Source organism: Martelella alba, assembly GCF_005217455.1.
Lineage (GTDB): Bacteria > Pseudomonadota > Gammaproteobacteria > Enterobacterales > Enterobacteriaceae > Acerihabitans.
In genome coordinates this window covers 1-57,671 of the sequence record NZ_SZPQ01000001.1, presented here as the reverse complement: position 1 = coordinate 57,671, position 57,671 = coordinate 1, and the positions used below count along the sequence as shown (strand labels likewise).

Here is a 57,671-nt window from a genome sequence, read left to right as displayed (position 1 = left end):
AATCGAAAAACTTAGAAAAATTGCGCTTTACCCCCCTATTCTGTATTTATAGACTAAATACGTCTAATGACATCGCAGCAGCGAGCGAGCGCGGCTAACAGAGAGACAACCTGAACACTGTCGATGATATATTACCTAGCGCTTTTCACAGACCTATTAATTCATGATCAATACGGCATCATTAATTAAAACCTTTTATTTTATTGTATATGATAAACGAATTCCTTCATTTTATTGCCACGGTAAACTATTTTTTGGCATTGACGCAAAGAATGACTGAGCGCAAAGCCAAGTCTTCGCTCTTCACAGATAGGGCTTTCCGGTTTTTTTTGGGATAAAGATACCCGTTTCTATCCTGGCGGGGAATTGGCGTTGGACCATGCTGGCTACCCGCCGTTGCCATTGGCATCCCGCGCAAGCTCTCAAATGAAATCAGAAAGCCAAAGACAACCGGCAAGAACAGAGCATGCGCCAAGCAAACCGCCGGATCGCACGCTTCCATGACTCTGGCCTTGAACCGGCCGAAGTAGAGACGACGCGATGATAATCCCCCTTAGCGCGGTGCGACGGGGCCAAGCCACTCAGGTGTCAATAGCATGAAAGTCCAAGGTTCAACCGTTCTTTTGACCAGCGCTAATGGCAGCATCGGTCGCGCATTTGTCAATGAATTGCTTAATCGTGGCGTTGCCAGGCTTTACGTCGGTGTCGCGAGCTTTTCCGGCCCGCTGACGGCGGTGGATCTGGCCACTGCCCGCCTTGAAATGGCAGTGAACTATTTCGGGCCAATGCAGATGTCGCTCGCATTGCGGGCCGGGCGCGGCCGTCAGCCTGGCAGGCATAGAACCGATTGGGCTTTTAATCGCTCCCTTCGGTTTGCTTAACCGGTTACGCACGTTGCAAAACAGGATTACGCGGCCCCAATGACCCACCTTGAACGTTAAGAGACCGCCAATGAAAGTGTTCGCTATCGCCGATGTCCCCTCAACCGCCGCCCGCGATGAGATCAAAAGGCATTTGCCGGATGAAGTGCCGGCAACGCTCAAACTTTATCTCGACGGCAAGGTTGATCAATTCTGGTACCGTGATAATAAAGGGCCCATCTTCCTGATGAATTTCGCCACCCTTGATAAAGCCAAGGGCATACTCGGCTCGCTGCCGCTGGTTGCCGGTGGTCTTATGACGTATGAATACCTGCCGGTGACCCCCTTATCCCGCTCGGCCTGTTGATTCAGGGCGAATTGCCCCTTCGTTGCCAAGTCGATTTGCGGTGCCGGCTCTCGCCCCGGACGAACGCTATGCAGGAGGACGGGCAGTTCAGACATGCGCAGGACGGGATCGTGAACAACGGGCGGCGGTGGAACCGCGACCACATCCAAATCAGATGCCGGATTGATGTCCAGCCGTTCGACCTTCACCCGTAAAAAAGCGAAACCGCACACCCGTATTTATGGACTAAAAAATGGACTAAAAAGTCCCGGATGTGGGTGGATTCCAGTAGACCTCGCTGGAACGAAAAAAGGACCCGAAGGTCCTTTTTTCAACGACTTACAGACGTCAGCGGATGTCTGTAGATCATAAATTGGAGCGGGAAACGAGGCTCGAACTCGCGACCCCAACCTTGGCAAGGTTGTGCTCTACCACTGAGCTATTCCCGCATCTGAAAAGCACTATCCAATAACGACCGGCAAAATAAGCGCCGACCGATACAATACGAATTTGTCAAGCCGCCATAAAATCCAAAACAAGAGGAAAAATCCGAAATTTCTTGTCTAATTCTTTGATTAAATGGAGCTTTTTGCGTATATCCCGTTATTGGACGGACAGCATTATGTACCAGCGGCCGAGTGTTGGCAAGCTTTTTTCCACAAGAAATTCTTCGCTCCGCTGGCTTTACGGTCCATTGTCAGACCTCGGGAATCGCAACGGCGGCGGTTCCCACGCCGCCGCCGCAACGCCGTCTAGCCCGTTTCCGCCGCATCCACTGCCGATTCGTTCTGTAAACCTTGCCGGCGCCGCAAACCCGGAAACCACCGCATCCACAGCCCCACCACCAAGAGCGTGCCGATGCCGCCCAGCGCCGCGGCCGGCACCGCGCCCAGCCAGGCGGCAAGCATACCCGATTCGAATTCCCCCAACTGATTGGAGGTATTAACGAATATTGAATTCACCGCGTTAACCCGTCCGCGCATGTCGTCGGGGGTATCCAATTGCACCAGGGATTGGCGTATCACCATGCTTATCATATCGAACGCGCCCAACGCAAACAGCGCCAGCAGCGACAACCATAACCGGCCGGACAAGGCGAAAACCAACGTGGCGGCGCCAAAGCCGGCTACCGCCGCGAACATGGTCATCCCCACGCGCCGTTGCAACGCGCGATGGCTTAGCCAGAAGCCCATCAACAAGGCGCCGGCCGATGGCGCGGCACGCAGCAATCCCAATCCCCATGGCCCGGTATGCAGGATATCCCGGGCGAAAATCGGCAATAAGGCCGTGGCGCCCCCCAGCAACACGGCGAACAAATCCAGTGAAATGACACCGAGCACATCGGGCCTGGCCCGGATAAAGCGCACGCCGGCAAACAATGTCGCGAACGTGGCGGGCACGCGGGGGACCGGCGCCTGTTCGTAGCGCAGCCGACTGATCAATAGCAGCGACGACAACGATAATATGCTGGCGGACAAGTACACCGCGCCGGGACCGATCACATATAAAAAACCGCCCAGCGCCGGGCCGACCAGGGTTGCCGCCCCACTGGACGAGGCATTGGCCGCGGTGGCGCGCGCCAGTATCGACGGCGGCACCAACGTGGGGATCATGGATTGCATGGCTGGGGATTCCAACGCTTTGGCCACGGCAATCATAAACACCAGGCCAAGAATACTGTATTCATGGATATGATGCGTAACGGTCAATGCCGCCAGCGCGGCGATGGCCAGCCACTCGACCATTTGACCGAACAGCGCGATGCGCCGGCGATCAAACTGATCAGCCAGATGGCCGGCCGGCAACGCCAGCAACACGGAAGGCAGGAACTGCGCCAGGCCGATCAGACCGAGATCCAGCGCCCGACCGGTCAGACTATAAATTTGCCAACTGACGGCAATAAACAGCATCTGGAAACCAAACCCGGAAAAGGTGCGGGCCAGCCAGAACGCCGCAAAAGAACGGTGCTGCAACAAGGACTCCGCAGCGCAGGCGTGTGAAGACGGCATGGTGTAACCTGTGAATGAATACCTGTGGCGGCACCGCAGGCAAGCCTCCGGCGCGTAAACGATAGCTCAGATTAGCAAGTCATTTGGCAAGGGACAACGTTGTTCCCGTCAGTTTATACTCGCTAACCTTCAGGCCGCCTCTGTGTTGAAGCAATGCCACTTGCATTATTGGGAGTCCCTGCTTGGGTCAAAATCATTTTTCTTTATTTTTCTTTTCGATGGGACACTTTGTACTCCTGGTATTTTAAAATTGCCCGTTTAAGTATTAACCCCACTGTCAGTACAATCCTCGTCAGTCCCAAAGGCAGAGTGAGGATAATCAAAACTTGGGAAACCCATAATGGCAGGCTGATAGGGAAATAGGAAATTATACCAACATGATAAAAGGTTGGCATAATAAAGAGGCTCATCAGGATAAAGACTAAAATGAACATGAAGACATTGATTTTAATAATCGAATTTCTGCCGTTGCAAACCCAATGACATAAAATCCTTTGCTTTCCTAATCACCCGCAGGCCGTTTAAAGGATAACGAATCAATACGCGCGTTTATTCTATGACTATTTAGTCTGTTTTTAAATTGCGCATTCATTTCGCCACGCGCGAAGCGCCATTCGCATTTGACTCCGCGCCAAAGCAGTTACCCATCCCAGCGATAGCGCCGCCCAGGGCTCCCCTCGCCATGCCGCCAGGGCCGCCGGACACACCGCTGATGACGCCGCCAATTGCGCCGATACCTATTCCCGTGGCGCACGATGCGCTCATTCCCGGCGAGGAATTGGCCACCAAACCATTAGCCTGACCACCATACCCCCCACCCCGCCAGTTTTGCGACGCGCTGTTGAATGAGGCGCCGCTGCCATGACTTGCTATGGCTGAACCCTTATTGGACACATTCATGGTGATATCCCTATTCATCATGTATACCCGTCATACTTAACGTTGCCTCTTTGTTGACCGCGATGCAACTCGAGATATTCAGAGTATAAGCATAAAATTCATCAACCGGAGGTCAATCCAAGCCTTTTAGATAAAGCACTTCTGGGAAACTGAATAATATATTGATATTGCACACCCTTTTTGGGGCCTCGCATTAACGATACCCTTAAAGCGTTATTTATTGCCCTGGACAGCAAAATAAGTTTGATAATTTGAAAACCATTAACTCCGGTAGTTTTTATCGCCGGCGCGGATAGCCTGACACGCCGGCGTTGCCGTGGGATCAGAATCCCCCGTCGATATCAGTCACGCCAATCAGTTTATGGTTAACGAACTCTTTCAGGCCGAGATCGATCAATTCACGGCCGTAACCGGAACGGCGCAGGCCGCCGAAGGGCAAATCGGCTTTTACCGCGGTGGGATGGTTGATGTAGACCATACCGGTGGAAACCTTTTTCGCGACCTCCATACCGTGGGCGATATCCCGGGTAAAGACCGATCCACCCAAGCCAAAGGGGGAATCATTGGCGATGGCAATGGCTTCCTCCTCATCTTTCGCCTTAAAGATCAGCGATACCGGACCGAAAAATTCCTGGTAGTAAGCCGGGTTTTCCGGCGTCAATCCGGTCAGCATAACCGGCTGGACAAATGCCCCTTCTTTCGGCACCTCCGCGCCGATAACCGTCACGGTGGCGCCATGGGCGCGCGCCTCCTTCACCTGCTGGCGGACATCGTCGGCCGCCTTCTGGGAAGACAGCGGCGCCAGCGTGGTGGCGGAGTCCATCGGATCGCCCGCCTTCAGCGCCGCCACGCCTTCCTTGTAGCGTTTGATGAAGTCATCATAGATGGCGTCCACCACGATGATGCGCTTGGAAGAACAGCATACCTGTCCGGCGTTCCAGTGTCGGCCAAACACCGCCCATTTGACCGCTTTGTCGAGCTCGGCATCCCCCAGCACGATAAAAGCATCGGCGCCGCCCAGCTCCATGGTGGATTTTTTCAGCGCTTTCCCCGCCTGCGCCGCGACGACGGCGCCCGCGTCCTCCGAGCCGGTCAGCGCCACGCCATGAACACGGGGATCGTTAATGATGTTTTCCAACTGGCCGCGCGTGGCGAAGAGATTTTTGAAACCGCCGGCCGGCAGACCGGCTTCAAGCATCAACTTTTCGAAAGCCTCGGCGCATTGCGGCACATTGGAGGCATGCTTGAGCACCACCACATTCCCTGCCGCCAGTTGCGGAGCAATGATGCGGGCAATTTGATAGTAGGGGAAATTCCACGGCTCGATAGCCAAAATGATTCCGAGCGGCTCGTGCACCAGCATCGCCTCGGTGACGGCCGGATCTTTCGAAGGGAGTTTCTCGGGCGCCAGCTGTTTCTCGGCATTGGCGACATAATATTCAAATATCGCCGCCGACAGTTCGACCTCGGCTTCGGCTTCGCTCAATAATTTCCCCATTTCCAGCGTCAGAAGCTTGGCGTATCGGGTGTGATCGCGGCGCAGCAAATCAGCGGCTTTTTGCAAAATCGCCACGCGTTCGGCAACCGGCCGATTTTTCCATAGCGCAAAAGCGGCATGCCCCTGTTCCAATGCATGCTTGACCTCTGCATTGGTGGCGTCTGGGAAGGTTTTGAGAATCTCACCGGTGTAAGGATTGGTTGTTGCGTATGCCATTTTTTTCTACTCCGTGAAATGGCCGGACATCAAAAACATTCCGGTCTGGGCGCCGTCCCGGTCTGGTCCGGAACGGCCATCGCACTCTTTTCAGCGCATATCCCCGTCATACTTCGTGGATGCAACTTGAACTATTTTAGGGTATAAAGCCGCATCATCTGGTCATGCCATCCCGTTTACACAGAGATAACATCCCATTAGCTACTATGCTCCCATAATGGAAACTTGTCGTGTACCTAATGTGCGAATATTGCAAAATACACCTCTGGCGCCAACCCGGGCCGCCTGAAAAAAAAGCCGCCAGAAAGATATCCGCCACCGACAGCGGCTAAGGTAAATACCCGGCGCCGTACTTCGACCATTGCATGCTAACGCTTTGTCAGATTGCCCCAGGCGCGCGACGGACCATTGGCATGGCGGATTCTGCCGGCTTACCGCTGCGGTATGAATTATTATCAACACCTATGATAAATAGGAGATATATAGTTTTACCTGGTTAGATTAACTTGTTAGTTTTCAATAACCTTTTAGAACTGCCATGATATTGGCGAACGGTACGCTACATCATTAAGCCGCTTTTCGGCGGCAAGCGGGCGGCGCTTATATGAATATCGAAAAAATATTTGCGAATATCGATAATAACTATCTTTTCGCCTACATTGAAAATTTCCTGTCGCACCGGTTCAATATCCGGTTGGAGGTTTCAGAACCATGGCAACCCTGGCGAACAGTGGAAAATCAACTGTCCATCATTCAAATCAGCATCTACAGTATTGGCGCCGAAAAAGCCGCGCGTCTTTTAGAGCACGAAACCCAAGGCGTGTTGTTGCTCTACGACCGTTACTCGGCATTTTTAGTGCACAACCTGGACTTGCCGGGTAATTTTACCTGTCTTTGCTATGAGAGTTCCTTTGATCATGTTCAACAGGCGTTGACGGCCTGGTTATGGAAAAACGCGTCCGTTCCGAACCCGCCAGGCGCTCATCCGGCAATTCATCTTAAAAACCGCCTCACGCGTATGGAAACCGAAATCATGGCCTGGTTAACCCGCGGTTATTCCATTACCCAGATAGCGCAGTCATACCATATTGACCACCGGACCGTTAGTAGACACAAACGTAATGCTTTATATAAATTTGGCACCATAAACCTTCATCAATTTATCATGGTCGACCGTTTCTACCAATTCTTTATTATGGACAAAATACTGGCCAAGCCTTCGCAGATTGACATATTCACCCCAACCTGTGCTTAATATTTTCCCGCGCGCCGACGCAGCCAAAAAAAATTAAAAGAGGGTCAGCAGCATTAAAATTGCCGCCGACTTTATCTTATCCCCCGATGCGTTTACCCTACATTATCGAACATTTCATGGCTGAGAGGAGGGCTGGCATGCGCACCGCCCGCGATGGCCTGGAGCAAAGACTGATTACCCTCATCCGCTCGACAGATTGGCTAATGGCAACGTTGCGACTGGCCAGAAGTTGCGCTTTGCCCGATTGGTATATCGGCGCCGGCGCAATACGCGATACCGTCTGGGACAAGCTGCACGGCTACGCCACGGCCGTCTCATGCCATGATATAGACTTAGTCTATTTTTCCGATCAGCGGACGGAACACGATGACGATCGCGGCCTTGAGCGACGTTTACATGCACTGACGCCGGGGCTGTCCTGGGATGTCACCAACCAGGCCCGGGTACACCTATGGTATGAAAAACACCACGGCATACCGCTGCGAAAGTTCGCTTCCAGCGAAGCCGGCATCGCCACCTGGCCGGAAACCGCCACCGCCATAGGCGTCCGGCTCACCGACGAGGATGATTTACTCATCGTCGCGCCTTTCGGCCTGAACGACCTGTTTAATCTGCGACTACGCTGGAATGCCGAATTAGTCACCTATGCCATGTTTTTGGCACGGGTAGAAGAAAAAAAATTTTTAACCCGTTGGCCCAAATTGACGCTGGTCTAGGACGGGCCTGGCGCGACGAATCCCCACATCGAATACCCATCCCCTGCGGGGGATGGGAACCGTCCTTGAGAAAAAGCGGGTGGCGGTGGTTATTTCCGCGGTAGAGCATATCAAATAAAAAAACGGTTTTGGTGATTATCGTTATAAATATATCTATATAACGAAAAGCCTGTTATCAGTATGTTGAATTCCCCCGTTGCCAGTTTGCATTAGGGTTTTCCTGCCACGCTATCCTGCACGATAATAAGCGGCGCTTTCGCAAAATCATTAATATGATAACTCAATGTGTTGAAATTGAGCACTGGATCAAAGAAATAAAACCATTAATATTATAAGGTTATTTTAAAGATATTTTCGTTTATTTTTTACAAAAACATAACTTATGCCAATGAATACCAGAGACGTATCCGCCGTGGAAAATGAAACTGCAGTTCATGACGATGACATATTCCCCTGTTGGGAAGCGATCGGTTTTTTATTACGAGACTTCTTTATGTCTCCGCGTCGGGAAACGCTAAACCAATTATTAACACTGACGGAGACTTATCGCGGCGAAACACAGCATAGTGCGCTACCGCTGTCTAAGACCGATTGGCAAGAGAACGAGTACGAATTCAATCGCCTGTTCATCGGACCGCAAGCATTGCCGGCGCCGCCGTATGCCTCAGTTTACCTTGAGGCCGAACCTCAACTGATGGGAAAAAGCACAGGGGAAATTCGCCAACTCCTTCATGGACTTGGCCTGGCCGTTTCCCTGGAAAACCGGGTACCGGATGATCATGTTTCCTACGAAATCGAACTTAGCCTGCTGCTGGCCAAGCTTGCCCCGCAACAACCCGTTTATGCGGAAACGCTGGCCTGGCTGGTGGGCGAACATATGCGTCATTGGCTCCCCCTCTTTACCACGCGCGTCGAACAACACGCGCGTACCCCCTCGTTATCGGCCGTCTCCAGGATCTTGTCACTGTGGTTCGTCGATGCGCAACGGAGAATAGCATGAGAAGCGATAGTCCCGAATTCCCCGATAGACGCTTGTTTATCAAAAAAATTGTCGCCGCCGGCGCGGTACTGGCGCTGCCGGGCGGTTTCCTAGTTCCCCGGCGGGCGGGCGCGCAACCGCCCATCCCCTACAACCCGAAAAATTATGCGATCTACCGTAATGCCTGTCCACGCAATTGCTTTGACACGTGCAGCCTGAAAACCTATGTCAAAGACGGGATGGTGACTTATGTGGAGGGCGCCGGGGAATCCACCTTTACCCACGGTATGCCCTGCGTAAAAGGCTTAACCTACCCGCGTCGGGCTTACAGCCCCGATCGGATCAAATATCCCATGATCCAAGACGGCCGCGGAACAGGCAAATGGCGGCGCATCTCCTGGGATGAGGCGATGAACCGAATCGCCGCCAAGATAATGGAGATCAAGAAAAAAGACGGATCCCTGCTCGGGCTGGCCTTGACCAAATATTCCGGCAATCTGGGCATTATGAACTATGGCGTGGAGGGCATGATGAGCTCGCTGGGCTATACCACCCGTTTCGTCGGTACGCCCTGCTGGCCCGCCGGCATTGACGCCCAGAGCTATGATATGGGCGACATGTGGTGCAATGACCCGGAAGATCTGGTTAAAGCCAAATATATCATCATTTGGGGCGCCAACCCGGCCTGGTGCTCGATCCACTCCATGAAATACCTCTACCAGGCGCGGGAACAGGGCGCCAAGGTGGTGGTCATCGATCCTTTGTTTACCCAGACCGCGGCCAAGGCGGATTGGTATCTGCGGGTACGGCCCGCCTCTGATGGCGCGTTGGCGCTCGGCATGGCGCGCCACCTGTTGGACAAAGGTTTAACGGATGACACCTTCGTCACACAATACGCCTACGGTTTTGCCGAGTTCGCCCAATATCTTCGCGACAACATCACCGTCGAATGGGCCGCAGAACAATGCGGATTGCCGGCGCAGACCATCCGGCAATTGACGGAGGAATTCGCCGCGGTCAAGCCGGCGACCATTTGGATTGGCTATGGCATGCAGCGGCACATTAACGGCGGGGCCAATGTCCGCGCCATCGACGCCTTCGTCGCCATGACCGGCAATATCGGTCTGGAAGGCGGCGGCGCCCGTTATGGGCATTTGCAGACCTGGGGGTTCAATTATGCCGCCATGACGCAAAAACCCCCCGCCGGCTCAGTGGGGTACATCGGCGAGCAGGGGCCGAAAGGCGAGTTCGTTTCCGCCGACAAAAGCGCGGCGCAATACACCGACCGTAGCTTGAATATCAATCAAACCGCCCAGGGAATCCTGGATGCCAACGACCCGCCGATCCGTATGCTGTGGGTGTCCTGCAAAAATCCGTTCTCCCAGGATTTCGATCACAACAAGATGTTGCGGGCCTTCAAGAAACTGGAAATGGTGGTCTGCGTGGATCAGTTTTTCAACAAGACGGTGGAACAGGCGGATATTGTTCTGCCGGTCACGACCTTGCTTGAGGAATGGAACATTTCGGTTTCTTACTGGCATTACTGGCTGTCCATCAATCAGCCGGCCATTAAACCCATGCACGAGAGCAAAACCGATCTGGAAATCGCCGCGGCGCTTTCCCGTGCCATGAACAAACTGGAGCCCGGATCATGCACCTTCCCTGAAAATGTGGACAGCAGGGAATGGGTCGGTAAAGAATTCAATGACGGCATTTACAAAATGTTCGGTATCACGTCCTGGGAGGAACTCCTCAACGGGCCGGTCAAAGCCAAACTGGGCAATAGCGCCGCCTGGTATGATCACAAATTCAAGACCCCCTCCGGCAAATATGAGTTCAAATCGGATTTATGCCGGGAACACGGGTTTACGGCGCTGCCCGAGTACAAACCGGGTCGGGAAAAGCACCTGCCGTTCCATTTATTCACGCCGCATGTTCTGTTCGGCATCCATTCGCAGTTTATCAACCTGGACTGGACGCGGGTGTTTTACCCCGAACCGTTCGTGTATATCCATCCCGCCGCGGCGCACAAAAAAGGCATCGCCGATAAGGACTGGGTGCGGGTCTTCAATTCCCTGGGCGAGGTCGTGGTCCGGGCACAACTCACCGTCAACGTGCCGGAGGATTTTCTGGTCATGTATGAGGCCTGGTTCCCGAAAAGCGCCTTCAATGTACAAAATGTGGTGGATGACACCCCGTCGGACATGGGGAAAATGAAAACCGGGGCGCCGGGTTCGGCCATCCATAGCCAATTCGTCGATATCGAAATTACCCGGACGCCGGTCGCCAGGGAAGGAGTTGAAGCATGAGACGCGCATTTTTAGTCGATAGCAATAAATGCATAGGCTGCCGGGGTTGCGCCATGGCGTGCAAAAGCTTCAATCAGCTTGAGCCGGAGATGTTCTGGCGCTATGTCTATCCCCTTGACGCCGCGATCTATCCCTACGAGGAAAGGGCGTTTTATTCCCTGGCGTGCAACCACTGCGAACATCCGGCCTGTCTGGCCGCCTGTCCGGTGGAAGCCTATAGCATCAGAGCGGACGGCGTCGTGGTCCATGACCCCGAGCGGTGTATCGGCTGTAAGAACTGCATCCGCTGTTGCCCTTATGGCGCGCCGCGCTATAACGAGGAAACCCGCAAAGCGGAAAAATGCAGCATGTGTTACGAACGGCTGGATATCGGCTTATTGCCGGCCTGTGTCGAAGCCTGTCCGGTTGGCGCGCTCAGCCTGGTCGATCTCGATAAACAGGATATACCGGCCAATGCGGTGCAATATCCGCCAGGCTATCCGCGCATGCCCGAACTGAATCCCGGCACCCGTTTCATTATGCCGCGCCTGCCTCAGCAGATAGGAGACTGATTATGGAAGACTATCAACTTCCTTTGGTGATCTTCACCTCGCTCAGCCAGACCGCGGCGGGCATGGCGATATTCGTGGCCTGGCGGCGATTGCGGGGTATTTATGTCGATCAGCGTAAAGCCTGGCTTACCATCGGCATCCTTTTGCTGCTGTCGTTGTTTGGCGCCACATTCCACCTGTCTTATCCCTTGCAGGGGTATAACGCGCTGATTAATCTCCAACACGCCTGGTTGAGTCGGGAGATTGTGGCCGCCGGCGCATTCGCCGTCGCCATCGCCGCGGCGTTTCTCACTCGCGGGAATAAGACCGCGGTGCTGGCCGCCGCGCTGTTTGGGGTCGTTTTACTGATTGTACAGGGCATGACCTATGCCGCGCCGGCGATGGTTGCCATCGCCAACGGCCTACCCATGGTGTTTTATTTCCTGACCGCCTGGGTCATGGGCGCGGCCTGCCTTCCCCTGCTCGATAAAACATCCTGCGCGCCCATTATGCGGCAAGGCATTTTATTGTTCCTCCTGGCGATGATCGTCGCGCCGCTGGTCTGGCGCAGCGGCGGCGTCATCATGCAGATGACCGCCCTGAGCTGGGGGACATCGCTGTTTTTCTGGGGCAGCCTATTGTGCTTTATCGCGGCATACCTGGTATCCTTCCGGCGAGATAAAGCGACGGCCGTCACGGCCCTTATCGCCTTGGCCGCAGTGGTGCTAAGCCGGCTGACCTTTTTCGGTGATACCGTTAGCACAGTGGTGAATATCGGCCATCCGTATTAATGCGTCAACGTCAGGACAACAAACGGATTTTCATCAAAGCGCTATAGCGCGTAACGGCTATAGCGCATAAATCATCCGGCCACGCGTTATCTTATCGCCTTCCCCGATGGCCTGGTCAGCTGATACCACCAGGGACGTTCTTCACAACAGGTTCCCGCCATGTTATATACTTGTCATACCTCAAGCGGCATCTTTTCCGGTGGTATTCCCTGGTCCCGGTTACTGAGCGGACAATACGGTCTTGAACGCTTCAGCGTGCAGGCAATCCTTGAGTAAGACAAATTTCCCGACAAATATCATGAGCATTGAATCCATAAAAAAACACAATGTGGTCAACGAAATCTATGAGCAAATGAAACTCAAGATTCTGGACGGGACGTGGCATCCAGGGTCCAAGCTGCCCTCGGAAGCCGAACTGACCCGCTCCTTCAATGTCAGTCGGGTCAGTATCCGCAGCGCCGTGCAGCGCTTGCGCGATATGGGCATCGTTATTACCCAGCACGGCCGGGGCAGTTTCGTCAGCGAGGGGCTCAATCATCAAAGCTTGCTGCAAGAGCAACGACCGATAGTGCATCTGAGTCATGAAGAGTTTCACGACATGATGGTTTTCCGGCAAACAGTGGAGTTCAAATGCATCTCACTGGCGGTGGAGCATGCCGCCGATGCGGACATCGCCAGAATGGAAGCGGCGCTAAACCGTATGCTGGTCAATAAAGACGATTACAAGAAATACTCCCTCGCCGACTACGAATTTCATTTGGCGATAGCGCAGGCCTCTCATAATTTGGCGTTTTTCAATGCGTTAAGCGCTCTGAAAGAGATGTATTGCTATTATCTGGAAGAGATAAGCCGAACACTGGGGATCTCGTTGGAAAGCATTGAGGCGCACATCAAGGTGTTCATGTCCATCAAGAACAAGGACGCGGAAACCGCGATCCAGGTAATGAAAGACGCCATGATGGAAAACGTGATCAATATGGATGCTTTAAAAACGCCCCTGGCAAACGAAAACGCCCCCCGTTAGGACCGCGCCCGCCGCACGGTCGCAGGCGCGCGACGACAGTCCGTACCTCAATTCTTCCCATGGCGAAACGATGATGGCGGCCCGTGCAGGCGCCGCCGGATGATAACCCGGTCAAAATGCCATCAGAACTTTGGCTGATTGGGTTTTGTCGGCCGCGGTAATGAGCGCCTTTTCAAGATTGTCCGGCGCAAACGTCGCGCTAATCAGCGGGGTCGGGTCTATACGTCCATCTTCCAGCCATTTTACCGCGGTGGCGAATTCACCGATAAAACGAAATGATCCCGTCAGGGTAATTTCCTTCACCAGCATAGGCATGATCGGGAAATCGGCCGTCGCGCTTCCCATACCCACCTGCACCACTTTGCCGGCCGGCCGGGTATAGTCCACGGTGGAGGCAATGGCCGCGGCATTGCCCGACACCTCAAAGGTCACGTCGAAATAGCCGCGGTTTTTCCGGTAAATATCCCCCCCACCCGGCTCGGCTGGATTGAATGCCGCCTCGGCGCCCATCGCCTTCGCCAAATCAAGGCAACGGGCGCTGACATCAGAGGCGACAATTTCCCCCGCCCCGGCGCTGCGCGCGGCGGCGATGATCAGACAGCCAATGGGACCGGCGCCGATAACCAAAACCTTTTTACCCACCAACGTACCCGCGACATTAACGGCATGTATCGCCACCGACAGCGGCTCTGAAAAGGCCATGACCGGCGCGGGCACCGCCGCATTATAGGGAATGCATTGTTGTTCGGACGCCACGACATATTGCGAAAAACCGCCGTCGACATGCGGATTGAATTGCGCGCTGCCCATAAAGCGCATGGAGGCGCAAAGATTTTGCCGCCCGGACAGGCATTGCTCGCAATGATTGCAGGGTTGCGAGGGGTTTATCGCCACACGCTGTCCCACCCGCAGGGATGAGCCTGCCGGCGCCGATTCGACCACGCCGACAAATTCATGCCCAAGCACCATCGGCTGTTTTAAAATAGACATCCCGGCACGGCCGTGCAGGTAATAATGAATATCGGATCCGCAAATGCCCCCGCTCGCCACTTTCACCAATACATCCTTGTCGGTAAAATGTATTTCGCGATCTTCCCAGCGGACATCCTTTGCACCATGGGCAAAACATGCCTTGCATGTTAATGCATTTGTTACACTCATGATCTGACAACCTCTGTTTTGTTCCAAAGGAATTTTACGGTTTACTGGACCTTGGGAAAGGGCTTGCTGTTATCGACGGAATTGAGCGTATTATTATTTTCAGGCAACCCAATTTTTTCAATTTTGCCCACCAGTAATAAATAAGACAACGCGCCAAGTAACGCCACTAAAACGATATAATCAATGGCCGCATGGAAATTTTGGGTACGTTGCAGCAATACGCCGATCACGATGGGGCTGACGATACCGGAAAGATTACCACATAAATTAAGCATACCACCGGTAGTACCAATATAGTCGTGGGGGATGACGTCGGTCCACACAACCCAACCAAGATTAGAAAAGGTATTGGCGAAGAAAGCGAAGGACAGAATCGCGATGGCAATGGCCGGGCTTTGTTCAAAATAGTTGACCAGCCCGATGGACATGGTGGCAATTAACCCCAATACCACTGGAAATTTGCGGGAAAATGTCTGTGATTTACCTTTTTTCAACAACATATCGCTGATGAAACCGCTTAGCAACGCTCCCGCCATCGCCATGATAAACGGCAGCATGGCCCAGATACCCGCTTTGGATATGGTGAGATGCAGGCCTTTTTCCAGATAGACGATAAACCAGGTCAAGAAAAAGTAGAGAGTGGAGGAACAGGCGAATTGTGTGATAAACAATCCCCATACTGTTTTCTTTTTCAGGAAAAAGAGAATATCGCCCCATTTGATCTCTGGTGTTTTATTTGCATGGCTTTCCGAGCCATACCCGCCCCCCACGCGAATCAGTTCCAGCTCGGCCTGGTTTGCTTTTTCAGCATGCTGCGGATCCCGATAAGCCATTAACCAATAAATGCCGAAAATGATGCCGATAGCGCCCGAGATATAGAATGACATACCCCAGCCATAATTCGCCACCAGGAAAGACAATACCGGGGTAAGAAATGCCAATCCAAGGTATTGCGCACTAAAATACACGGTGGTGGCACGCCCGCGTTCATGATCTGGGAACCATGAAGAGATGATCTTGGTATTAGCTAGGAATGAAGGGGCTTCAGCGGCGCCGATTAACGCCCGACAAATGATCAGCAGCAAAAACGCGGCGGAGGTCGTATTGAAAATCTTATGCGAGGCAATGCCCAGCGTAACGGTGAACAGGCTCCAGATAAATATCGCCGAACCATATAACATTCTCACGCCGAATTTATCCAACAGGTAACCGGCTGGAATCTGACAGGCGGCATAAGTCCAGGTAAACATGGAAAACAACAACCCCAATTGCGCCGAGTCAAGGGCAAGATCCTGTTGGATGCTGCCGCCGGCTACCGCTAAATTAGCCCTGTCCATATAGTTTATGGCGGTCACAATGAAGATCAGTGACAGTATGAAAAAACGTTGTTTAGTCGCTTTCATTTTGAAAATCCCGCACAGACATTTTTATAAAACCGCCAGCCAGCCGCCGTCTACATAGATCAACTGGCCATTGACATAGTCGGACGCCGAAGAAGCCAGATACACGGCGGTACCGATCAACTCCTCGGGTTTGCCCCAACGCTTGGAAGGGTTGGAACTCTTCACCCAGCGATCGAACTGTTCGTCAGCAATCAGCGCCGTATTCATGTCCGTCAAAATATAGCCCGGACCGATGGCGTTAGCCTGAATATTGTATTCGCCCCATTCCGCCGCCATAGAGCGCGTCAGCATTTTGATGCCGCCTTTCGCCGCGGTGTAGGGCGCCACCGTGGGCCGTGCCGCCTGGCTGGTCAGGGAGCCGATATTAATGATCTTGCCGCCGCGATGACGCGCGATCATGCGTTTGGCCGCTGCGCGTGAAACGACAAATACACTGGTGAGATTGGTATCGATAACCCGTTGCCAGTTATCCAGCTCGAGTTCCACCATGGGTTTGCGATATTGAATCCCGGCGTTGTTGATCAGGATGTCGATTTCGACGCCTTGCGCATCCCACTGGGCGAACGCCTCTTCCACAGCCGATTCACTGGTGACATCAAATGCGCCGCCCAATGCCTGATAGCCTTGTTGACGTAGCTTATCAACCGCTTCGTTAAGCGGATCGACGCGCAGGTCATTCAGTACCACCTTCGCGCCGGCCGCGGCCAGACCTTGCGCATAGGCAAACCCTAATCCTCGGGCGGATCCGGTGATCAATGCGGTTTTACCTGACAAATCAAATAACGCAGTCATTTCGCTACCCTCTCTCGGTATGCTGATTCAAATTGTTAACGACTAGGAAGGATGACTAATTACTATCTTGTATGACGTCATCTATATAATACCTTGCTGTCTAGACTCGGACAGATCAATATTCCGTGTTGCGATTTGTCGTTCCGATCACAAAAAGGATCTTTTAATCGAGACCGAGCATGGTATTTATAAAGTAATATCAATTACATATTTTATCAAGACGCTAAAAATGTGACTATGAACACACTTTCATGCCTTGCTGATTTTGTTTGTCGTCATGCCGTGATAAAAATAACGCATGTTGTATGACAACTAACAAGATAGCATGATAATGAACATTGCTTCCATCCAAAAACAGAGTGTTGTTAATGAAGTGTATGAGCAAATGAAAAAACGGATCCTGGAGGGGAGCTGGCCGCCAGGCAGTAAGCTACCGTCCGAGTCGGCCCTGACGGCAGCCTTTAATGTCAGCCGGGTCAGTATTCGCAGCGCGATGCAAAGACTACGGGATTTCGGCGTTATCACGACATTGCATGGCAAAGGCACTTTTGTCGCGAACATCCTGGATAAAGAGGCGCTAAACGCCCAGCGGCACCCCATCATGCATCTGAGCCAGGAAGAATTTTTCGACATGATGATTTTCCGCCAGACAGTGGAGTTCAAGTGTATGGAACTGGCGGTCAGCCATGCCACTCAGGAAAATATCGACGAGTTGGAGAATGCCTTGGATCGCATGCTCAGTAATAAAGAAGACTATAAAAAATACAGCCAGGCGGATTTTGATTTTCATCTTGCCATTGCCAGGGCATCCAAGAACAAGATTTTTTATTCCGTCATGAAATCAATAAAAAACATGTACTACTACTATCTGGAGGAGCTGAATCGCGCACTCGGCATCACTCTGGAAAGCGTGGAAGCGCATATTAAAGTCTTTATGGCGATCAAAAACCGCGATTCGTCAATGGCCGTGGCGGTCCTGGATAAAGCGATGGCGGAAAACACGGTAATCATCCAAAAAATCAGGCCGCCGATGGCAGACACCGCCCGTGAAAATATCGTTGAACTGAAACACCGCGCCCAGACTGGTCAGCAAGAGTCAAACTGATTCCGCCCGGCTTTTCGGCGTCGCTTATTTAACGTCATGCATGCTCAGAGGAAAGATGATGAGTCAAATTAAGATCACCAAAGTCAAAGTCATACTGACCGCGCCGGGAGGCATCGATCTTGCCGTGGTAAAAGTGGAAACCAATCAGCCCGGATTATACGGTCTGGGTTGCGCCACTTTTACCCAACGCATTTTCGCCGTCAAAACGGCGTTGGAAGACTATATGGCGCCGTTTCTGGAAGGCAAGGATCCGACGCGCATTGAAGACATTTGGCAATCCGCCTGCGTCAGCGGTTACTGGCGTAACGGCCCCATTATGAATAATGCCCTGTCCGGCGTGGATATGGCGTTGTGGGATATCAAGGGCAAACTGGCCGGTCTGCCGCTTTATGACCTGCTCGGCGGGAAATGCCGGGATGGCATTCCGCTGTATCGCCATACGGACGGCGGCGATGAACACGAAGTGGAGGACAATATTCGCGCGCTAATGGAAGAGGGATATCAGTATGTTCGCTGCCAAATGGGCATGTATGGCGGCGCCGGCACCGAGGATTTGAAACTTATCGCCACCCGGCTGGCCAGGGCGAAGAACATTCAGCCCAAACGCTCTCCCCGCTCCAGCACGGCCGGCGTGTATTTCGACCCTGACGCCTACGTCAGAAGCGTCCCTCGCCTGTTTGATCATCTGCGTAATAAGCTGGGCTTTGGCATTGAATTTATCCACGACGTGCATGAAAGAGTGGCACCCATCGCCGCGGTCAATCTCGCCAAAGTCCTCGAACCCTATTCGCTGTTTTACCTGGAAGACCCCGTGGCGCCGGAAAATATGGAATGGCTGAATACCTTGCGCGCCCAATCTTCGACCCCCATCGCCATGGGCGAGCTGTTTACGCACGTCAACGAGTGGCGTCCATTGATAACCCGTCATCTGATTGATTATATTCGCTGCCATGTCAGTACCATCGGCGGCATCACCCCGGCGAAAAAGCTGGCGACGCTGAGCGAAATCCATGGAGTGCGCACCGCCTGGCACGGCCCTGGCGATATCTCTCCGGTCGGGGTTGCGGCCAATCTCCATCTGGATTTAAGCCTGAGCAACTTCGGCATCCAGGAATATACGCCCATGAACGAAGCCTTGCACAGCGTCTTCCCCGGCTGCCCGGAAATAGATCGCGGCTATGCCTACTTAAGCGATCGGCCGGGCCTGGGTATTGATATCGATGAAGACAAGGCCGCGCAATTCCCTTGTAACGGCGGTATTCCCTCCTGGACGCTGGCGCGGTTGCCCGATGGCACTGCTGCGCGGCCGTAAAGCCGAATAACGCCGCGTCACGGCCGCATCCCGCCGCGTCACGGCCGCATCCCGCCGCGCGAAGCGGCGGAAAACAAAGTACGGCCGTATCCCGCCAGGCACAACGCGGCCCCGCCCCGCCAACGGGCGGAGGCCGTATTCCGGTCTCGTTATCCCTCCCGGTTTAGGGTACTCGCCCCTATTTCGTTCAAACGCCTCTTGACCGGTTGCCGTCAAGGGCAAAAAGGCGAAGATCATCGCAAAATTGACACATAAGAACTTTCCTAAATACGTATTATCCTAACATCAGAATCATTATGCTTGTCTTGGTTGGAACGCTTTATGAATTTACTTTTGCAACATCTTAGCGGCGCCATTTAACGCATGAATTTCTTTACTTTCTAACAGCAGTCACAGGTTCTGCCGAATGGATGTGATCGCTATTTTCTTGTTGCTACTGCTAATGTCATTCAGCTTTTATAAGCACAGGCAATTTATCGCGAAAAGAAAATTGCCACGACGGGCCTCGCTTTCCGGCAGGACCAGGAAAAAGCGGATCCGTGGACATAAGATACCAGCGGATGGCCGGCTGTTGAATCATGTGTCGGATAATAACCGCGAGAAGAAATTAATTTTAATCCATCAAATTGAAAGAGAAGAAGACCATAAAATAGCCTCATAATAATCAATTCTTTTTGACATGCTCTACATAATTCACGTTGCATAACGATGGCCGGCGAGCGCCGCCAATATAAAAGCAACGCGAGGTATGACGAGTATAAACATCATCCTCCATATCCGACGTTAATGTGAAATGTCGGGCCATCCGTGTCGATGCCACGCAGAATACATAATCACCGCTTAATGCCCAACCCTCGTCGGTGAGGTCGTCTGCCGCCCAAAATTCATTCTTGCATTTTTTATTAGAGGATATGATGAGAGCGACGATGCTTTTTATTTGGCTAACTTTATCAGGCTGCCAATCCGTTGGACATATTAAAATCGATTCCACCGCCAGCCAAAAAGCGGACATGCATTTTATCGGGATCCCTGTCCTTGCGGGCGCGATAGGTACAAGTTTTCCCATTACCCGGCATTACAGTTTGACGGCCGGGCATGTGGCCAAGATTATGCTGGTCAAAGTGAAAGCTTACAATCCACTCTGTGATGTTGCAATTATTTATCATGATAATACCGGACGCATATTGCCGAAACTGGAGCCGGCCACGTTAGGCGAAGGGCTACGCCTCTATGGATTCAACGCCTACACGGCTATGCCGACATCATCGTCCGGCCGTCTCGAACAATTCGGCTGGTGGGGCCAGCCCCGGACCAGTTGCCTGGTGGGGCTGACCGATGCCGGCGGTATCCAGGGAATGAGCGGCGGCCCCGTTTATGGCGCCGACGGCGCGGTGGTCGGCGTATTCACCGCAACACACCCTAAGCGGGATCAGAGTATATTTGTCCCCTATCAGATCATCGCTGACTGGATCCGGAAACAGCATCTTGATATGCAACCTGCCGATGACAGCCCGTCGCCCATACCGGATATGGCCAAGGTCTCGCCAATAACCATAAGCGAGCCCATCCGCGCATTCAATTGAACCCGGTCCGTTTCCGGCATCACTGGGAATTAATTTCCCGGTTTGAACTGCTTACGATAGCTTAACGGCGTGATACCGAGATTCCGTTGAAATGAGCGCCGAAAGACATCCGCGCTGGCAAAACCGCATTTGGCGGCGATATGATCCAGGTTCATCGAGGTCATTTTGAGAAACCGTTGCGCGGCTTCCACTCTTAACGTTTCGACGTATTTCGCAGGAGTAATATTCATTTCCTGCTTAAATATTCTGATAAAGGTACTTCTGCTGATAGCCAATCGCTCCGCCAATACATCGACCGTCAAATCTTGAGCAAGATTTTCGGTGAGCCAGGGTTGAAGCTCGCGGATACTTCGATGATTGGCGTATTGCGCCATTAAAGACAAACTAAGCTGAGCCTGATTGCCCGGCCGTCGTAAAAACAGTACCAGCTCTTTTGTCACTTTGCTGGCCAATAGATTGCCATGATCCTCGGCAATGAGATTCAGCACCAAATCAATCCCGGAGGACATGCCAGCCGAAGAGTATATTTTACCGTCCTTGACCCATATCGGCTGCTCCTCAATTTTTATACCCGGGTAACATTTGGCGAAATGATCCCTAATACGCCAGTGTGTCGTGACAATTTTATCTTTTAACATACCGCACTGCGCCAGGACAAATATTCCAGCGGACATCGAGCATATCCGCCGTACCCGTTTCTCCTGTTGACACAACCATTGAGTCACTTTTTCCGGATAAATACCGGAGGGAGGAAATTGCGTTGTGATGATCAGCGTATCGATAGACGATCGTGCCCATTTTTCATCATCGAGTGTGGCATGGGCCGTAAGGTTGATACCCGAGTCACATTGTATCTGTTTTTCATTTTTAGCGGAAACCAGCTCAACATCATACAATGGTCCATTTTGAATCAGCGTATTGGCGATACGAAAAGCTTCTAAGGGACCGGCAATATTTAACAAATCGATAGGTGGAATACTCAGGATAGCAATTTCTCTGGTCAATGTACGTAGTTTCATTTCAAATTCCTAAAGCATACCCAAAAATTATTTAACATTTGAATCTAATCATCGGAAATTTGGAATTTAATTAGATTCGTTATTAGTTCTTTACCGTTCCAAAATTTATACGCCATAGAGTGTATGTAGGAAGTTAAATCATTCCAAGTTTTTGTTTCAGATTTTTGAAATAAAAGGACACATTTTGGTTTTCCAACATAATGCATTGCATGACAAAAATTCACTTTGTAAAATGTAATATAATGTTTAATTTGTAATAGGAGGATTACATTACACTCTTTCAGTTTCCATGAAATTTTCTATCCGGCTTGGTCAGGACAGTATATTATTGCTTATTTTTCATCATATTATACGAAATACAGCGTTTGCTTTATATGTTGCACTAAGATAATACTCAATGACATTTTATCCTAAATGGTTTGGGAAAACTTAATTTAACATTATTTCAACATTTTATTATCACTTAGAATTTCTTCCAGCCTTTTGTCATGTTGAATGATGTCATTGTTGAAATATTTTGAAATATAGCTTTATTTATAAACAAAAAAACCTTTCCCCTGTCGAAAAAAACAAAAAGACGCTAAAAATTAAAATTTAGTGAGGCAATATCGCGGAAACGTCGATGAAGATCAGGCTGATATCGGGCCTGATTATCATTGCATACGGGGATAACCCGGCCGTTGAACAGGTCGCGGTGTCTGTTGGGGTATTGGCGGCGTCAAGATAAACGGCACAGGCCCACGCCGGCGGGTCGGGATATCTTCGTCGCCCTCCGCGCGCGTGCCCGTCCGGGTGGCGGGCGGCTAACGCCACGACGGCATGACATCGCCGGGTCGGTGGGGATATGGCGGGCAAAGAAAACCCTGCTCGCGATGCTTAGACAAGTATGACATCCACGCCGGTATCACGAAGCTTTTGCAATACTTCCGGCGAGGCGTCTTTGCCCGTGATTAACATATCAACACGGACGGCGGGACAGAACAGCATACCGGCACGCTGGCCCACTTTGGAGCTGTCGGTCAACACCACCAACTTCCCCACGTGGTCCAGCATCTTCTGCTCCGCCATGGCGGTCAGCATATCCATCTTATACAAACCGTCGGCGGTGATCCCTTTGCCGCTGGTAAACATCCAATGCCCCGCATAGAGCGATGAGATTTCGTCCTGGGGCGCCAACGTAATGGACTGGCTGCGGTTATACTGTCCGCCGATGATCACCACGCCTTCGTGCCCTTCCTCGATCAGGTAGCTCGCCAGGGGGAAATAATTGGTGATGACCTGCACATCCTGTCCACAAATTTCCTGGCCGAGCAAAAAGGCGGTGGAACCGCAATTGATGACCACGCTTTCCCCTGGTTTGATCAACGCGGCGGCGGCCCGGGCGATCCGCACCTTTTCATCGTGGAGGCGGTGCTGGATGTTCATCGGCGACCATTGTATTTTCTTTTGCGCAATGGCCTCGGCGCCATTGCGGACCTTGCGCAGCTTGCCGGTATCGTTCAGTTTATTGATATCGCGCCGGGCGGTCGCGGGAGAAATATCGAACGCTTCCATGAGACCGGTTACCGTCATATAGCGTTTCTGTTGCAGCAACGCCAAAATGGCTTCATGTCGTTGTATTTCCGTCATAAACTGCTCGCTGATGATTACTTATGATTGTAACAAGTATATTGCATTCATTTAGAAAAGGAATATCGCCATGTGAAGGGAGCGACACGGATCACGTGATGTTTATCCCCTCGGCCTGGCTCATGGCCACCAGACGGGATTTGGCGAGTTGTAAATTCTCCCGCCAGTGCGTATCCCGCGCCCACATTTCCAAGACCATCGGCCCTTGATAGTCAATTTCCGCCAGGGTGCGGAAAACCGCCGAAAAATCGACCTGCCCCTCGCCGATAATCAAATCCCGAAACTGCCCTTTGCTGTGTTCCGAGACTTTAAGCGTGTCCTTCAAATGAATCTGCACGATATGCTCACTACTGAGTTTGAGCTCCGTGCAGGTGTCGTAATTCCAGCCCGTGATATTACCGATATCCGGATAAGCCATAAAAAACGGAGATGGGATGGCTTTCTTTAGCACTTCAAATTTACTCAGCGAATTTAAATAGGGTGTATCCATGATTTCAACGCCGAGCATAATCCCCGCCCGCTCGGCCATCTTGGCGGCCGCCTTCATACCTTCGATGAAATAACGATGGGTTATGGGACTTTGCGGCTCGTAATAGACATCGTAACCCGCAAGCTGAATACAACGGATACCGAGCTTAAACGCGACCTTAATGGCTTTTTCCATGATGTCATAGGCCTTATGTCGGAGGCCGGCGTCCACGGATCCAAATGGAAAGCGGCGATGGGCGCTTAAGCACATGGATTGCAACGGCAAATCGTACGCTTCACACAAACGCCGCAACTGATAGATTTCCTCATCTGTCCAGTCCAGCCGGCTGAGACGCTCGTCGGATTCATCTATCGAAATCTCAATGAAGTCAAAACCGAGTTCGCTTGCCGCGTGTATTTTTTCTTGCCAGTGTAAACTCTCCGGCATGGCTTTTTCATATAAACCCAGGCGAAAGGGTTTTTCCACATTGTGCATAATGGACTCCAAGGCTTAAACGATGAAATAGTCCTGCAAAACGTCCAGGATGCCCTGTCCGTCATTACTTTCCTGGGTAATGCGATCGGCAATGGCTTTAATGGCGCTATCGCCATTGGCCATAGCAACGCCCAGCCCGGCCACTTGCAGCATGGAAAGGTCATTGTGGTTATCGCCAATGGCGATAACCTGCTCCGGGGCGATGGCGCAATCGTCAAGCAGCGCCTGAAGCCGGGCCCCTTTCGTATTGCCCCGCCGGGCGAAATCAATACGGTTATGCCAGGATTGCTCAAGGGTAAAATGCGACTGAAGCCATTGCTGGCGCGCGAACCCGCCAATCGGCCCGATATCGCCCTCGACGACAAACTTCCAGACATACCGGGTATCGGCCAAGGCGGATTCCAGGGAGGCGACCCGGACAATATCCGGCCGACTCTCCGCCGGCAATTGCAGAGACCAGCGTGCCATGGCGGATAAATACGCCACCGGCGTGCTGGCCGACATCATCATCCGCTCGTCCGTGTACATCGCCACCTTCAGCCCGGCCTGCCGGGCCAACGCCAGAAATTGCGCGGCGTCTTCGTGGTCGATGGCCTGCCCGGCCAGGACGGACTCCGTCGCGTAATCATAAAGATAGGCGCCATTACAGCTGATAACCGGCGTCGTGAGTCCCAGCTCGCGATGATAGGGTCTGGCCGCCGTATGGTGGCGCCCTGTGACCAAAATCACCCTGGCCGTCAAGGCAATCCGGCGCAGCGCGTCGCGCACGGCGGGGTGAATATGCTGGTCGCTGGTCAGCAACGTGCCATCCAGGTCCAGCGCCAATACACGGTATGACATGATGACCTCTGCTGGTCTACGCTCGAACCCATTGGATATGCCGAGCATGCATACGCAAAAAAGCAGCACGGCGATAGGCAGTTAACCTCAAAGTGCGAACCGGAAACAGGCGCTGCATACCGCCGTGTGCTAACCCTGTTCCTTAAAGGAAAGATTTATACGGCAGCTCCGGCTCATCGATGAAAATATCGTCGAACCCGCGCGGGTGCTGATAATGTATTTTCGCCTGGTCTGTCGGATAGGTGTATTTCCCCCCGACCTGCCAAAAGAAAGGATGGAATCCATAATTCAGACGTTCTTTTTTCATCTGCCAGAGCACTTCGATTTCCCGTGGATCGCTTTGGAAATTGGCCCATATGTCATGATGAAAGGGAATGACGACATTGGCATTCAACGATTCGCCGGCACGCAATATGTCCGATGAGGTCATTTTATCGGTAACGCCGCGCGGGTTTTCCCCATAAGAAAGCAGCGCCACGTCAATGCGATGGTCATTGCCGTGTTTTGCGTAATAATTGGAATAATGTGAATCTCCAGAATGGTAAAGATGACCCCCGGAGGTTTTCACCAGATAATTGACGGCCCGTTGGTCCATACCATCCAATAAGTCCTTGTCCCGGGAGGAGACACCTTGCGGCAGCGTAACCAGCGCGGTGCGATCAAAGGCGTCCAATACCAAGATGCTGATGTCGCCAAGGTGGATTTCATCCCCCACCCGCGCCACGATGCAACGTTCCGGCGGGACGCCCCAGGATACCCATAAATCCACGCAGGCTTGCGGGCCGATGAACTTCACGGGCTTATCCACATTTTGCATGACGGCCGCGGCGACATTCGGATCGATATGATCGGCATGATCATGGGTTGCCAGCACGGCATCAATCGTTTTAATGCCGAAGGGGTCCAACACAAAAGGCGAGGTGCGCAGGTTGGGCTGCAACTTGCGTACCCCGCCCATGCGCATCATCTGATGCTGTTTCTTCATTAAGGGATTCTGGTGGGTGCGTTTACCCGTGCCGCACCAAAAGTCGATGGTGATATTGGTGTTACCCGCCGATTTCAACCAGATACCGGTGCAGCCGAGCCACCACATTGCAAACGTTCCGGGGCGCACGTGCTCTTGTTCAATTTCCTCATTTAGCCAGTTACCCCATTCCGGGAACGTACTGAGAATCCATGACTCTCTGGTGATTTCGTCGATTTTGCTCATTTGGCGGCTCCTGTTAGCGCAAAAAAGGGTGACGCAATGCCGGATCTTGCCGGCGTAATCCCCTGCCAGTGACGGTTGGCGTGCTGACGCGTGTGATTGCAAGTGATTTTATATGATTATATAAGATTTTTTATGATTATAATGAGTTTATTTTGATTTTATGTGATTGAGTTATCAGTTTGCCCATCACCGAATGACAATGGACGCTGACAGCTCGCCGTCCTTGGCTAAAGCAACCACGCAGCCTGTCGTTCGACGACGGGTAAGCATAGTGGGAGCCGCTTGGCCGGTCACAGGCTATGCCCCTATGTGATCGGCGGTACAACGCCTTATGAAGACTCATTTTAACTACATGAAAAATCAATTAAAAAACGAACACGCCCTTAAGTTCCGAAAATTTATTTGTCAATCGGTTTTCATTTTTGTGAGACAATGCTGAAAATTGTACGAGATATCGCTCACAATAAATCATAAAGAATCTTTTTATGATTCCTTATGATTGGTATGGTTATCTTAGCGAACAGAAACAGGCGAGTGATGGTGTGGTTGCGTCGGTGAGCATGTTCGGCTCAAGTCCGGGCATTTGACCAATCCCACCGACATGAGAATCCATTTAACGAGGCATCACCATGGAAACCCTGTATCACATTTTTTTCATATTTTATAGCCAGGTAATGACAAAGGCGCCTTTGTTGCTCGGGATAGTTACCTGCATTGGCTATGTGCTTTTACGCCGCGACGGCACCACCGTACTCAAAGGCACCATCAAAACCATTGTGGGTTTTATGCTCGTTCAGGTAGGTTCCACCACGCTGGTGGAGAGTTTCAAGCCAGTGGTGGACAAGATTGCGCTGTACCATCATTTGGTCGGTTCCGTTATCGATCCTTATACCACCATGATGGCCACCATGCAGACCATGGGAGATAAGTATTCCTGGGTCGGGTATGCCGTATTATTGGCGTTGGGATTGAATATTCTGCTGGTGGTATTTCGCCGGATAACGGGCATCCGCACGATCATGCTGACCGGTCACATCATGTTCCAGCAGGTCGGGCTGCTGGCGGTTTTCTACATGGTGATGGGCGCGTCCATGTGGCAAACCATCATCTACACCGCCATTCTTATTGCGCTGTATTGGGGAATATCATCCAATATCATGTTCAAACCGACCGAAGCGGTGACGGGCGGCGCCGGTTTTTCCATTGGCCACCAGCAGCAGGTTGCATCCTGGATAGCCACCAAGATTGCGCCAAAACTCGGTGATAAGGAAAACAGCGTCGATAATCTCAACTTGCCGAAATGGCTGCACGTTTTCCACGACAGCATTACGGCAACCGCGATTGTCATGACCCTGTTTTTCGGCATTATTCTGCTGTCCTTTGGTCTGGATAACCTACAGAAAATGGCGGGGTCGACCCATTGGACCATCTACATTCTGGAAACCGGTTTGAAATTCGCCGTAGCCATACAAGTCATTGTAATGGGTGTGCGCATGTTCGTGGCGGAACTGTCGGAAGCGTTTAAAGGGATATCCGAACGGGTTATTCCCAATGCGGTCATGGCCATTGATTGCGCGGCGATTTACTCCTATTCCCCCAACGCCATGGTTTTCGGTTTTATGTGCGGAGCCATCGGTCAGTTTTGCGCCGTGATCGCTTTACTGGTGTCCAACTCCGCCATCATGATCATTCCCGGTTTTATTCCCATGTTCTTTTCCAATGCCACCATCGGCGTATTTGCCAACCATTTCGGCGGTTGGAAAGCCGTGATGAAAATCTGTTTCGTCATGGGCATTATCGAAGTTCTGGGTTCCGCATGGGCAATTCATTTGTTCGCCTTGCACGGCACGGCGTTCCATGCCTGGATGGGGATGGCCGACTGGGCATTAGTGTTCCCACCCATTTTGCAAGGACTGTCGATGTCGTCCTGGTTTTTCTTCGTCTTATTGGCAGGCGCGGGGGTTTACATGTACTTCGCCTCGCGCAAACTGCGCAGGGAAGAAGACGCCCTGGCGCTGGCGGCGCAAGCCCCGGCCAATACAGCGCCGGCTGACGTTCCGCCCCAGTCAGGCGCAACGGGAACCGAATCCGAGGCGGTGAACCGTCCTATCCGCATCTTGGCGGTTTGCGGCAACGGACAAGGGTCGTCCATGATGATGAAAATGAAAATCGGCCACTACCTGGAACAAAAGGGTATTCCGGCCGTCATGGATTCGTGCGCGGTATCCGATTACAAAGCCAAACTGCCGAACACCGACATTATTGTTTCGTCCAAGCATTTATCAGGGGAAATGGATCCCGGTGAAGGCAAGTTTGTTCTCGGGGTGCAGAACATGCTGAACCCTAATTCGTTCGGTGATGAATTACTTGGCCTGATTAAACGCAATTTCGCCCATTAACCACCCGTTGTACCCGCCGGCCGGCCAGGCCGGCGAGAGAGGAGTCCACATGAATTTCAAAGAATCGTTGATTGACAATAATTCCGTCCTGCTTCAGGCGACGGCGGCGGATTGGCGGGATGCCATTCGTTTGGGTACGGATATGCTGGTGGCATCCGGCGCCGTCACGCCGGATTATCCAAAGGCCATTATCCGCAGCATCGAAGAGCACGGTCCCTATGTCGTCATCGCGCCCCAATTCGCCATGCCCCACGCCCGCCCGGAAGACGGCGTTAACCGCACCGCCTTCGCCCTGGTAACCCTGGCCTCTCCAGTTGTTTTCGACGGTGAAAACGCCCCCGTCGATGTGCTGATTACACTGGCCGGCAGTACCTCCGACGAACATATGCAAGGGTTGATGCAAGTGACGCAGGTCCTGGACGATCCGGCAAGCGACACGGGCATAAACCTGGATAAATTACGCCAGTGCCGCACTAAAGAGGATGTCTGGCGAGTCATTGACGCCGCGATAAGCGCGAACATGGCCTGAAAACCGCCACTGTGGCCGTTATTATGCGTTGAGGGAGGAAAATGATGTTCCGGGAATTAAAACAGGCTGTTCTGGCGGCGAATCTGGCCCTGCCCGCGTATGGGCTGGTGACATTGACCTGGGGAAATGTTTCCCAGGCCGACCGCCGGCTGGGGGTAATGGCGATAAAGCCGTCCGGCGTCGATTACGGGCAAATGACTGAGGAAGATATCGTTATCGTCGATTTGGAAAATGGCCGCGTCATTGAAGGGCGATTAAATCCATCCAGCGATAAGGCGACGCATTTGGTGTTATACCGCGCCTTCGGCCTTATCAACGGAATTGTCCATACCCATTCGCGAAACGGAACGATTTGGGCGCAGGCGGGCATGGATATTCCGGCGCTGGGAACCACGCACGCGGATTATTTTTATGGCGACATTCCTTGCACGCGTGCATTAACAGACGCGGAAATCCGTACCGATTATGAAATAAATACCGGCAATGTCATTGTTGAACGCTTCCTACAACAGGATCTCGATCCCTTGGCGATGCCGGGCGCGCTGGTTACCGGACACGCGCCCTTTTGCTGGGGCAAGGATGGCATGGATGCCGTACATAACGCCATTGTGCTGGAAGAAGTGGCGGCAATGGCGCTATCGACCCGCGCGCTGAACACGCAAAGCCATATTCCGCAAGCTCTGGCGGATAAGCATTATTTCCGTAAGCACGGGGCAAACGCGTATTACGGACAACGGATTGCAACATCCCCCCCGACCGATTAGTCGAAGGGCCGCCGGCCTGTTGCAATCAACTTAATGATATCCGGCGGATTATACGCCGCCGCAATGATACGTGAATGAGGTAAGGCTCAGCTATTCACGGTGAGGATCAGTACGCCTTAAATGCGGCTCACGACCCGTCTTTATTATTTGATAATGTAAAGGAGTTAATTTTATGACCAAGCCTTTATTGCAAATCGCATTGGACTCGACAGACCTGGCCACGGCAATCGGTATCGCCAATCAGGTGGAAAGTTTCGTCGATGTCATTGAGATTGGCACCATTCTGGCCTTTGCCGAAGGCATGACGGCGGTTAGCACATTGCGCCGACAGCACCCGGAGCACCTTATCGTCTGCGACATGAAAACCACCGACGGCGGCGCCATTCTGGCCAAGATGGCGTTTGGCGCGGGCGCGAACTGGATAACGGTATCCGCGGCGGCGCATATCGCCACCATCGCCGCCTGCAAAAAGGTCGCTGACGAATATCACGGTGAAATCCAGATTGAACTTTATGGACACTGGACCCTGGAGGACGCCAGGCAATGGGTAACGATGGGGATCAAACAAGCGATTTATCACCGCTCCCGCGATGCGGAATTGGCGGGGGTAAGATGGACGCCGGAGGATCTGGAACGTATGCGCGCATTGTCTGATCTGGGACTGGCTATTTCAATCACCGGCGGAATTGTGCCGGAAGATATTCATTTATTCCAGGGGATTCGCGCCAAAACATTTATTGCCGGCCGGGCGCTGGCTTCGGATACAGGCAAGGCGACAGCGCAGGCGCTGAAAAATGAAATTGATAAATATTGGTAAGCAGGACCGGTTTTGCGCCCGATGAAGGGCAAACAAAATCCTATATTGGGATGGGAGGAGAAAATGGTTTTTAAGGTCGACACGCCAAAACAGAAAATCATCGTTGCGATTTTGGTCGGGATCATCGCCGCGATAGTATGCGGCTATGCCAAATTGGGCTGGGAAGTGGTGCTTCCGCCAAGAACGCCGCTACGGGATGCCATAAACCCGCCGCAAACCCTGTTGATGCAATTGGGCTTTACCAAGGATTTCGTCACCAGCACCTACACTTACAGTTTACATCACCTGCCTTATATCAGCTTTTTTGTTCATTTCGGTTTCACCTTCTTTTTCATGATACTTTACTCCATCATTGCCGAGTTTTGGCCGAAGATCACCTTATGGCAAGGGGCGGCTTATGGCATTGTGATATGGATAGCTTTTCATCTTATCTTGATGCCCGCCATGGGAACCGTTCCTGCTCCCTGGCATCAGCCGTTCGCTGAACATTTCTCCGAATTATTCGGGCACGCGTTCTGTTTTTGGCTGGCGGAAGTCGCCCGGCATGATTTCAGAAGGCGGTTTACCCATCAGCCCGATCCGGCGGATCAGTATTGAATGGCTTTTACGCGCGGCGGCAAGTAGGCGATAATTTCGTTAGGCACGAGTGTGAATCGCCGACGGCCGTCCTTGGGTGAGAGACACGGCGGGTCTCTCACGCCTTCCCAGGGGCGAGGCCCCTTCGTGACGGGAATACGTCATGGAGTCAGCCTTAATCAAAATCAAAGGGGGGTATTCAGTGGATTTCGCGGGATGCGCAACGAAATGCTTATCCTGTTGAATCGGAGACTGACAAACTGAGGGAAACATCGAAAGGGAAAGAATTGGAGCGGGAAACGAGGCTCGAACTCGCGACCCCAACCTTGGCAAGGTTGTGCTCTACCACTGAGCTATTCCCGCTTATATCTGCATGTTTCGAGCCACTCTTCCGCCAACAGCGCCCACGCCCGCCACATCACCTACCGCGAGCCTGAAAATTCGCTTAGCGACCACCGTGATATCGCTCGAAACCGTCAATGACACCGACAAATCATTGTCGGTATGGGGAGCGCATTATACGAGAATTCTTAAGGGCTGCAAGCCCCTGTACCGTAAAAAACGCCTCCCGCGGTTCGATTGACGATAAAATCGCCGTAATGGCGATAAGCGCTGCTTAAGGCGCATTCCCGCACCGCGTTTCCCCGCCCTTCGCCCCCCGTTACAATCGGATAAAATGCTCGCGATAATAAGCCAGTTCGGCCACTGACTCGCGGATATCGTCCAACGCCTGATGGGTATTTTTTTTGGTCAGGCCGGCCAGGATTTCCGGTTTCCACCGGCGGGCCAACTCCTTGAGGGTACTGACATCCAGGTAGCGGTAGTGAAAATACGCCTCCAACTCGGGCATATAACGGAACAGGAAACGACGATCCTGACCGATGCTGTTGCCGCAAATGGGCGACACGCCGGGCGGCACCCATTGGCGCAAAAACGCCAGGGTCTGTTCAGCGGCCGCGGCTTCGTCGAGGGCGCTGGCCTTGACCCGCGCGACCAGCCCGCTGGCGGTGTGGGTAGTGACATTCCAATCGTCCATCAGCGCCAATTGCTCATCTGACTGGTGCACCGCCAGCACCGGCCCTTCCGCCAAGATATTCAGATTGGCGTCCGTCACCAGAGTGGCGACTTCAATGATCCGATCGCGTTGCGGATCCAGCCCGGTCATTTCCAGGTCTATCCAAATCAGGTTGTTTTCGTTTACCGGCATGTTCTTCTCGTTGTAAAGGGTTTTACGGAATTTCTGGTAGAATACCTGGTATCATAGACGTTTTCGTCCTCTCCGGCGATGCCATGGCGACAAGTGAGGCGCAGTGAGCAGAAATAAACTGACCAAAGGCCAGCAGCGACGCGTCCAGGCCAACCATCAGCGGCGCCTGTCGAAAGACGGGCGGGGCGATATTCTGGATGACGCGCCGTTGGGCGAGGCGCAGGAGGGGATCGTGATAAGCCGTTTGGGCATGCACGCCGATGTCGAAGCGCCGGACGGCGCCCTGCACCGCTGTAATATCCGCCGCACCCTGACCTCGCTGGTCACCGGGGATCGGGTGGTCTGGCGTCCGGGCGCCGAAACCGCGGCCGGCATCAGCGGCATTATTGAAGCGGTGCATCCCCGCCGTTCGGTGCTGACGCGCCCGGATTATTATGACGGCATCAAACCCATTGCCGCCAACATGGATCAGATCGTGATAGTCTCGGCCGTCCTGCCGGAATTGTCGCTCAACATGATAGACCGCTATCTGGTGGCTTGCGAAACCCTTGAAGTGGAGCCGCTGATTGTTCTAAACAAGGTGGACCTGCTGGAAAGCGATAATCGCCGAAAGGTGGAGCGGCAATTGGCTGTTTACGGCGGCATCGGCTATCGGGTTATCCTGGTGTCGAGCCATACCGGCGAGGGCATGGCCCAGTTGGAAGCGGCGCTGACCGGGCGTATCAGTATATTCGCCGGCCAGTCCGGCGTGGGCAAATCCAGCCTGCTGAACGCCCTGCTGCCCGCTGGGCAGGATACTATCCTGGTTAACGCGGTGTCCGATAATTCCGGGCTTGGGCAGCATACCACCACCGCGGCCCGCTTGTATCATTTCTGCCACGGCGGGCAGTTGATTGATTCCCCCGGTGTGCGGGAATTCGGATTATGGCATCTCGACCCGGAACAAATCACCCAGGGTTTTGTCGAATTCAGGGGTTTTCTTGGCGGTTGCAAGTTTCGCGACTGCCGCCACGATACCGATCCCGGCTGCGCTATTCGCGCGGCGGTGGAGCGCGGCGACATCGCGTCGGTGCGTTTCGAGAACTATCATCAGATTCTGGAGAGCATGTCACAGGTAAAAACGCGTAAATCGTTTTCCGAAACCGATCACTGACGCCTATTCTGGTTACGCCATCCCGAATCCCGTATTCTTCACTATGTCAATTTCTCAAGTATGAGGTTTTTCCGTGTTGGACAGGATCAAAATGACATTGCAATATCTTCTGCCGAAACGTTGCCTGACCCAATTGGCCGGCCGTCTGGCGGATTATCCCGCCGGATGGCTGACCAAGCTTATCATCACGCTGTTCGTACGCTATTACAAAGTCGACATGCAGGAAGCCATGCGGCCCGAGCTGTCGGCCTACCCCACCTTCAACGCCTTTTTCGTCCGCCCGTTGCGCGACGATGCCCGTCCGCTGGATACCGATCCCAACGCGCTGGTCATGCCGGCGGACGGGGTGATTTCCCAATTGGGTCCGATCGACGGCGAGCGGATTTTCCAGGCCAAGGGCCATCATTACACTCTGGAAGCGTTGCTGGCCGGTAATGAGCGATTAACGGAAATCTTCCGCGACGGCGCGTTTGTCACAACTTATCTCGCCCCGCGGGACTATCATCGCGTGCATATGCCTTGTAACGGCATCCTGCGCGAGATGATCTATGTTCCGGGGGATCTGTATTCGGTGAACCCGCTGACCGCCGCCGCCATTCCCAATCTCTTCGCCCGCAACGAGCGGGTCATTTGCGTATTTGATACCGATTTCGGCCCTCTGGCGCAGATCCTGGTGGGGGCCACCATCGTCGGCAGCATCGAAACCGTCTGGGCCGGCGCCGTCACGCCGCCGCGCGAGGGCATTATCAAGCGCTGGCGGTATCCGGACGCCGAGAGCGAAGGCGCGGTGGTATTGCTCAAAGGACAAGAGATGGGACGTTTTAAACTGGGTTCCACGGTTATCAATCTGTTTGCCAAAGACCGGGTCGTCCTGGACGAGCGGTGGCATACCCTGGCGGCCACCCGTTTCGGCCAACGCCTCGCCACGGTGAATATTGCCGACGGCGGCGTCCCTCAAGGCTGATTCCACGGGAGCGAGCAATCATGAGGGATCCTGCGTGCGTCTGATACTCATTGTATTGCTGGGGTGGCTGGCGGCCGCCCCGCTTCTGGCCGCTGATTTACCCGACGAAGCGCTGGTCCGCAAAGAACTTCAACAGGCGGAAGCGAATAAATCCGCCCATCAGGCGGAAATTGTCGATGCATTGCAAAGCACGCTCAATTTCATCAAGGAAGGCAAGGCCTCCGCCGAGCGCAGTCGGCAATACCAAAGCGTCATTGACGACTTCCCGCGTCTGGCCAAGACCCTGCGAGAGCAAGAAGAGAGCGAGCCGGAAAAGCCGGCGCCGGCCGACGGCAAACTTTCCGTTAATGAACTCGAACAGCGCAGCGTCCAGCTTGGCAGCCGGTTGCTGGACGCCGCCCGGCAATTGCAGCAGGAACAGGAACTGGCACGCGGCATCAGCGACTCCCTGATCCTATTGCCCCAACAGCAAAACAATGCGCGCAAGGCCCTGCGGGACGCGGAACTCAGCCTGCAATCGCGCGTCAACGACCTCTCGCCGCTGGGGCAGGCGCAGCGGCAGGCGTCGCAGGCCGAGACCGCCGCCCGACGTGCGCGGGTCGACGAACTGGAACTGGCGCAGCTTAGCGCCAGCAATCGCCAGGAATTGTCGCGCCTGCGCGCCAATGTGCTGAAAAAGCGCCGCGATCGGCTTGACGCGGAGCTACAAGAGGTGCGCAACCGGTTAAACAGCCTACGCCAGCAGGAAGCCGAGCAGGCACTGGAGCGGACTGAACTGCTGGCCGGCCGTAGCGGGAATTTACCGAAAGTGATCGCCGGCCAGTTGCAAATCAATCGCGAGCTGTCGGCGGCATTGAACGAGCAGGCGCAGCGTATGGACCTGATCGCTTCCCAGCAGCGGCAGACCGCGGCGCAGACCTTACAGGTGAGGCAGGCGCTTGATACCCTGCGCGAGCAGGCCCAATGGCTGGGTGATTCGCCGGCTTTGGGCGAAACGCTGCGGGCCCAGGTATCGCGGCTACCCGATTTGCCCAAACCGCAGCAGTTGGATAGCGATATGGCGCAGTTGCGCGCCGGCCGGCTGCATTACGAAGATATGCTCAACAAATTGCCGCAACTGGCCCAAAGCCGGCAGGATAACGGCTCGCCGCTGACGGAGGAACAAAACCGCATCTTGCTGGCGCAGTTGCAGACCCAGCGGAATTTGCTCAATTCGCTCTTGTCCGGCTACGATAACCAGATCCTGGAACTGACCAAGCTGAAGGTGGCCAACAGTCAACTGGTGGACGCCATGGGGGAAATCCGCGAGGCCGCTCACCGCTATCTGTTCTGGGTGGCCGATGTCAGTCCGCTGGGCCTGACTTTCCCGGTGCATCTGGCACAGGATCTCAAGCGCCTGTTGTCCCTTAATACCATCACCCAGCTCATCGGCGCGCTGGTGATGATGACCACCAGCCAGGACACCTTGCTGCCGCTGTTCGGCGCGCTGCTGCTGGTGGGGTTCGGCATGAGCTCCCGCCGCCATTACCGCGCGTTTCTGGCGCGGTCGGCCGACAAGGTGGGCAACGTCACCCAGGATGATTTCCGCCTGACCCTGCGCGCGGTGTTCTGGTCGCTGATGATTACGTTGCCGCTGCCGATCTTATGGGCCGCGCTGGGCTATGGTCTGCGGCAGGCCTGGCCTTATCCTATCGCGGTGGCCATCGGCGACGGGGTGATTGCCACCGTGCCGGTGTTATGGCTGTTTATGGTCAGCGCCGATTTCGCCCGGCCCCATGGTCTGTTCATCGCGCACCTGGGCTGGCCGGAGCGCCAGGTGACCCGCGCCATGCGTTATTACACCCTCTCGACCGGGCTTATCGTCCCGCTTATCATGGCGTTGATTACCTTCGATAATCTCAACGAGCGCGAGTTTTCCGGCACCCTCGGCCGGTTGTGTTTTATCCTGCTCTGCGCCGCGTTAAGCCTGGTGACCAATAGCCTGAAACGGGCGGGTATTCCCCTGTATCTTGACAAATCGGGCCAGGGAGACAATGTCGTTAACCGGACGCTGTGGAATTTGCTGCAATGCGCGCCGTTGGCCGCCGCCGCAGGGGCCGGCCTGGGGCATCTGGCCGCCGCCCAGGCCTTGCTGGCGCGACTGGAAACCTCGGTCGTCATCTGGTTTTTTTTGCTGGTCGTCTACCATATCATCTGCCGCTGGATGTTCATCCAACGGCGTCGAATCGCCTTCGACCGCGCCCGGCAACGCCGCGCGGATATTCTGGCGCAGCGGGCTCGCCAGGAAGACGCGCCGGCTACGCCTCATGAGCCGCCCCCGGAGACGGACGAAACGGATGTGGACCTGGATGCCATCAGCGCCCAATCGTTGCACCTGGTGCGATCGCTGATGACGCTGGTGGCCCTGGTGGCGGTCATCCTGTTATGGTCGGAAATTCATTCGGCCTTCGGTTTTCTGGAAAACATCCGGCTGTGGGACGTCAGTTCCTCGGCCCAGGGTGTGGATAGCATCCAGCCCATTACCCTGGCGTCGTTACTGATCGCTTTGCTGGTGTTTATGATAACCCTGCAATTGGTCAGAAACCTGCCCGCCTTGCTGGAACTGGCGCTGTTGCAGCATCTGGATCTGGCGCCGGGCACCGGCTATGCCATTACCACCGTCACCAAATATTTGCTGATGCTGATAGGCGGGCTCATCGGCTTTTCCTGGATTGGCATCGAATGGTCCAAGCTGCAATGGCTGGTGGCCGCGTTGGGCGTCGGCCTGGGCTTTGGCTTGCAGGAGATTTTCGCCAACTTTATCTCCGGCTTGATGATTCTGTTTGAAAAACCCATCCGTATCGGCGACACCGTGACCATCCGCGATCTGACCGGCAGCGTGACCCGTATCAATACCCGCGCCACCACCATCACCGACTGGGACCGCAAAGAAATTATCATGCCCAATAAAGCGTTCATCACCGAACAATTCATCAATTGGTCGCTTTCGGACTCAGTGACCCGGATTGTGCTGACCGTACCCGCCACCCTGGACGCCGACAGCGACGAGGTCACGCTTGTCCTCAAGCAGGCGGCGCAACGCTGCCCGCTGGTGCTGGACAATCCGCAGCCGGAAGCCTTTTTGGTGGATTTACAACAGGGAATCATGCTGTTCGAACTACGGGTACACGCCGCCGAGATGGGCCACCGCATGCCGCTGCGCCATCAGTTGAACCAGTTGATTATCGAGGGATACCGTGAAAACGATTTGACGATGCCCTTCCCGCCGTTTCAGGTACGGGTGGAAAAAACATCCCGCCCCGCCGGCTTCCGCTCAGGATCGCAATAACAGCCCGGCGACCCGATGAATACGCATCATACTTCATGTTGTGTTTGCCGGCCGCGTTCGCCCGCCCGGTCACGACGCCGGCGATGCCTTGATGACGCCGCGACGGCAATTCAAGCGCGGTCCACCGGGAAGGCGAGCACCTCGGACAGGCTTTCGGCTTTCAGCGCCAGCATGACCAGCCGATCGACGCCCAGCGCGACGCCGGCGCATTCGGGGATACCATGGGACAGCGCTTCCAGCAAGCGCTCGTCGATGGGTTGCTGAGGCAGACCTTTGGCGGCGCGCTTGCGATTATCCTGTACGAAACGCTGGCGCTGCTCGGTGGCGTCGGTCAGTTCACGAAAGCCATTAGCGAGTTCCACGCCTTTGAAATACGCCTCGAAGCGATCGGCCACCCGGTGATCTTCGGTGCTGATTTCCGCCAGCGACGCCTGAGTCGCGGGAAAATGATAGACGAATGTCGGCTTCTCATGGCCGATTTGCGGCTCCACCCCCATGGCGAACAGCAATTGCAGCAAGGTATCGCGATCGTCATCAGGCGTACAGGCTTCGGCCAGCTCCAGCTTTAGCGCCGCGTCATAAAGCTGCGCCTTTTCGGCCGACAGGGGATCCAGACCGATATGCCGTATAAAGACCTGCTGGTAGGAAACCGTTTCAGCCGGATGACAATCCAGGGTTTGCTGCAACAGATCATCCACTTCATTCATCAGCCGGTACATATCGTAGTGCGGCCGATACCACTCCAGCATGGTGAATTCGGGGTTATGGTATTGACCGGCTTCTTCGTTACGAAAGCTGCGGCAGAGCTGAAAGATAGGCCCGCTGCCGGCGGCCAGCAGACGTTTCATGTGGTATTCCGGACTGGTCATCAGATACAGCGTCAATCCGTGCGCCGCGCCGGGCCCCACGAATTGCGTCTGGAAGGGCGACAGATGCACGTCGGTCACTGTGGCCTGGCTCATGGCCGGGGTTTCCACCTCCAGCAAACCACGATCGGTAAAGAACCGCCGGATTTGCGCAACGACCGCCGCGCGCTTCAGTAATCTGGCGATGGTGGCGCTGGGTTGCCAGCTTGCCGTTTCGCTCATGATAAGTCTCCCATTTAACACAGGGGATGCAGTCTACCCGTATCCCGGCGGGTAGACAAATGCAACCGCGCTGTTTCCCGCTTATCTTCGGCCCGCCGGCGGTCTAATGGCGACAGTGGAGACGGAAAGACCGGACGTCCGAAGATACCGATGCGCCAGGCGCCAGGAACAGGCAGATTATGACGTCAGGCAGTCTGGAAGGACCACCGGACGATGACGGGGGAGGCGCCCCGGCGTCGGGGCGCCTCCCGGCAGGTCAACTGCTGATAGTGGCCATTTTGCGGCGCAGAAACGCAATCTGTGTTTGCAGCGGCAGGGATTTCGGGCAGACGTCATGGCATGCCAGCAGCGACATGCAACCGAATACGCCACTATCATCGCCAATCACGTCGTAATAATCCTCATCGCTGCGGCCGTCGCGGGGGTCCATCCGGAAACGGGCGATTTTTCCCATGCCCACCGCCCCGACGAAATCAGGCCGCATCCTGGCGGTACCACAGGCGGCGACACACGAACCGCATTCCACGCAGCGATCCAGTTCATAGATTTTTTCCGCCAGTTGCGGATCCATGCGCTCTTCGGCCTTACTGAGATTGATTTCCTGCTCCTTGGCATGCACCCAGGTTTGCAGGCGCTCGCTCATACCCCGCATCCATTTGCCCGTGTTCACCGACAGATCGCCTATCAGTTCAAAAAACGGCAGCGGCGTCAGGGAAATCTCCGGACCCAGGGATTTGGTCAGCGTCCGGCAGGCCAGCCCCGGACGACCGTTGATAACAATGGCGCAACTGCCGCAAATCCCGGCTCGGCAGACAAAATCGAATTGCAGGGTGGGATCTTGATGCTGACGAATTTCATTTAGCGCGATAAACAGGGTCATGCCCTCGGCCTCTTCCAACCGATACGATTGCATGTGCGGTTTGGAGGCGGGATCCTGCGGGTTATAGCGCAAGATATGGAAAGTCAGCAGCCTGTCCTGACCCTGGCGCGGTCCGTCATTTTGCCCAGCGACCACAACGTCAATCGCCTCGGCTTTGTTAAGTTGTTCGCTCATTTGCTCATCCTTCCAATGGCTCATCAATGCGTTCGTTACGTCCGCGCAGCTTTTCCGGCAATTTATCGCTATAAGGCATGATGGCGTTTTGAATGACGAACCGATCCTGGCCGGCCATTTCTTGCCTGATCTGCTCAATTTCGGCCATGCGTTTCGGCGTATCGGGGTGATCGATATAATCCTTGGCTCCGTAACCGCGCCATCCCGGCGGCAGTTCCATTTTCATGACGTCCAGCGGTTCGTATTGCAATACCGGCAACGTGTCATTGTCATCTTTCCAGTACGACAGCGTGCGCTTGAGCCATTGCTTATCATCCCGGTGAGGAAAATCGCGACGAAAATGCGCGCCACGGCTTTCAGTGCGCTGCAATGCGCCGTATGCCACCGTCAGCGCCAGCTTGAGCATTTTTTGCACCCGGTACGCCATGACCAGTTCCGGATTGACGCCGGGCGTCCGGCTGCTGACGCCGATGTTGCGGCTACGCACCAGCAGTTCCTGTAACTTGGCGATGCCCTCTTCAAGGGTTTTACCGTCGCGGAAAATGCCCACGGAGCGGGTCATGGCATCCTGCATTTCCATATTGATCTTGAAGGCGTTTTCCGTCCCCTTACCGCTGAGTAGCCCGTCCAGTTTGGCGGCTTCACGGCGAGCGAAATCCGCCACGAGCCCGGTGGGTATATCCACAGAATTTACCGGGTTATCGCAAAAGTCCGCGATGAATTCGCCGACGATCATGCCAGCCACCACCGTTTCCGCCACCGAGTTGCCGCCCAGCCGGTTAAAACCATGCATATCCCAGCAGGCGGCTTCACCGGCGGCGAACAGGCCCTTTAAGCCACGGGATTCACCGCTGGCGGCAGTGCGCACGCCGCCCATGGTGTAATGTTGCGCGGGCCGGACCGGGATCCATTTTTCCGCCGGATCGATACCCAGGAAACTTTCGCAGATTTCCTTCACTTCCCGCAGGTTATGCTCAATATGGTGACGGCCCAGCAAGGTGATATCCAGCCAGAGGTGATCGCCGAAACGGGACTTGACGCCCTTGCCCTTAAGAATATGTTCTTCCATACGGCGCGATACCACATCGCGGGAAGCCAGTTCCTTTTTCTCCGGTTCGTAGTCGGGCATAAATCGGTGCCCGTCCACATCCCGTAGCAGACCGCCGTCGCCGCGGCAGCCTTCGGTCACCAGAATACCGGCCGGCACAATGGCGGTGGGATGGAATTGTACGGCCTCCATGTTGCCCAGCGGCGCGACGCCAGTTTCCAATGCCAGCGCGTGGCCCATTCCCTCGCAAATAATGGCATTGGTGGAAACCCGGTACAGCTTACCGGCGCCGCCGGTGGCGATGGCGGTCGCCTTGGCCACATACGCCGACAGCTCCCCGGTGATCAAATCGCGGACAATCGCTCCGTAACAACGCGCGCCATCGTGAATCAGCGCCAACGCCTCTTTGCGTTCATGTACGTCGATTTTCTCGGCGATGGCCCGATCGCTGGCGGTAAACAGCATGGCATGGCCGGTGCCGTCGGAGACATAGCAGGTCCGCCATTTCTTCGTGCCGCCGAAATCCCGCTGCGCGATCAGGCCCTGAGCTTCCTCTCGTTCGGTGATGGTGACTTTCTGGCTATTGATGATGACCTCGCGGTCGCCTTTGGTGATGCGGCTCCACGGACATCCCCAGGCCGCCAGTTCGCGGACCGCCTTGGGCGAGGTGTTAACGAACATGCGCACCACATCCTGATCCGCCCCCCAGTCGCTGCCGCGCACCGTGTCCTCGAAATGAATATCCTCGGTATCGCCCTGCCCTTTCACCACATTGGCCAATGACGCCTGCATACCGCCCTGGGCGGCGGCGGAATGGGAACGTTTGGGCGGTACCAGAGAAAGGAGGATAACATCATGCCCCCGGCGTTTGGCGCCGATACCCATTCGCAATCCCGCCAAACCGCCGCCGATAACCAGTACGTCCGTTACTATCGTTTTCATTTACCGCCCTCTTTTACGGATTCCACGGCCCAGGTCGGAGTGTAAGGTTCGCTGGGATTATGTCTGTGGTCATAGCCGACTTTCATATAGGCGATCAGGGTCAGGAAGCCGACGACCAGGAAAAATGCGGTCAGTCCCCATTTCACTTTTTTCAAGGTTTCACGCGGCGCATTGGGAATGCACCATTTCACCGCCAAACGGTAGACGCCGATCCCGGCATGCAATTCGATGGCCAACAGCATAATTAGATAATAAGGCCACAGCATGTCGCTCCACATCCGCGCGCCGGAGCCATAGGGTCCGATATGCTGCGGCCAGAAGAACATTTGGTAAAGGTGCGCAGAGGCCAGGAAAAAGAGGGCGAAACCCGTGTAGACCTGCCATATCCACAACGTGGTGTCCTGGTGGCGCATGCCCTTCATATGGATGCGGAAGGTACGGTATTGTTTATAGCTGGACGGGAACTTCCGTACCGCCAGCATGGCGTGTCCGACAAACAGTACCGCGACGATCCCCACCACGCTGGACACAATCCACGGATAACTTTTGCCGAAAAAGAAATAGCCCTCGAAGAATTTGGTCACCGTCCACATCGCATCGCGGCCCAGCAAAATCGAGGCAACAAAGAACATATGCCCGCACATAAACAGAAATAACAACAGTCCGGACAGGCTTTGCAATAAATCCAGCCTGGCGGGCCATCGCGATTTTCTGGTTTTCTCGGCCAGACCGGCCCGGTTAATCAATACCTCTTCTTCGTGTGACATGGAGTCCCTCCATTGGAAACAGGAAAAAGCCTAAACCCTGGGAGCGTTAAGTCGCGATGCGGGGCGAGCCCGCTTATCGCTTCCGAAAACACCGGGTTTATACCCTGGATAATTCGAGTTGCATCGCAACGGCGCGTGGCAGAATTCCCCGCCACCGGGTTGATGATGCGACCAAGGTGGCCGAGCGCCGCCAACCAAGAAGCAACTTGAAGTATGACGGGTATATACTCTGCATCATTCAAAACGCGTCGCGGCGACGAGTAAGCGGGTCCCCAGGCGCATAGACAACGCTATAGCCGGGGTGGCGAACGTAGCCGACAAAGATGCGACGTGAAGCATGACGAGTATAAACCTTTCGGTTTTGAACAGCAGAGTATAGGGGATATTTTGCCGGGTTCTTGATTTTCGTCAATGACTGGGGCGGGGTTGGGGAAAGGATTATTTTTTTGGAACTGATTTATCAAAAATCAAAGGCGCATTTTTATTGATAAAACGATCAATTATAAACTGACTAATCATGAGTAATATGACGCAGCTATCAAATACCAAGATTACACCGTTTATCCGCTCGTTGGCATTGCGGTCTGACATAATGATCGATTCAGCTTAAAAGTTCCATTTTGGGCTGAATGGCTCCAGCACCCATTTTTTTTGCGTAATTACCCGGTTGCTTTGTTCAGAATATGTCATTTATGATGGCCGGATTACCGGCCTTCGGTAAAGACGGCGCCATGTGACGGACGATGCGAGGCATAAATCCAGCCGACCTCGCCCACCGCCGCCAAAGGCACCCTCTCGCGAATACCATCTGCGGCTTCCCGCGCCGGGCATTGATTATTCGGCGCTGCGTTGAATGGCTCTGCCCCCCGCCGAAACATCCTCACCCACGCCGCGAGTCGTGTTACACGCGGTCAGGGCCGACAATAAGAGCAAAGACGCCAAGGCGAGAACACTTTTTTTCAACATCGCTTTTTCCTTATGTGTGAATTTAAGAAATGAGAGGTACGTCTCTCTAAGCTTAGTAAAAAAAGTGTAAGCGCGTTTATATTTCGGACCGAGACGCCGCCGGTCGCACGGGCCGGTTCCAGGCAGTCGGCCGTGCCGCGCCTGAAGATGGCACGGCCTGTTAATTGGCCGCGTGGGAAATGGTGTTGCCCAGGTGCTGGACGTCCTCGCCAAACCCCCGGGCGGTGTTGCAACCGCTAAGCATAACCAGCATAACCATCGTGGTCACGATCACTTTTATCAGCTTGGATAACATAATCGCCGATTTCCTCGCAGGCCTGGAACCTCGCCGGCCGGCCCGCCGCTATGCGGTCCGGCCGGCCAAACATTATTTTACGCGCGAGACATATTCGCCGGAACGGGTGTCCACACGAATGACTTCGCCTATCTGGACAAACAACGGCACTTTAACGACCGCGCCGGTGGTCAGGGTAGCGGGTTTGCCGCCGGTGCCGGCGGTATCGCCCTTCAGGCCCGGATCGGTTTCAGTAATTTCCAGCTCAACGAAGTTGGGCGGCGTCACGGCGATGGGCTGGCCATTCCATAGGGTCAAAACGCACTCGGCCTGCTCAACCAGCCACTTGGCGTTATCGCCGACCGCCTTGGCATCGGCGGCCAGTTGCTCGAAGCTTTCATTATTCATGAAATGCCAGAACTCACCGTCGTTATACAGGTAGGTCAGGTTCATATCCATGACATCGGCCGCTTCCACCGAGTCGCCGGACTTGAAGGTTTTTTCCAGTACTTTGCCGGAGATCAGTTTGCGGATCTTGACGCGGTTGAAAGCCTGTCCTTTGCCCGGCTTTACGAATTCGTTCTCAACGATTGCGCACGGCTCGCCGTCCTGCATGATTTTGAGACCGGAACGGAATTCATTGGTACTATAAGACGCCATGGTGGTCCTCTTAATCTAAACTTGGTAGTTAGCCAAAAAAATGGCAGACATTGTAACCCAGAACACCCCGACTAGAGAAGATTGGTTGCTGCAACTTGCAGATGTCGTCACCGATCCCCTTGAACTGCTCAGCCAGTTGCGCCTCGGAAACCATGCCGAATTACAAGACGGCGCCGCCGCGCGGCGGCTGTTCCCGTTCCGGGTGCCCCGGGCATTCATTGCCCGCATGGTCCCCGGCGATCCGCATGATCCGTTATTGCGGCAGGTACTGACCTCCCGCGAGGAATTTCTCGACGCGCCCGGTTTCTGTGACGATCCCCTGAAGGAACAGCATAACGCCATCCCGGGACTCTTGCATAAATATCACAATCGCGCCCTGATGCTGATAAAGGGCGGCTGCGCCGTCAACTGCCGTTATTGCTTCCGGCGCCATTTCCCTTATCAGGAAAACCGCTACGACAGAACCCATTGGGCGGCGGCGTTGGATTATCTTGGCCGCCATCCGGAACTCAACGAGATCATTTTCTCCGGCGGCGACCCGCTTATGGCCAAAGATCGCGAGCTGGACGGGCTGATAAGCGACGTGGAATCAATAGGCCATATCCGGACCCTGCGCATTCATACCCGGCTGCCGGTGGTCATTCCCGCCCGCGTCACCCCGGCATTATGCCGTCGCCTGGCATCAAGCCGTCTGAATATCGTGGTGGTCACCCATATCAACCATGCCAACGAAATAGACGGTTTTCTGCGGCAAAGCCTGGCGCAGTTGCGCCTGGCACAGGTGACCTTGCTTAACCAGAGCGTCCTGTTGCGCGGTGTCAACGATGACGCCGACACCCTGGCGGCGCTCAGCGAGGCGTTGTTCGCGGCGGGCATTCTGCCCTATTATTTGCATCTGTTGGATAAAGTACGCGGCGCTGCGCATTTCATGGTGTCCGACGACGAGGCGCGGCGGATTATGCAGGAACTCGTGACTCGGGTATCCGGTTATCTGGTGCCCAGACTGGCGCGCGAAATCGGCGGCGAGCGCAGCAAGTCACTCATTGACATTGGGCTCAGGCAGCATTGACGGGGGCCATCGTCCCGCCGCGCGGGACGATGCGACAGGGCGGCAACCACTACTAGGGGCACTGATAAACCCGACCCTGCATCTTGCTGTCGAGCGGCACAAAGCTGGACAGATAGGTTTCCGCCGTGCTTTCCGGACTGCTGACGCCATAAATCACATTACCACCCATGGCAGCGGCTTTGTTGCGCAGATCGTTGGCCGCGCCGCGCATTGAACTGTCTTCGCCGCCTTGTCCCGACAGCCAGTTGCTCTGGGTGCCGATGACTTCGCCAAGCAGCCGGCAATCGCTGCCGGGCTTGGTATCGGTGAACTTGACCGACTGGCCGGCCGAGGTCAATTCATTATGAGTACTACATCCCGCCAAGAGCAAAGTGCCTGCGCAAAGGCAGAGTAACAATTTGATTCGCATCGTTTTCCTCTATTTTTAATCTATCCGGCAAAAGTGAGACCCCATACCGTGCATCCCTCAGGCAACCGACAGCGGAAGTTTCGCCGTTAACCTTGCCCGTACCGCTACCTGTTTATACCTTAAAATCGTACCGGGCGATAATCTTTTGCCAAGAAAAGACAAAACCCCCGATTACGGGGGTTTTGTCATCAACCTATGGGTAAGGCAAACGGCTTACATCATGCCGCCCATGCCGCCCATGCCGCCCATGCCGCCGGCACCTGCGCCCAGATCAGGCTTTTCGTCGCGCGGCAGTTCGGTGATCATGCACTCGGTGGTGATCATCAGACTGGCGATGGAGGCGGCGAATTGCAGTGCGGAACGGGTTACCTTGGTCGGATCCAGGATACCCATTTCGATCATGTTGCCATATTGTTCGGTTGCGGCGTTATAACCCATGTTGCCGTCGCCGGACTTCACGTTGTTGGCGATAACCGAAGGCTCTTCGCCGGCGTTGGCCACGATCTGGCGCAACGGCGCTTCCATGGCGCGACGGGCGATCTTGATGCCGACATTTTGATCTTCATTGTCGCCGCGCAGGTCGGTGATGCTATTGGCTACGCGAATCAACGCAACGCCGCCGCCGGCAACCACGCCTTCTTCCACTGCGGCGCGCGTGGCGTGCAGGGCGTCTTCAACGCGGGCTTTCTTCTCTTTCATTTCGACTTCGGTGGCGGCGCCCACTTTGATAACGGCAACCCCGCCGGCCAGTTTGGCCACGCGTTCCTGCAATTTTTCCCGATCATAATCGGAAGTGGCTTCGTCACGCTGCTGGTTGATCTGAGCCACGCGGCTTTCGATCAGGGATTTGTCGCCAACGCCGTCGATAATGGTGGTGGTGTCTTTGGTGATGACCACGCGTTTAGCCTGGCCCAGATCTTCAAGAGTGGTTTTTTCCAGTTCCAAGCCGATTTCTTCGGAAATCACGGTGCCGGAAGTCAGGATAGCGATATCCTGCAGCATGGCTTTGCGGCGGTCGCCGAAACCGGGCGCCTTGACGGCGGCGACTTTAACGATACCGCGCATGGTGTTTACCACCAGGGTGGCCAACGCTTCGCCTTCAACATCTTCAGCGATGATCAGCAAGGGTTTGCTGGCTTTGGCCACGGCTTCCAGTACCGGCAGCATTTCACGGATATTGGAAATCTTCTTATCGGCCAGCAGGATAAACGGGCTTTCCAGTTCAACGGCGCCGGTTTCCGGTTTGTTGATGAAATACGGAGAGAGGTAGCCGCGGTCGAACTGCATCCCTTCGACGACATCCAGCTCGTCTTGCAGACCCGAACCTTCTTCAACGGTGATGACGCCTTCTTTGCCGACTTTTTCCATGGCTTCTGCGATGAGCTTGCCAACGGTTTCATCGGCATTGGCGGAGATGGTTCCCACCTGGGCGATGGCTTTGGAATCCGAGCAGGGTACGGACAGTTTTTTCAGTTCTTCAACCGCGGCGAATACCGCTTTGTCGATACCGCGTTTCAAATCCATCGGGTTCATACCGGCGGCAACGGCTTTCAGGCCTTCATTGACGATGGACTGAGCCAGAACGGTAGCGGTAGTGGTGCCGTCGCCCGCAGCGTCGTTCGCTTTCGAGGCAACTTCTTTAAGCATCTGGGCGCCCATGTTTTCGAACTTGTCTTCCAGTTCGACTTCGCGGGCGACGGAAACACCGTCTTTCGTGATCACGGGCGCACCGAAGGATTTATCCAGAACAACATTGCGGCCTTTGGGGCCCAGGGTAACTTTCACTGCGTCTGCCAGAGTGTTTACGCCGCGAAGCATTTTGATGCGAGCGTCGTTACCGAATTTTACGTCTTTAGCTGCCATTTGTATTTCCCTTAAATTCGTTCAGTTCAGAGGATTACGCGTGAATTACGCCTCAACAATAGCCAGGATGTCGCTTTCGGACATGATCAAGACTTCTTCGTTATCGATCTTCTCTACCTTCACGCCATACCCGTCATTGAAAATCACGGTGTCGCCGACTTTCACATCCAGCGGTTTAACTTCGCCGTTTTCAAGGATACGTCCATGGCCGACCGCCAGAACTTCGCCGCGCGTGGATTTGCCTGCAGCGGAACCGGTCAGTACGATGCCCCCGGCCGATTTGGATTCAACTTCTTTGCGTTTGACGATAACGCGATCATGTAATGGACGAATTTTCATTGAAAGCTCTCCTTAAGAAAGTCCGTATCAGTTTCGGGAAGAATGCCGGGCATGCGCTCACGCCCTGCCTCGTGGTCTTTTAGATGGGGGCGTTCGATCACGCTTCAAGGGGGGGAAAGAGAATTTTTTTGCCCGAATGGCCATATTTTACACAATACAGGCAAAAATCTAACTAGTTCAACAAGTTAAAATAGCGGGTTTCAGGGGGGTTTTAGTCGATTGATTACCGATTATTTATCGTCGTCGCGGCGCTCGATCCGGTCGGTGGGAATATCCTTACGCCGGAACTCCCCTTCATAAGTCTCGCCGCCGCCATGGTTAGCGAACCCGCCGCCACGTTGAAAATGCAGATGAGGCAATAACTTAAGGGTTAAGGTGCGCTGTACCGGCGGCAACAGCAGCAGCAGGCCGAGAAAATCCGTAAAAAATCCCGGCAGCAGCAGCAAAAACCCCGCCAGCAGGATCGATACACTCTTGATCATCTCGGCGGCCGGGCTTTCGCCATTGGCCAATTTGATCTGCATCTGCGTCAGGACTTTCATGCCTTGGGTGCGCACCAGCGATACCCCGATAAACGAGGTCAGGATCACCAGCAGCATGGTGGTCAAGACGCCCAGGACCTGCGCCACTTGGATAAAAAGCGTAATTTCGATATAAACGACGATAAATATCGCCAGCAGAGGCAACCAACGCACCGGATTCTCCTATTGTGCCGGCCCACCCGTCCTGTCCGCCTGAAAACACCGCGCGGCCGAACCAGGCAAGTAGGCGATGATAAAATGCCATGTTTATTCTTCTACGTATAGGTGATGGTATCTTGTTGCAACCCCCCCCTTGGCCTAATTTACTTCTTTTTACACCTTTGATGCGCAACACGATGCGACAAGGGCCAGTGGACGGCAAATTTCGCCACTTTGTAATTACAAAGTTAAATATTCGTGATTAACTTAATAGCCGACAGTCAATTTCAGCATATAATTACGCTTCAGAGTATGATGCCAGTGCAACCCGCTGGATAGAAACACAATTACCCTATTATGCGTTAACACCAGACACAGTATTGCTTACTTAAGGGAGTCACCATGGCGAATCACATTCGTATCGAAGAAGATCTGCTGGGCACACGCGAGGTCCCCGCCGACGCCTATTACGGCATACATACCCTGCGCGCGATGGAAAATTTCCGGATAAGCGGCGTTCACATCAATGATATACCGGAATTCGTCCGCGGTATGGTGCAAGTGAAAAAAGCAGCGGCGCTGGCCAACAGACAACTCAATACCCTGCCCAGGGACATCGCCGATACCATTGTCGCCGCCTGCGACGAGATTTTGGACAAGGGCCGTTGCATGGACCAGTTTCCCATCGATGTTTTCCAGGGCGGCGCCGGCACTTCGCTCAATATGAACACCAATGAAGTGCTGGCCAATATCGGCCTTGAGCTCATGGGGCACCACAAGGGGGAGTACCAATACCTGAACCCCAACGATCATGTCAATAAATGCCAATCCACTAATGATGTCTATCCCACGGGTTTTCGCATCGCGCTGTACCACGCCATCCTCAATCTGGTGGAGGCGGTGGCCATGCTGGGGGAAGGGTTCGAGCGCAAGGCGCAGGAGTTCGCCGCTATTCTCAAGATGGGACGTACCCAGTTGCAGGACGCGGTCCCCATGACATTGGGCCAGGAATTCCACGCTTTCATGGTATTGCTTTCCGAAGAACGGAAAAACCTGCTGCGCAGCGCCGAGTTGCTGCTGGAGGTCAATTTGGGCGCTACCGCCATCGGCACCCGGCTCAATACCCCGGACGGCTATCAGGCGCTGGCAGTGCAAAGACTGGCGGAAATCAGCGGACTGCCCTGCGTGCCGGCCGAAGATTTGATTGAGGCCACTTCCGATTGCGGCGCTTATGTCATGGTACACAGCGCGCTGAAACGCCTGGCGGTGAAACTGTCGAAGATCTGCAACGATCTGCGGCTGTTGTCGTCCGGCCCCCGGGCCGGGCTGAATGAAATTAATCTGCCGCAATTGCAAGCCGGCTCCTCCATTATGCCCGCCAAGGTCAATCCGGTGATCCCGGAAGTGGTCAACCAGGTCTGCTTCAAGGTTATGGGCAATGACACCTGCATTACCATGGCGGCGGAAGCCGGACAGTTGCAACTGAATGTCATGGAACCGGTCATCGGCCAGGCCATGTTTGAATCGGTGCATATCCTGGCTAACGCCTGCGGCAATCTGCTGGAAAAATGTGTCGGCGGGATTACCGCCAACCGCCAGGTCTGCGAGTCTTATGTGTTCAATTCCATCGGTCTGGTGACGTTTCTCAATCCCTTCATCGGTCACCATAACGGCGACATGGTCGGTAAGATCTGTGCGGAAACCGGCAAAAGCGTGCGCGAGGTCGTGTTGGAGCGCGGCCTGCTTACCGCCGCCGAGCTGGACGATATCCTCTCGCCGAACAACCTGATGCACCCCTCCTATAAAGCCCGCCGCTACGACGACGCCAAGGAGTTGTGAGCCACGGGACGCCCGGACGGCGGAAGTCCGCTGATTTGCGCCCGCGCGAAGGCGGCCTCGCGCACGCGGATAAGCGCACTGTTATCTCCGCCGTCCACGGGGTATACTTCCGGTCGGTGTAATCACGCGAGACCCGTTATGGCAGCGCATTTCCCGCTTAATATCCCCGCCGCCGACCAGCCCGCCCCTGCCCAAGGCTATCTGGTCGTGCTGTGTACCGCGCCCGACCAGCCAACCGCCCAAACGCTGGCGGAGCAGGTTTTAGCGGAGAAACTGGCCGCCTGCGTCACGCTCTTGCCCGGCGCCACATCCTATTATCGTTGGGAAGGCCGCCTGGAGCGGCAAGCGGAAGTGCAAATGGTCATCAAAAGCCACGCCGATCGCCAGGCTGCGCTGATACACTGGCTGAAACAACACCACCCCTATCAAACCCCGGAAATACTGGCATTGCCCGTCCAGAACGGCGATGCGGATTATTTGTCATGGCTCGACGCTGCCTTACGTTAATTGCAATTTTCTGGCTGATGCTCAACAGTTTTCCGGCCTCGGCCGATCTGTTCAGCAGCGGCAATACGTCGTCGTTCGTCAAGGCCGATCAAGCCTTTGCTTTCAACTTCCAACGGCACGGCGCCGAAATCCGCTTACAATGGCAGATTCGTTCCGGCTATTACCTTTATCGCCGGCAAATAAAACTCGAGCCGACCGGCGCCCTACTCGGTCCGGTGGCGATGCCCGCCGGTAAGATACATCATGATGAATTTTTCGGCGATAGCGAGATTTATCGGGACATGCTGCAATTGTCCGTGCCCGTGCGGCGGGCCGACGCGGGCGCCTCACTGCGCGTGACCTACCAGGGTTGCGCCGATGCCGGATTCTGCTATCCACCCGAAACCCGTACCGTTCCGCTGCCGGTGATGGACGCCGGGCTGTTTTCGACGCCGCCCAGCGCCGCGACGGCGCCCCCCGCACCGTCAACCTCCTCGCCTTTCTCGCTATGGTGGGCGTTACTGGTGGGAATCGGCATTGCTTTCACTCCCTGCGTATTGCCGATGTACCCCTTGATTTCCGGCATCATCCTCGGCAATGATCGGGCGAGTCTCAGTACCGGCCGGGTGCTGCTGCTGGCGCTGGTCTATGTGCAGGGTATGGCTGTTACCTATACCGCGCTAGGCATCGCGGTGGCGGCGGCCGGCCTGCCCTTGCAGGCCGCCTTGCAGCAGCCGGCGATCCTGGCGGGACTGTCGGCGCTGTTCGTCGTGCTGGCGCTCGCCATGTTCGGGCTGTTTGAGCTGCGTTTACCGGCCGGTTTGCAAACCCGGCTGGCGCTATGGAGCAACCGGCAGAAGGCTGGCGCCCTGCCGGGCGTTTTCGCGATGGGCGCCCTGGCGGCGTTGTTCTGCTCCCCCTGTACTACCGCGCCCCTTGGCGCCATCCTGCTGTATATCGCCCAAAGCGGCAACGTGCTGACCGGCGGTATGACCCTCTATTTATACGCCCTGGGCATGGGTATTCCGCTGATTCTGGCGGCGCTATTCGGCCATCGCCTGCTGCCGCGCAGCGGCCCCTGGATGCAACAGGTCAAAGAGGGATTGGGCTTTGTGATTCTGGCGCTGCCGGTTTTCCTGCTGGAGCGTATTTTAGGCGATGTCTGGGGAGAGCGGCTCTGGAGCCTGCTGGCGGTGGCGTTCTTCGGCTGGGCTTTTCTGTTGAGCCTGAGAACCGTCTTTCGCGGCAACCGGGTGGTGCAAATCGCGTTGTTGGCCGTTATGCTGGTAGCAGCGCGTCCGTTGCAAGACTGGGTTTTCCCGTCCGCGCCATCCGCCGAAGCGGTGGTTGTGCCGCCGGTTTTCGGCCCGGTCGCCGGACAGGCGGATATCGATCAGGCGCGGCAAGCGGCGCCGGGCAAACCGGTGATGCTGGATTTTTATGCCGACTGGTGTATAGCCTGTAAGGAATTCGATAAATACACGTTTCCGGCCTCAAACGTGAAACAGGCCATGGCGGCCCTGACGCCGTTACGGGCGGACGTGACCGCCAATACGGCGGCGCAAAAGGCATTATTGAGTCAGTATCGCGTGTTGGGGTTGCCGACCATCGTGTTTCTTGACGCCGACGGCCGGGAAATTCCGGATTCGCGGGTTACCGGCTATATGGATGCCGACGACTTTACCCGACACCTGCGTAGCATCGCTCCCTAGGGGAGCCGGGTACGCCACGCGATCTGTTATGGAGGCACCGATGCATCGTGAAGACATTCTGGATTGCGCATTGAACCTTCTGGAGCAGCAAGGTTTTACGCTGGTTTCGCTGGACATGCTGGCCGATAAGCTGGCTGTTTCGGTCGCTCAGCTCCAGCCGTTTTGGCCGACCGGCGAGTCGCTGCATTATGACTGTCTGCATCAGCATGCCGGACAGATTGAAAGCTGGCGGCAAAAGGTACTGTTGGACGAGACATTGGACCCGCAGCAAAAGCTGCTGGCGCGCTACCGTATTCTCGGCGAACAAGTGCGCAGAGGACGCTATCCCGGTTGCCTGTTTGTGGCCGCCTGTGGTTTTTATCCCGCAATCGACCATCCCATCCATCAGTTGGCGGAACGTCAAAAACAGGCATCCTATGACTTCACGTTCGCCTTGCTCACCGCGCTTGACGCCGACGATCCGGCCATGGTGGCGCAACAGATGGAGCTGATTTTGGAGGGTTGCCTAAGTAAGCTGCTCATCAAGCATCGATTGCAGGATGTCGAGGTGGCGCGCCGTCTGGCGGAAGATGTATTGCGGTTGTCATTATGCCGCAAAAACGGGGCGTTAACCTGAACCGCGGCGCGAATTCGCCTGAAAAGACAGCAATCAGGCGATATTTATCGGCGAATGCCCATAAACACATTGACGAAATACGGCCAATACGGTTTAATGCGGGCCGTTGCCCGGATAGCTCAGTCGGTAGAGCAGGGGACTGAAAATCCCCGTGTCCTTGGTTCGATTCCGAGTCCGGGCACCACTATTCTTTTTTTATGCCTTCCTATGAATTCCTATGTTGTTGCAATTCAACAGGTTGGGGTAAAAAGTCTTTCTGATACGTTTTGATTTATCCCTTCGTATCCGGAGAATTTGGGGTCAGATTGCGGGTCATTCAGTTCGACAACTGGAGTGACCCTCACATGTTAACTGACAGCAAAATCCGCTCAGCAAAACCTCTAGCAAAATCATACAAACTCACCGACTCGCAAGGCCTGTACCTGACAGTATCGACCAGCGGCGCTAAGTTATGGTATTTCCGCTATCGCCTCGGCGGTAAAGAAAGCCGTCTGGCCTTTGGCCCCTACCCCCAGACTACGCTGGCGGAAGCCCGCGAAAAGCGCGACGCGGCGCGTAAGCTGCTGGCGTCCGGCCGCAGCCCGTCCCTGATGCGCAAAACGGATAACGCCGCAGTGGATGAATCCCGCACCTTTCAATACATCGCCACCACATGGCACACCAGTTGCCTTAAACTCTGGTCGGAAGCCCACGCCGATAAGATCCTCACCTGCCTGAAACGCTACGTTTTCCCCGTCATTGGCGCAATGGATATCGCTCAGGTTGAAACCCGCCATCTGGCGCAGCTTGTGAAGGCGATTGACGATAAAGGCGTGCATGACGTCGCCGGGCGGGTACGACAGCATCTGACCAAAATCATGCGTCATGCCGTACAGCAGGGCGTGATTAAATATAATCCCGCTTACGATCTGGATGGCGTCGTGACCCCGGTAGTGACCCAACATCACCCTGCCCTGCCGCTGAAACGTCTGCCTGAACGACTGGAGAAGATTGAGGACTACAAAGGCCGGATGCTGACCCGTCTGGCACTGGAGCTGAATCTGCATGTTTTCCTGCGTTCCAGCGAGTTGCGACTCGCCCGCTGGGATGAATTCAACCTGAAAGCCCATACCTGGACCGTACCCGCACAGCGCGAGGCTGTAAACGGCGTAAGATTTTCAGAGCGTGGCGCAAAGATGAAGGACGAGCATCTGGTGCCGTTGTCACGGCAGGCGGTCGCCCTGCTGAAACAGATTCAGGCGATTTCCAGCGAATCGGTATTCGTTTTTCCGGGCGCGCATACGTTGAACAAACCGATGAGTGAAAACACCATCAACAAGGCGCTGCGAGTGATTGGCTACGATACCAAAACCGAGGTGTGCGGCCACGGTTTCAGGACTATGGCCTGTAGCGCCCTGAACGAATCCGGACGCTGGTCAAAGGATGCTATTGAGCGGCAGATGAGTCATAAGGAACGCAACGGCGTGCGGGCTGCTTACGTGCATAAAGCGGAGCATCTGGAAGCCAGAATCGAAATGATGCAGTGGTGGTCGGATTATCTAGATGCCTGCCGGGAGACATATGTCCCGCCCTATATTTGGGGTAGACAGAATAATCATCAAGCCGCCTGAACGCATTGATGACGTAGTAAATGGATAGGACGAAAGCAGATCCTGGCTGTTATATACCCAAAATAATTCGAGTTGCAGGCAGGCAGCAACGCAGCGAATTCCCAGGAGCTTACTCCAGTAAGTGACTGGGGTGAGCGAGGAAAGCCAACACACCTGCAACTTGAAGTATTTTGAAGGGTATAAATCTACTTTTCTTTAATGCGGGAGTCTTTTTTCGAACTGCTGAGAGATTTGTTATAATAGTCGATGGCGGATTTGTGTCCTCTTACCCATTGTCGAATGGATAAGTCGCTCAATACTTAATAGCCATATACTTAATAAAATGAATTTTTATTCCAAAGAATTATATTAGTATGTCAAGTTACTTTATGTAAACGTCTTGACTTTGGGATTTTTGAATCCCAATATACTCACATGGCGCAAATCATGACCGCAACAAAGCGCACTTCAGGCCGAGGACGGCCACGTCAGTTCAACCTTGAGACCGTTCTCGAACGAGCCGTTGAAACATTTAGCGGTCGGGGATACCACGGTACATCAATGGCTGAGCTGGCCGCAGCGATGGGGATAACTTGGGGAAGCCTTTATAAGGCTTTTACGGATAAGCACACCCTTTTTCTAGCAGCGTTTGATTACTACGCAAAGACTCGACTTGAGTTACTTAGGAATCAGATTAGTTTTAAGTTGACGGGTCGGGAGAAGTTGTACGAAGTTTTAATGTTTTACGTAGAAGCATCGCATGGCATTACAGGAAAAAAAGGCTGTCTGGCTGTAACAGTGGCTGCTGAACTGGCTACCTATGATGAGGATGTGGCAAAGCGTGTAAGAAGTGCCTTTCTTCAGACAGAGCAAATTGTTTATGAGACGTTGTTAGTAGGACAAGAGGATGGTTCAATTTCCAAGTCTCTTGATGCAAAGGTCGCGGCACGATATTTGCTTTGCTTTCTAAAAGGCATGCGTATTGTTGGTACTCTTGCGCCAACGCGGACTGAACTTGAAGAAGGGGTAAAATTGGCGATGACAAGTATCCCTAGCATTGAGAAAAGCTTTTAGTAAATTTATCAACGGTTGTTGATAATTTTTTTGCCGATTTTGGGATTTTTGAATCCATAATTTGCATTTAGAGGCATTTCAGCTTCTAAGAGTCGCGTTAATTTTGGGATTTTTGAATCCACAAAGAGAAGAGAAACATACGGATGAAAAATGTTTTGTCATCGTTCAATATGACTGTGTTTGCTATTGCGGTTGGCGTCCTTGTCGCTAACCTCTACTATGCACAGCCATTACTGTCGGAAATTGCTCTTGATCTTGGCGTTAATGCAGGTCAATCAGGGTTTCTTGTTACTCTGAGTCAACTTGGATATGCGGGGGGCGTTTTCTTTATTGTACCCTTAGGAGATAGGACTGACAGACGCAATCTAATTTCCTATATGCTTGTCCTGTGCACAGTGGCTTTATTGGGAGCGACAATAAGCCCAACCCTATTAACTCTTTCCATAGCAAGCCTTGTATCGGGAATCACTTCAAGTGCAACTATGGTTATTATACCGTATGTGGCTTCACATTCTGATGAGAATACAAGAGGGAAATCTGTCGGTCAGGTTATGACAGGGTTGTTGTTGGGGATTTTATTAGCAAGGACCGTTTCAGGAATTATAGCCGAGTTGTTAAGCTGGCGATGGATGTATTTCATTGCAGCCACAGCAGTTGCTTTATTAGCGGTTTTACTTCGCAGAATAATGATAAAAGATGAATCTCACGAAGTGAGTCTTAGCTATGGAAAATTACTAATTTCTCTTGGTCAGCTATTCAGAGATGAATCCGAAATTCGTTGGCGTGGTTGGTTCACATTATTGGGGTTAGGAAGCTTCAGCGTATTATGGACAGGGCTGACGTTTCTATTATCAAACCCTCCATATAATTACAATACAGCCACGATAGGACTATTTGGGTTGATCGGCGGGGCTGGCGCTTTGTCTGCGAACTGAACCGCCCCGGGAATCCTGGAGACTAAACTCTTTGAGAGAGAGGTAACAGGATGACTAAAAATACTCGCTTTTC

At 54.0% G+C, this 57,671-nt stretch carries 52 protein-coding genes and 3 tRNA genes; 29 read left to right on the top strand and 26 right to left on the bottom strand.

What is annotated here, in order from left to right; all coding sequences use genetic code 11:
• Positions 1-247: 247 nt before the first annotated feature.
• Complete coding sequence (locus tag FCN80_RS00285; protein WP_136987828.1) at positions 248-502, bottom strand: hypothetical protein; 255 nt, start codon at positions 500-502, stop codon at positions 248-250.
• A gap of 94 nt (positions 503-596) precedes the next feature.
• On the opposite strand from FCN80_RS00285, the gene FCN80_RS00280 reads away from it, so the two are divergent.
• Positions 597-881, top strand: a complete 285-nt coding sequence (locus FCN80_RS00280) for a Rossmann-fold NAD(P)-binding domain-containing protein (protein ID WP_136987827.1) — start codon at positions 597-599, stop codon at positions 879-881.
• 70 nt (positions 882-951) lie between these two features.
• Positions 952-1,227, top strand: coding sequence for a hypothetical protein (locus FCN80_RS00275; RefSeq protein ID WP_230492447.1), 276 nt, complete (start codon positions 952-954; stop codon positions 1,225-1,227).
• Positions 1,228-1,580: 353 nt separating this feature from the next.
• On the opposite strand, the gene FCN80_RS00265 is transcribed toward FCN80_RS00275, so the two are convergent.
• The 4 genes from FCN80_RS00265 to FCN80_RS00250 form a co-directional block, all read right to left on the bottom strand.
• Positions 1,581-1,655 (bottom strand) — tRNA-Gly (locus tag FCN80_RS00265).
• Positions 1,656-1,958: 303 nt separating this feature from the next.
• The gene (locus FCN80_RS00260; protein WP_136987826.1) at positions 1,959-3,215 is read right to left on the bottom strand and encodes an MFS transporter; all 1,257 of its coding nucleotides are present in this window, start codon (positions 3,213-3,215) and stop codon (positions 1,959-1,961) included.
• 588 nt (positions 3,216-3,803) lie between these two features.
• Entirely contained in the window at positions 3,804-4,115 is a 312-nt protein-coding gene (locus FCN80_RS00255; RefSeq protein WP_136987825.1) for a hypothetical protein, read from the bottom strand.
• A gap of 322 nt (positions 4,116-4,437) precedes the next feature.
• Positions 4,438-5,829 (bottom strand): NAD-dependent succinate-semialdehyde dehydrogenase, encoded by a 1,392-nt coding sequence (locus FCN80_RS00250; RefSeq protein ID WP_136987824.1) that lies wholly within the window; start codon positions 5,827-5,829, stop codon positions 4,438-4,440.
• 604 nt (positions 5,830-6,433) lie between these two features.
• Here FCN80_RS00250 and FCN80_RS00245 point away from each other — a divergent pair.
• The 7 genes from FCN80_RS00245 (at position 6,434) to FCN80_RS00215 (ending at position 13,433) form a co-directional block, all read left to right on the top strand.
• Positions 6,434-7,084 (top strand): helix-turn-helix transcriptional regulator, encoded by a 651-nt coding sequence (locus tag FCN80_RS00245; RefSeq protein ID WP_136987823.1) that lies wholly within the window; start codon positions 6,434-6,436, stop codon positions 7,082-7,084.
• A 137-nt stretch (positions 7,085-7,221) separates the two neighbouring features.
• A complete protein-coding gene (locus tag FCN80_RS00240) occupies positions 7,222-7,800 on the top strand; it encodes a nucleotidyltransferase family protein (RefSeq protein WP_170975283.1) in 579 nt (192 codons plus the stop codon).
• Between the two features lie 493 nt (positions 7,801-8,293).
• The gene (locus FCN80_RS00235; RefSeq protein WP_170975282.1) at positions 8,294-8,800 is read left to right on the top strand and encodes a TorD/DmsD family molecular chaperone; all 507 of its coding nucleotides are present in this window, start codon (positions 8,294-8,296) and stop codon (positions 8,798-8,800) included.
• Positions 8,797-11,088 carry a molybdopterin-dependent oxidoreductase gene (locus tag FCN80_RS00230; protein ID WP_136987820.1) on the top strand — a complete coding sequence of 764 codons (2,292 nt, stop codon included), beginning with the start codon at positions 8,797-8,799 and terminating at the stop codon, positions 11,086-11,088. The genes FCN80_RS00235 and FCN80_RS00230 overlap by 4 nt, the downstream gene beginning before the upstream one ends.
• On the top strand, positions 11,085-11,639 hold the full coding sequence (locus tag FCN80_RS00225) for a 4Fe-4S dicluster domain-containing protein (RefSeq protein ID WP_136987819.1): 555 nt from the start codon (positions 11,085-11,087) through the stop codon (positions 11,637-11,639). Before FCN80_RS00230 ends, FCN80_RS00225 begins: the two co-directional genes overlap by 4 nt.
• A 2-nt stretch (positions 11,640-11,641) precedes the next feature.
• Entirely contained in the window at positions 11,642-12,409 is a 768-nt protein-coding gene (locus FCN80_RS00220) for a DmsC/YnfH family molybdoenzyme membrane anchor subunit (RefSeq protein ID WP_136987818.1), read from the top strand.
• A 298-nt stretch (positions 12,410-12,707) separates the two neighbouring features.
• Entirely contained in the window at positions 12,708-13,433 is a 726-nt protein-coding gene (locus FCN80_RS00215) for a FadR/GntR family transcriptional regulator (protein WP_136987817.1), read from the top strand.
• Positions 13,434-13,544: 111 nt separating this feature from the next.
• Here FCN80_RS00215 and idnD read toward each other — a convergent pair whose 3' ends face one another.
• The 3 genes from idnD to FCN80_RS00200 are packed head-to-tail and all read right to left on the bottom strand — an operon-like array spanning position 13,545 to position 16,789.
• Entirely contained in the window at positions 13,545-14,594 is a 1,050-nt protein-coding gene (idnD, locus tag FCN80_RS00210; protein WP_136987816.1) for an L-idonate 5-dehydrogenase, read from the bottom strand.
• Positions 14,595-14,635: 41 nt separating this feature from the next.
• Positions 14,636-15,997 (bottom strand): MFS transporter, encoded by a 1,362-nt coding sequence (locus FCN80_RS00205; RefSeq protein ID WP_136987815.1) that lies wholly within the window; start codon positions 15,995-15,997, stop codon positions 14,636-14,638.
• A 24-nt stretch (positions 15,998-16,021) separates the two neighbouring features.
• Entirely contained in the window at positions 16,022-16,789 is a 768-nt protein-coding gene (locus FCN80_RS00200; protein WP_136987814.1) for an SDR family oxidoreductase, read from the bottom strand.
• A 325-nt stretch (positions 16,790-17,114) separates the two neighbouring features.
• Between FCN80_RS00200 and FCN80_RS00195 the strand changes: the two genes are divergently transcribed.
• From FCN80_RS00195 to FCN80_RS00185, 3 genes are all read left to right on the top strand, one after another.
• Entirely contained in the window at positions 17,115-17,894 is a 780-nt protein-coding gene (locus FCN80_RS00195; protein ID WP_306767818.1) for a FadR/GntR family transcriptional regulator, read from the top strand.
• Between the two features lie 55 nt (positions 17,895-17,949).
• Entirely contained in the window at positions 17,950-19,206 is a 1,257-nt protein-coding gene (locus tag FCN80_RS00190; RefSeq protein ID WP_230492408.1) for an enolase C-terminal domain-like protein, read from the top strand.
• Positions 19,207-20,132: 926 nt separating this feature from the next.
• Positions 20,133-20,789 (top strand): serine protease family protein, encoded by a 657-nt coding sequence (locus FCN80_RS00185; RefSeq protein ID WP_136987811.1) that lies wholly within the window; start codon positions 20,133-20,135, stop codon positions 20,787-20,789.
• A 29-nt stretch (positions 20,790-20,818) separates the two neighbouring features.
• On the opposite strand, the gene FCN80_RS00180 is transcribed toward FCN80_RS00185, so the two are convergent.
• The 5 genes from FCN80_RS00180 to ulaG form a co-directional block, all read right to left on the bottom strand.
• Positions 20,819-21,808, bottom strand: a complete 990-nt coding sequence (locus FCN80_RS00180) for a GlxA family transcriptional regulator (RefSeq protein ID WP_136987810.1) — start codon at positions 21,806-21,808, stop codon at positions 20,819-20,821.
• A gap of 876 nt (positions 21,809-22,684) precedes the next feature.
• Entirely contained in the window at positions 22,685-23,437 is a 753-nt protein-coding gene (ulaR, locus tag FCN80_RS00175; RefSeq protein WP_136987809.1) for an HTH-type transcriptional regulator UlaR, read from the bottom strand.
• Positions 23,438-23,528: 91 nt separating this feature from the next.
• On the bottom strand, positions 23,529-24,401 hold the full coding sequence (locus tag FCN80_RS00170; protein ID WP_136987808.1) for an L-ribulose-5-phosphate 3-epimerase: 873 nt from the start codon (positions 24,399-24,401) through the stop codon (positions 23,529-23,531).
• A gap of 15 nt (positions 24,402-24,416) precedes the next feature.
• Complete coding sequence (locus FCN80_RS00165) at positions 24,417-25,241, bottom strand: Cof-type HAD-IIB family hydrolase (RefSeq protein WP_136987807.1); 825 nt, start codon at positions 25,239-25,241, stop codon at positions 24,417-24,419.
• A gap of 142 nt (positions 25,242-25,383) precedes the next feature.
• Positions 25,384-26,451: an L-ascorbate 6-phosphate lactonase gene (gene ulaG, locus FCN80_RS00160; RefSeq protein ID WP_136987806.1), complete on the bottom strand. Its 1,068-nt coding sequence runs from the start codon at positions 26,449-26,451 to the stop codon at positions 25,384-25,386.
• A gap of 629 nt (positions 26,452-27,080) precedes the next feature.
• On the opposite strand from ulaG, the gene FCN80_RS00155 reads away from it, so the two are divergent.
• From FCN80_RS00155 to FCN80_RS00135, 5 genes are all read left to right on the top strand, one after another.
• A complete protein-coding gene (locus tag FCN80_RS00155; protein ID WP_136987805.1) occupies positions 27,081-28,850 on the top strand; it encodes a PTS ascorbate-specific subunit IIBC in 1,770 nt (589 codons plus the stop codon).
• A 49-nt stretch (positions 28,851-28,899) separates the two neighbouring features.
• Entirely contained in the window at positions 28,900-29,379 is a 480-nt protein-coding gene (locus tag FCN80_RS00150; protein WP_136987804.1) for a PTS sugar transporter subunit IIA, read from the top strand.
• Positions 29,380-29,420: 41 nt separating this feature from the next.
• Entirely contained in the window at positions 29,421-30,143 is a 723-nt protein-coding gene (locus FCN80_RS00145; RefSeq protein WP_306767817.1) for an L-ribulose-5-phosphate 4-epimerase, read from the top strand.
• A 172-nt stretch (positions 30,144-30,315) separates the two neighbouring features.
• Positions 30,316-30,960, top strand: coding sequence for a 3-keto-L-gulonate-6-phosphate decarboxylase UlaD (locus FCN80_RS00140; RefSeq protein WP_136987802.1), 645 nt, complete (start codon positions 30,316-30,318; stop codon positions 30,958-30,960).
• A 63-nt stretch (positions 30,961-31,023) separates the two neighbouring features.
• Complete coding sequence (locus FCN80_RS00135) at positions 31,024-31,557, top strand: YagU family protein (RefSeq protein ID WP_136987801.1); 534 nt, start codon at positions 31,024-31,026, stop codon at positions 31,555-31,557.
• A gap of 267 nt (positions 31,558-31,824) precedes the next feature.
• Here the strand turns inward: FCN80_RS00135 and FCN80_RS00130 are convergent.
• Both FCN80_RS00130 and orn read right to left on the bottom strand, forming a co-directional pair.
• A tRNA-Gly gene (locus tag FCN80_RS00130) sits at positions 31,825-31,899 on the bottom strand.
• Positions 31,900-32,197: 298 nt separating this feature from the next.
• Entirely contained in the window at positions 32,198-32,743 is a 546-nt protein-coding gene (gene orn, locus FCN80_RS00125) for an oligoribonuclease (protein WP_136987800.1), read from the bottom strand.
• A 103-nt stretch (positions 32,744-32,846) separates the two neighbouring features.
• Here orn and rsgA point away from each other — a divergent pair, with 103 nt between their 5' ends.
• The 3 genes from rsgA (at position 32,847) to mscM (ending at position 38,188) form a co-directional block, all read left to right on the top strand.
• Entirely contained in the window at positions 32,847-33,896 is a 1,050-nt protein-coding gene (gene rsgA, locus FCN80_RS00120; protein ID WP_136987799.1) for a small ribosomal subunit biogenesis GTPase RsgA, read from the top strand.
• A 91-nt stretch (positions 33,897-33,987) separates the two neighbouring features.
• Positions 33,988-34,860, top strand: coding sequence for an archaetidylserine decarboxylase (gene asd, locus FCN80_RS00115; RefSeq protein WP_230492407.1), 873 nt, complete (start codon positions 33,988-33,990; stop codon positions 34,858-34,860).
• A 34-nt stretch (positions 34,861-34,894) separates the two neighbouring features.
• Positions 34,895-38,188, top strand: coding sequence for a miniconductance mechanosensitive channel MscM (mscM, locus tag FCN80_RS00110; RefSeq protein WP_136987797.1), 3,294 nt, complete (start codon positions 34,895-34,897; stop codon positions 38,186-38,188).
• Positions 38,189-38,298: 110 nt separating this feature from the next.
• On the opposite strand, the gene epmA is transcribed toward mscM, so the two are convergent.
• From epmA to efp, 7 genes are all read right to left on the bottom strand, one after another.
• A complete protein-coding gene (gene epmA, locus FCN80_RS00105; RefSeq protein WP_136987796.1) occupies positions 38,299-39,276 on the bottom strand; it encodes an elongation factor P--(R)-beta-lysine ligase in 978 nt (325 codons plus the stop codon).
• 256 nt (positions 39,277-39,532) lie between these two features.
• Entirely contained in the window at positions 39,533-40,330 is a 798-nt protein-coding gene (locus FCN80_RS00100; RefSeq protein WP_136987795.1) for a fumarate reductase iron-sulfur subunit, read from the bottom strand.
• A 4-nt stretch (positions 40,331-40,334) separates the two neighbouring features.
• Positions 40,335-42,320, bottom strand: a complete 1,986-nt coding sequence (locus FCN80_RS00095) for a fumarate reductase flavoprotein subunit (protein ID WP_136987794.1) — start codon at positions 42,318-42,320, stop codon at positions 40,335-40,337.
• Positions 42,317-43,087, bottom strand: coding sequence for a fumarate reductase cytochrome b subunit (locus tag FCN80_RS00090; protein ID WP_136987793.1), 771 nt, complete (start codon positions 43,085-43,087; stop codon positions 42,317-42,319). Before FCN80_RS00090 ends, FCN80_RS00095 begins: the two co-directional genes overlap by 4 nt.
• A gap of 834 nt (positions 43,088-43,921) precedes the next feature.
• A complete protein-coding gene (locus tag FCN80_RS00085; protein WP_136987792.1) occupies positions 43,922-44,053 on the bottom strand; it encodes an entericidin A/B family lipoprotein in 132 nt (43 codons plus the stop codon).
• Positions 44,054-44,213: 160 nt separating this feature from the next.
• Positions 44,214-44,348: an entericidin A/B family lipoprotein gene (locus FCN80_RS00080; RefSeq protein ID WP_136987791.1), complete on the bottom strand. Its 135-nt coding sequence runs from the start codon at positions 44,346-44,348 to the stop codon at positions 44,214-44,216.
• 72 nt (positions 44,349-44,420) lie between these two features.
• Entirely contained in the window at positions 44,421-44,987 is a 567-nt protein-coding gene (efp, locus tag FCN80_RS00075) for an elongation factor P (RefSeq protein ID WP_136987790.1), read from the bottom strand.
• Positions 44,988-45,027: 40 nt separating this feature from the next.
• On the opposite strand from efp, the gene epmB reads away from it, so the two are divergent.
• Entirely contained in the window at positions 45,028-46,056 is a 1,029-nt protein-coding gene (gene epmB / locus FCN80_RS00070) for an EF-P beta-lysylation protein EpmB (RefSeq protein ID WP_136987789.1), read from the top strand.
• A gap of 52 nt (positions 46,057-46,108) precedes the next feature.
• On the opposite strand, the gene FCN80_RS00065 is transcribed toward epmB, so the two are convergent.
• From FCN80_RS00065 to FCN80_RS00050, 4 genes are all read right to left on the bottom strand, one after another.
• Positions 46,109-46,465 carry a DUF4156 domain-containing protein gene (locus FCN80_RS00065; RefSeq protein WP_136987788.1) on the bottom strand — a complete coding sequence of 119 codons (357 nt, stop codon included), beginning with the start codon at positions 46,463-46,465 and terminating at the stop codon, positions 46,109-46,111.
• 213 nt (positions 46,466-46,678) lie between these two features.
• Positions 46,679-48,328: a chaperonin GroEL gene (gene groL / locus FCN80_RS00060; protein ID WP_136987787.1), complete on the bottom strand. Its 1,650-nt coding sequence runs from the start codon at positions 48,326-48,328 to the stop codon at positions 46,679-46,681.
• 45 nt (positions 48,329-48,373) lie between these two features.
• Entirely contained in the window at positions 48,374-48,667 is a 294-nt protein-coding gene (locus tag FCN80_RS00055; protein WP_136987786.1) for a co-chaperone GroES, read from the bottom strand.
• Positions 48,668-48,897: 230 nt separating this feature from the next.
• Positions 48,898-49,362 carry an FxsA family protein gene (locus FCN80_RS00050; protein ID WP_136987785.1) on the bottom strand — a complete coding sequence of 155 codons (465 nt, stop codon included), beginning with the start codon at positions 49,360-49,362 and terminating at the stop codon, positions 48,898-48,900.
• A gap of 387 nt (positions 49,363-49,749) precedes the next feature.
• Here FCN80_RS00050 and aspA point away from each other — a divergent pair, with 387 nt between their 5' ends.
• The 8 genes from aspA (at position 49,750) to FCN80_RS00005 (ending at position 57,598) form a co-directional block, all read left to right on the top strand.
• The gene (gene aspA, locus FCN80_RS00045) at positions 49,750-51,186 is read left to right on the top strand and encodes an aspartate ammonia-lyase (protein WP_136987784.1); all 1,437 of its coding nucleotides are present in this window, start codon (positions 49,750-49,752) and stop codon (positions 51,184-51,186) included.
• Between the two features lie 138 nt (positions 51,187-51,324).
• Entirely contained in the window at positions 51,325-51,693 is a 369-nt protein-coding gene (cutA, locus tag FCN80_RS00040; RefSeq protein WP_136987783.1) for a divalent cation tolerance protein CutA, read from the top strand.
• Positions 51,669-53,384 carry a protein-disulfide reductase DsbD gene (locus FCN80_RS00035; protein WP_136987782.1) on the top strand — a complete coding sequence of 572 codons (1,716 nt, stop codon included), beginning with the start codon at positions 51,669-51,671 and terminating at the stop codon, positions 53,382-53,384. The genes cutA and FCN80_RS00035 overlap by 25 nt, the downstream gene beginning before the upstream one ends.
• 40 nt (positions 53,385-53,424) lie before the next feature.
• Complete coding sequence (dicD, locus tag FCN80_RS00030; protein WP_136987781.1) at positions 53,425-54,000, top strand: division control transcriptional repressor DicD; 576 nt, start codon at positions 53,425-53,427, stop codon at positions 53,998-54,000.
• A gap of 108 nt (positions 54,001-54,108) precedes the next feature.
• A tRNA-Phe gene (locus FCN80_RS00025) sits at positions 54,109-54,184 on the top strand.
• Positions 54,185-54,344: 160 nt separating this feature from the next.
• On the top strand, positions 54,345-55,610 hold the full coding sequence (locus tag FCN80_RS00020; RefSeq protein WP_136987780.1) for a tyrosine-type recombinase/integrase: 1,266 nt from the start codon (positions 54,345-54,347) through the stop codon (positions 55,608-55,610).
• Between the two features lie 414 nt (positions 55,611-56,024).
• On the top strand, positions 56,025-56,663 hold the full coding sequence (locus FCN80_RS00010) for a TetR/AcrR family transcriptional regulator (RefSeq protein ID WP_136987779.1): 639 nt from the start codon (positions 56,025-56,027) through the stop codon (positions 56,661-56,663).
• 143 nt (positions 56,664-56,806) lie between these two features.
• Positions 56,807-57,598, top strand: coding sequence for an MFS transporter (locus FCN80_RS00005; RefSeq protein WP_136987778.1), 792 nt, complete (start codon positions 56,807-56,809; stop codon positions 57,596-57,598).
• Positions 57,599-57,671: the final 73 nt, after the last annotated feature.

Excerpts from the sequence above, each read along its gene's own strand:
- FCN80_RS00240 (WP_170975283.1), top strand. The coding sequence starts at position 7,222 with ATGCGCACCGCCCGCGATGGCCTGGAGCAAAGACTGATTACCCTCATC.
- FCN80_RS00155 (WP_136987805.1), top strand. The coding sequence starts at position 27,081 with ATGGAAACCCTGTATCACATTTTTTTCATATTTTATAGCCAGGTAATG.
- epmA (WP_136987796.1), bottom strand. The coding sequence starts at position 39,276 with ATGAGCGAAACGGCAAGCTGGCAACCCAGCGCCACCATCGCCAGATTA.
- FCN80_RS00035 (WP_136987782.1), top strand. The coding sequence starts at position 51,669 with ATGGCTCGACGCTGCCTTACGTTAATTGCAATTTTCTGGCTGATGCTC.
- FCN80_RS00095 (WP_136987794.1), bottom strand. The coding sequence starts at position 42,320 with ATGAAAACGATAGTAACGGACGTACTGGTTATCGGCGGCGGTTTGGCG.
- FCN80_RS00195 (WP_306767818.1), top strand. The coding sequence starts at position 17,115 with ATGATAATGAACATTGCTTCCATCCAAAAACAGAGTGTTGTTAATGAA.
- FCN80_RS00090 (WP_136987793.1), bottom strand. The coding sequence starts at position 43,087 with ATGTCACACGAAGAAGAGGTATTGATTAACCGGGCCGGTCTGGCCGAG.
- orn (WP_136987800.1), bottom strand. The coding sequence starts at position 32,743 with ATGCCGGTAAACGAAAACAACCTGATTTGGATAGACCTGGAAATGACC.
- FCN80_RS00220 (WP_136987818.1), top strand. The coding sequence starts at position 11,642 with ATGGAAGACTATCAACTTCCTTTGGTGATCTTCACCTCGCTCAGCCAG.
- FCN80_RS00185 (WP_136987811.1), top strand. The coding sequence starts at position 20,133 with ATGCTTTTTATTTGGCTAACTTTATCAGGCTGCCAATCCGTTGGACAT.
- epmB (WP_136987789.1), top strand. The coding sequence starts at position 45,028 with ATGGCAGACATTGTAACCCAGAACACCCCGACTAGAGAAGATTGGTTG.
- FCN80_RS00285 (WP_136987828.1), bottom strand. The coding sequence starts at position 502 with ATGGAAGCGTGCGATCCGGCGGTTTGCTTGGCGCATGCTCTGTTCTTG.
- FCN80_RS00170 (WP_136987808.1), bottom strand. The coding sequence starts at position 24,401 with ATGCACAATGTGGAAAAACCCTTTCGCCTGGGTTTATATGAAAAAGCC.
- FCN80_RS00145 (WP_306767817.1), top strand. The coding sequence starts at position 29,421 with ATGATGTTCCGGGAATTAAAACAGGCTGTTCTGGCGGCGAATCTGGCC.
- FCN80_RS00275 (WP_230492447.1), top strand. The coding sequence starts at position 952 with ATGAAAGTGTTCGCTATCGCCGATGTCCCCTCAACCGCCGCCCGCGAT.
- dicD (WP_136987781.1), top strand. The coding sequence starts at position 53,425 with ATGCATCGTGAAGACATTCTGGATTGCGCATTGAACCTTCTGGAGCAG.
- cutA (WP_136987783.1), top strand. The coding sequence starts at position 51,325 with ATGGCAGCGCATTTCCCGCTTAATATCCCCGCCGCCGACCAGCCCGCC.
- FCN80_RS00250 (WP_136987824.1), bottom strand. The coding sequence starts at position 5,829 with ATGGCATACGCAACAACCAATCCTTACACCGGTGAGATTCTCAAAACC.
- FCN80_RS00215 (WP_136987817.1), top strand. The coding sequence starts at position 12,708 with ATGAGCATTGAATCCATAAAAAAACACAATGTGGTCAACGAAATCTAT.
- FCN80_RS00245 (WP_136987823.1), top strand. The coding sequence starts at position 6,434 with ATGAATATCGAAAAAATATTTGCGAATATCGATAATAACTATCTTTTC.
- FCN80_RS00205 (WP_136987815.1), bottom strand. The coding sequence starts at position 15,997 with ATGAAAGCGACTAAACAACGTTTTTTCATACTGTCACTGATCTTCATT.
- FCN80_RS00100 (WP_136987795.1), bottom strand. The coding sequence starts at position 40,330 with ATGAGCGAACAACTTAACAAAGCCGAGGCGATTGACGTTGTGGTCGCT.
- idnD (WP_136987816.1), bottom strand. The coding sequence starts at position 14,594 with ATGAGTGTAACAAATGCATTAACATGCAAGGCATGTTTTGCCCATGGT.
- FCN80_RS00140 (WP_136987802.1), top strand. The coding sequence starts at position 30,316 with ATGACCAAGCCTTTATTGCAAATCGCATTGGACTCGACAGACCTGGCC.
- FCN80_RS00255 (WP_136987825.1), bottom strand. The coding sequence starts at position 4,115 with ATGAATGTGTCCAATAAGGGTTCAGCCATAGCAAGTCATGGCAGCGGC.
- FCN80_RS00230 (WP_136987820.1), top strand. The coding sequence starts at position 8,797 with ATGAGAAGCGATAGTCCCGAATTCCCCGATAGACGCTTGTTTATCAAA.
- asd (WP_230492407.1), top strand. The coding sequence starts at position 33,988 with ATGACATTGCAATATCTTCTGCCGAAACGTTGCCTGACCCAATTGGCC.
- ulaG (WP_136987806.1), bottom strand. The coding sequence starts at position 26,451 with ATGAGCAAAATCGACGAAATCACCAGAGAGTCATGGATTCTCAGTACG.
- FCN80_RS00165 (WP_136987807.1), bottom strand. The coding sequence starts at position 25,241 with ATGTCATACCGTGTATTGGCGCTGGACCTGGATGGCACGTTGCTGACC.
- efp (WP_136987790.1), bottom strand. The coding sequence starts at position 44,987 with ATGGCGTCTTATAGTACCAATGAATTCCGTTCCGGTCTCAAAATCATG.
- groL (WP_136987787.1), bottom strand. The coding sequence starts at position 48,328 with ATGGCAGCTAAAGACGTAAAATTCGGTAACGACGCTCGCATCAAAATG.
- FCN80_RS00010 (WP_136987779.1), top strand. The coding sequence starts at position 56,025 with ATGGCGCAAATCATGACCGCAACAAAGCGCACTTCAGGCCGAGGACGG.
- FCN80_RS00280 (WP_136987827.1), top strand. The coding sequence starts at position 597 with ATGAAAGTCCAAGGTTCAACCGTTCTTTTGACCAGCGCTAATGGCAGC.
- FCN80_RS00200 (WP_136987814.1), bottom strand. The coding sequence starts at position 16,789 with ATGACTGCGTTATTTGATTTGTCAGGTAAAACCGCATTGATCACCGGA.
- FCN80_RS00080 (WP_136987791.1), bottom strand. The coding sequence starts at position 44,348 with ATGTTATCCAAGCTGATAAAAGTGATCGTGACCACGATGGTTATGCTG.
- FCN80_RS00085 (WP_136987792.1), bottom strand. The coding sequence starts at position 44,053 with ATGTTGAAAAAAAGTGTTCTCGCCTTGGCGTCTTTGCTCTTATTGTCG.
- FCN80_RS00260 (WP_136987826.1), bottom strand. The coding sequence starts at position 3,215 with ATGCCGTCTTCACACGCCTGCGCTGCGGAGTCCTTGTTGCAGCACCGT.
- aspA (WP_136987784.1), top strand. The coding sequence starts at position 49,750 with ATGGCGAATCACATTCGTATCGAAGAAGATCTGCTGGGCACACGCGAG.
- FCN80_RS00225 (WP_136987819.1), top strand. The coding sequence starts at position 11,085 with ATGAGACGCGCATTTTTAGTCGATAGCAATAAATGCATAGGCTGCCGG.
- FCN80_RS00235 (WP_170975282.1), top strand. The coding sequence starts at position 8,294 with ATGTCTCCGCGTCGGGAAACGCTAAACCAATTATTAACACTGACGGAG.
- ulaR (WP_136987809.1), bottom strand. The coding sequence starts at position 23,437 with ATGACGGAAATACAACGACATGAAGCCATTTTGGCGTTGCTGCAACAG.
- FCN80_RS00055 (WP_136987786.1), bottom strand. The coding sequence starts at position 48,667 with ATGAAAATTCGTCCATTACATGATCGCGTTATCGTCAAACGCAAAGAA.
- FCN80_RS00020 (WP_136987780.1), top strand. The coding sequence starts at position 54,345 with ATGTTAACTGACAGCAAAATCCGCTCAGCAAAACCTCTAGCAAAATCA.
- FCN80_RS00150 (WP_136987804.1), top strand. The coding sequence starts at position 28,900 with ATGAATTTCAAAGAATCGTTGATTGACAATAATTCCGTCCTGCTTCAG.
- FCN80_RS00135 (WP_136987801.1), top strand. The coding sequence starts at position 31,024 with ATGGTTTTTAAGGTCGACACGCCAAAACAGAAAATCATCGTTGCGATT.
- FCN80_RS00190 (WP_230492408.1), top strand. The coding sequence starts at position 17,950 with ATGATGAGTCAAATTAAGATCACCAAAGTCAAAGTCATACTGACCGCG.
- FCN80_RS00180 (WP_136987810.1), bottom strand. The coding sequence starts at position 21,808 with ATGAAACTACGTACATTGACCAGAGAAATTGCTATCCTGAGTATTCCA.
- FCN80_RS00065 (WP_136987788.1), bottom strand. The coding sequence starts at position 46,465 with ATGCGAATCAAATTGTTACTCTGCCTTTGCGCAGGCACTTTGCTCTTG.
- FCN80_RS00005 (WP_136987778.1), top strand. The coding sequence starts at position 56,807 with ATGAAAAATGTTTTGTCATCGTTCAATATGACTGTGTTTGCTATTGCG.